Genomic DNA, 56,774 nt, shown 5'->3' on the forward strand with positions numbered 1-56,774 from the left:
CGAGTAGCCGGTGCCCTGGCCACGCTTGCAGACGAACACCTGCTTGGCTTCCCAGACCTTCAGTACCGGCATGCCGGCGATCGGGCTGTTGGGGTCCTCCTGGGCGGCCGGGTTGACGATATCGTTGGAGCCGATGACGATCACCACGTCGGTAGTGGCGAAGTCGTCGTTGATCTCGTCCATCTCCAGCACGATGTCGTAGGGCACCCTGGCTTCCGCCAGCAGCACGTTCATGTGCCCGGGCAGACGACCGGCCACCGGGTGGATACCGAAGCGCACATTCTTGCCGGCGCTGCGCAGCTTGCGGGTCAGCTCGCTGACCGCGTTCTGCGCCTGGGCCACCGCCATGCCGTAGCCCGGCACGATGATCACGCTGTCGGCGTCGTTCAGCGCACTGGCCACGCCACCGGCGTCGATGGCCACCTGCTCGCCCTCGATCTCCGCGGCCGGGCCCTGGCTGCCGCCGAAGCCCCCCAGGATCACGTTGACGAAGTTGCGGTTCATCGCCTTGCACATGATGTAGGAGAGGATGGCACCGGAGGAGCCCACCAGGGCGCCGGTGACGATCAGCAGGTCATTGGACAGGGTGAAGCCGATGGCCGCCGCCGCCCAGCCGGAGTAGCTGTTGAGCATCGACACCACCACCGGCATGTCGGCGCCGCCGATGCCCATGATCAGGTGGTAGCCGATGAAGAAGGCCAGCAGCGACATCAACAGCAACGTCCAGAAGCCCGCACCGCTGAGATAGAGAATCGCCAGCAACAGCGACAACGCCGCCGCCCCGGCATTGAGCAGATGGCCGCCGGGCAGCTGCTTCGGCTTGCCGTCGACCTTACCGGCGAGCTTGCCGAAGGCGATCACCGAGCCGGTAAAGGTCACCGCGCCGATGAACACGCCCAGCACCACCTCGATCTGCAGGAACATCAGTTCCGCCGGGTTCTTGGTGGCCACCAGGGCGGCGAAGGCCGAGAAGCCCTCGGTCGAAGACTCCGCGAGCTGGGTAGCCAGCACACGACGCCGCTCCAGATCGGCGTTCCAGCCCACGAACACCGCCGCCAGACCCACGAAGCTGTGCAGTGCCGCCACCAGTTGCGGCATCTCGGTCATGTCGACCTTCTTGGCCACATAGACACCGATGGCCGCCCCCACGATCATCATCGGGAGCATCCACCAGTAGCCGCCGATACCCGGCCCCAGGGCGGTGAACAGCACCGCCACGGCCATGCCGACGATGCCGTACCATACGGCCCGCTTGGCCTTCTCCTGGTTGCTCAGTCCCCCCAGGGAAAGAATGAATAGCACACTTGCCGCGATCGATGCGGCAGATACGAATCCTTGACTCAACATCTCGTGTCTCCGCCGCTCAGGATTTCTGGAACATGGCGAGCATCCGGCGCGTGACCTGGAAGCCCCCCACGATGTTGATGGACGCGATCAATACCGAGATCGCTGACAGCAGCCCCACCAGCACGCTGCCCGAGCCGATCTGCAGGATCGCCCCGAGGATGATGATGCTGGAGATGGCGTTGGTCACCGCCATCAACGGGGTGTGCAAGGAGTGGCTCACTCCCCAGATCACCTGGAAGCCCACGAAGCAGGCCAGCACGAAGACGATGAAGTGCTGCATGAAGGAAACCGGGGCCACCTGGCCAAGCAGCAGCATCAGCGCACCGCCGATGCCCAGCATGGTGACCTGGCGCTTGGTCTGAGCGACGAAGGCGGCATGCTCGGCGGCCTTCTTCTCCTCCGGCGTGGGCTCCTTCTCCTTCGGCTTGGGCTTGGCCGCGGCGATGGCCTTCACCTTGGGCGGGGGCGGCGGGAAGGTGACCTCCCCCTGATGCGTCACCGTGGCGCCACGGATGACGTCGTCCTCCATGTCATGCACGACCTGGCCGTCCTTCTCCGGCGTGAGATCGGTGAGCATGTGGCGGACGTTGGTGGCGTAGAGCAGCGAGGACTGGGTCGCCATGCGCGACGGGAAGTCCGTGTAGCCGACCACGACCACGCCGTTGTCGGTGACCACCCGCTCGTCGGGCACGGTCAGGTCGCAGTTGCCGCCCTTCTCGGCCGCCAGGTCGACGATCACCGAGCCGGGCTTCATGGCCTTGACCATGTCCTCGAGCCACAGCTTGGGCGCCGGTCGACCCGGAATCAGGGCGGTGGTGATGACGATATCCACCTCGGGGGCCTGCTCACGGAAGCACTCGAGCTGCTTCTCGCGGAACTCGGGGCTCGACGGCGCCGCGTAACCGCCGCTCTCCGAACCGTCCTGAGTGTCCTCGAACTCGAGGAACAAAAACTCGGCGCCCATGGACTCGATCTGCTCGGCCACCTCGGGACGCACATCGAAGGCGCGCACCACAGCCCCCAGGCTGGTCGCGGTACCAATGGCGGAGAGCCCCGCCACGCCGGCGCCGACCACCAGCACCTTGGCCGGGGGGACCTTGCCCGCGGCTGTCACCTGACCGGTGAAGAAGCGGCCGAAATTGTTGCCGGCCTCGATCACCGCCCGGTAACCGGCAATGTTAGCCATGGAAGAGAGCGCGTCCATCTTCTGGGCGCGGGAGATGCGCGGCACCATGTCCATGGCGATGACCGTGGCGCCTTGCTCTTTGCAACGCTCGAGCAGTGCCTCGTTCTGGGCGGGCCAGAAGAAGCTGATCAGCGTCTGTCCTTTATGCAGGTAGCCGGTCTCTTCCTCGCTCGGCTCGCGAACCTTGATGACGATGTCGGCCGTGTTCCACAAGGCCTCGGCGTCCTCGACGACGGTGACGCCCGCCTGTTCATAGGCCTGGTCGGAAAATCCCGCCGCCTCGCCGGCGCCGCGCTCGACCAGGCATTCATGGCCGAGTTTCTGGATGTGTCCGGCGCTCTCCGGGGTCAGCGCGACACGCGCTTCCCCTGGGTGCCGTTCCCTTGGTGCTCCTATCTTCACAATGGATCCCCCATGTGGCCAACGTTTTGTTACGATTGCTTGTCAGGGTGTGGTTTTTGTTATTCCTACCAGTGTTACCTTTTGCGGGTCCTTGGCACAAGGCCTGACCCGAAGTTTTTTGTTGCAGCGCAGCAATCGGCAAGATCCTGAATCCCCTAGAGGAATGCGGGCAAACCGCCGCATGACGCCGTCCTGAATCGTGCCGTCGCTGGCTGACAAGGGTATGATGACCGACACGACGACGCCACCCGAAGGTGGCATCGATCGTAAGACACATGCTCGGGTAGCACCACGCAGGACAGTCAGGCGATGGGTCACCTTGAACTCCTGAACATCTCACCCAAGGCCGCTTGACGCCTTGACCAGGCCTCCCTTGGCCTTGGCGGTCTCCTCCCGGGCCCTCTTTTACTCCCTCGAACTCGCCACGGTCGCGCTCGCCCCTGGCCACGTCGACGAAGGTCTTGCCGTCGAACTCGACGAGGTGGCTCATCAGCCATTCATCAATCCGGTCGGAGAACAGCAGTACCCGATGCCCTTCGACGTAGCAGTGGGCAGCGGAGACTGAGCCAAGCAGGAGTGACGCCGCAGGGTCGCCCATCAAGCGATCATCACTAGGGTTCGAAACTACAATTTTTCTGGGTCAGCACCAGATCAACCCAGCTGCGATCGCTTTTTCCCGCACGGATCTGCCCTAACTCCTCTAGTTCGGCACGCTGCTTGGCATGCGCTGCCCTTAGGACCTCCTCCGCCTGGGCCCGGGGAACACAGAGCACACCATCCTCATCGCCGATGACCAGGTCACCGGGCATCACCACCATCCCATCAATGGAAACCGGTACGTTGATCTCCCCTGGGCCATCCTTGTAGGGCCCCCGATGGGTGACACCGGCGGCATAGACCGGGAGGCCGAGTTGACGAATCTCGTCCAGGTCACGAATGGCACCATTAATGACGATGCCTGCCAGGCCGAGCGCTGCCGCATGGTGGGCCATCAACTCTCCCATCATCGCGTTGGTCAGATCCCCGCCCGCATCCACGACGACGACATCACCAGGAACGGCCATGTCCAGCGCCTTGTGGAACATAAGGTTGTCGCCCGGACGGGTCTTGACCGTCAGCGCCGCTCCCGACAGTCGCCTCCCCCCGCCATGATAGGGGCGAAGCCTGGTCCCGGCCGACGTCATCCGAAACATCGAGTCGCTGACATTGGCGACCGGGACGTCATCAAAGGCTTTTGCCAGTTCGGGGGCAATAGCCACCGCACGTTTCAGTACACGAAATCCTATGCTCATCGCTTCATCACCTTTGCTGGTTGGCGCCTGGGCGCATGCTTCGTCGGCGGCAAGGCCCATGTCACTCGACATCGAGTACCGCCATAACCTTGCTGGCGACTTCGAGCCCTGTTCTTCGAAGCCCCTCACGAGTCGAACCACCGATATGCGGGGTGGCGATGAACCCTGACTGTTGGAGGAGGGGAAGATCGGGGGAAGGCGGCTCCTGCTCGAAGACATCGGAAGCCGCACCGCCGAGGTGTCCGCTCGCCAACGCCTCAGCAAGGGCCGATTCACTGACCACGCCTCCCCTTGCGCAGTTGATGAGGAAGGCGCCCTCGGGAAGCGCTGCCAGCTCTTCGCTGCCGATCATGCCGCGAGTGGCATCGTTGAGACCGACATGCAGGAACAAGAGTCGGCTCGACGCGAGAAGCTCATCAAGGGAACTGGCACGGCCTATTCCCTCGGGCCAGGCATCCTCGGGAATGCCGGGATCATAGGCGGTTACCGAAACCCCGAAGCCTCCTTCAAGCCGCTTGGCGACAGCCCTTCCGATCGCGCCGAGCCCGATGATACCGGCCGGTAACTCACTGACTTCCCACCCCACCCGCTGTGGCCCTGTCAGGGGCGTGCCACGCTGCAGGGCCAGGGTGTGCCCCATCAGGTTGCGCGACAGCGACAGTGCCATGGCAAGTGCCAGATCGGCGACAGACGCCGCATTGACCCCCGGAGTGGACACCACCTCAACCCCCTTCCGCCTTGCTGCCTCTACGTCGATGGTGTCGGTTCCCGCACCGTGCTTGCCGATCACCTTCAGCTTCGACGCCTTGGCGATGTCGGCAGCACTCACTGGATGGCTGCGGACGATGATGGCATCGGCCCTGTCATGCCAGTGCTCGACATCCTTCTCTTCCCAAGTGACCACCTGCACCTTGGCGCGAAGGCATTCGATGGCCTCTTCGTGGATGGGCTCCAGCACATGGACGGTGAACCGCCCTGCACCATCGGGTTTGGTCATTTCACTTACCTCCTGTCTTCGTACGAGAGGAAGGCCTGGACTAAGACATGTCACTGCCGGCCACCCCTCGAGCATCACGAGTTGCTCACCATCACTCCGACCCGAACCGCTGCACTGGAAACCAGCGTGTAATGCGCGTGGACCCAGACCGCCAAGCGGTCACAATGTGATCAATTTAAGTACAAGAAAAGTACATTGTAGGCGTAGAGCAGGCAAGAAGTTTTTTTCCATCAATTCGAAATAATGGGTTATACCAAAGAATAACAATATGTAATTTGTTGATTTTTAATGATAAAAAATCAACAATTCAAAAAGGACATGGATGCCTTGGGATTTACCCTTGACGCAAACATGCTCCAGACTCAGTGTTCTCTGTATCCAGAAACTGGATACTCCATCACCACGAAGGAAGAGTTCCAATGAAAGCAAAAATGCCGATCACCCTACTTGCCGCGGGTCTGCTGGGAGCCACTGGCATGAGCAGCGCCTGGGCCGACTATCCTGAGCGCCCGGTCACCATGATCGTCGCCTATAGCGCCGGTGGCGGAACGGATGTGGCCGCTCGCACCCTGGCTCCCTACATCGAGGAACATCTCGGGCAATCCATTACCGTGCTCAACAAGCCGGGAGCCGGCGGGGAGATAGGCTTCACCGCGCTGGCCCAAGCGGAGCCGGATGGCTATACCTTCGGCTTCATCAATATCCCCAACCTGCTGGCGATCCCGATTCAGCGTGATGCCCGCTACGCCATGGACGACATCGATCCGGTCGCTCAGATCGTCTACGATGCCGGTGCGTTGAGTGTTCGCTCGGACAGCGAGATCGACTCCCTCGAGGAGCTGGTCGCGGAGGCGAAGGAAAATCCCGGGGCCGTCACCTACGGCACCACCGGCATCGGCTCCGACGATCATCTGGCTGTTCTCTCCTTCGAGCGCAAGGCCGGCATCAAGCTGCGCCATATCCCCTTCCCTGGCGCGGCCGACCTGCGTGCCGCCACCCTGGGGGGGCACATCACCATGGCGAGCATGAACATGAGCGAGTCCGTCGATGACATGGAAGCCGGAAACCTGCGCATCCTGGGTCAGATGGCGAAGGAGCGCTGGGAAAACGCCTCTGAGGTCCCGACCTTCCAGGAGCAGGGCTATGACGTCGTCATGGGATCGCATCGCGGTATCGGCGTCCCGGCCGGCCTGTCGGAAGAGGTGTTCGCCACACTGAGCAGTGCAGTAGAGAAGGCCGTGGCTGACCCCGAGTTCCAGGAAAAGTCCCTGCAGCAGGGCCTGCCTATCGCCTATCAGGGACCGGCCGAGTTCGAAGCACAGCTGGAAGTACTGAACGAGGAACTCATGCAACTCTGGAACGATGAGCCCTGGGCGCAAACCAACTGAGTCTAAAAACAGGAGCATGCCGGCATAGCCGGCATGCTCCCATCCCTGCCTCGACACCTGGAAGCTATTATGCCAAGGCCCTTGATTGAACTGGTCTGTGCGCTGCTCGTGGGCGGACTGTGTATTGCGGGATTCGTGGAAGCGACGAACTATACGGGCCCTTCGGGATATCTACCCAAGGCCGTCACGGTCTTTGCGTTACTACTGTCGTTGATCTGGGCGCTCCAGAGTGCCTTGTCGCTGCAAAAGAGGAAGAAAGAGGCCAGCCAAGAGCCGATGAGCCTGGCAAGAACAGCCCTGTTCATGGGTTCCTCCCTTGCCTATGTTGTAGCGATTCCCTTCATCGGCTATTTCACTGCCACGCTAGTGTTCATACCGGCAGTTGCGAGTACCTTGGGATACCGTAAGCTTCGTATCCTACTGGGAGCGCCCCTCGTCTTCGTGATCGCCCTCTACATCCTGTTCAGCCTCGTTCTTCAGGTCCAGTTACCTGAGGAACTGCTGCTCCAACTCGTGGGTATCCGCTAATGGACATACTCAATCACATCATGGCGGCACTCCCGCTGATATTTTCCCTGGAAGTGATCATCGCCATGATCCTCGGCACTGCCGTGGGCATCACGGTAGGGGCACTGCCGGGCCTGTCGGCGACGATGGGGATTGCCGTGCTGATTCCCCTGACGTTTACCATGGAACCCCTGGTGGCCCTTGGCATGGTCGCGGGTATCTACAATGGAGCCATGTATGGCGGTTCCATCCCGGCCATTCTCCTGCGCATTCCCGGCACACCGGCAGGTATCGCCACCGTTTTTGATGGTTATCCCATGGCGCAGAAGGGCCAGGCCCCGCTGGCACTGAAGGTATCGCTGGCCTCTTCCGCCATCGGTAGTGCCGTCAGCGCCGTTGCCCTTCTGCTGCTAGCGCCTCCCTTGGCGGCCATCGCCCTGAAGTTTGGTCCGGCCGACTATTTCTGGCTGGCGCTGTTCGGCATGACGACGATTGCTGTTCTGCTGAGCAACAACCCCGCGAAAGGACTGCTCAGCACCTGCCTGGGACTGGTGGTCGGCATGGTCGGTATCGATGCCATGACCGGTGCGGAGCGATTCACTTTCGGCAGCATGGACCTGCTGAGCGGCATCAATATCATCGTTCTGCTCACCGGCCTTTTTGCCATCCCGCCGGCCATCGATCTGGCGGTGAAGCGCCTTTCCGAGCAGAAGGAAGCCCCGATTGACAAGAAAGAGGATCGTATTCGCTGGAAACCTTTCATCCCGGTCTGGATCAAGTCTTCCATCATGGGTGTTGTCATCGGCATCATTCCGGCTCTGGGTGGGAACGTCGCAGCCGTGCTGGCCTGGAACGAACAGCGCCGATCCGATCCCGACAATGACCAGTACGGCAAAGGCGAGCCCAAGGGCGTCGCTGCCCCGGAATGCGCAAATAATGCCGATACCGCGGCAACACTGATCCCCGCTCTGACGCTCGGTATACCGGGCAGTGCCGTGGCCGCCGTCATCCTCGGCGCCCTGCTCGTGCACGGCCTGCGTCCCGGTCCTCAGCTGTTCCGGGATGATCCGGAAATCGTCTTCGGCTTCATGCTGACCATGTTCGTCACCGCGATCCTGATGTTCGTGATCGGCCGTTTCGGCGCACGTGCCTTCGTCCACGTGCTCAAGGCACCGACCACGCTTCTGGCTCCGATGATCATCTGCCTGGCGGTCGTGGGTATCTACTCGATCCACAACAGCATGTTCGAGGTCTGGCTGATGCTCTTCTTCGGCCTGCTCGGCTATGGCATGGAGCGTCTCGACATACCGACCGCGCCCGCCGTGCTGGCTGTCATCCTTGGCCCCATGGCGGAAGAATCGCTGCGTCGGGCCCTGCTGATCTCCGGAGGCTCCTTCGACTACTTGGTGAAGAGCTGGATCTCGTGGATCATCATCGCCATGATTGCCATGACCCTGATCGTCCCCTTGTGGAAACGTCTGCGCAGGTTACAGCCTTCTCGCGGGGATCAGGAATAAGGCCATGAGGTCTGCCGGCATCAGCACGCTTCCCGTCACTGACGCCGGCAGTACGCAGACCACCCCCGGTCGAGAGGATCGCCCCCTGGCTCTGCGCAGAGGCGGACTCTCTCGGACCGGGGTGCTCGTTGCAGCCATGTCGGTTATCATTGTATTGAGGTGAGTTTCCACTCGCCCCTTCCTCGGCTCTTTCTCACCCTCTCCACAACGGCTCTCGTACGGCCCATGCTTCGAGTCCTGCAATGAAAATCGGCGAACGTGTCTATCAAACGCTGCGGCGTCGGCTCATGGTGAACCACTACGAGCCAGGAGCTCACCTACGCGAAGAGGTAGTAGCAGAGGAACTCGGCGTCAGTCGAACTCCCGTCAGGAATGCCTTCCATCGACTGATTTCGGAGGGGCTCCTGAGCCAGGAAAAGAGCCGCGGGGCAACTGTCACGGGATGGAGCAAATCGGACACCGAGGACATCTTCAAGCTCCGCATCCTGCTCGAAGGGCACGCTGCCACCCTTGCAGCACAACATATTACCCCTGAGCAGCTCGACAACCTCATCATGGAAAATGACAGCATGCGGGAAGCCATCGCCGGCAAAAGCAGCGACCGAATAGAACGCATTGCTCAGGCAAACAAACGCTTCCATGAAGGGCTGTTCGATGCCTCGGGACAGGGATACCTGCGCATGTTTGCTCGGACACTTCTGCATCTTCCCATGGTCAGTGGCTTTTTCATCTATAGTCGTGATGAGATGGAAGAGAGCGTCCGGCAGCATCAGGAAATCATTACAGCATTGCAGGCTGGCAACGAAGATTGGGCGAAAGCTGCCATGACGTGCCACCTCAATGGCGCATTGGAGCGGTTTCGCCGGTCCCGTTGAACAGGATCGGTACACACCATCCGTCGAGTCCAGACCACCGGATGCCATCCGTACCGTGACTGAAGTGCATCGGCACGGCACCGGACACGACGACGCCACCCGAAGGTGGCGTCGATAAGCGGAGCCGCGGGCGAGGTCAGGCGCTCAACAGGGCGTTGAGCCGCTTGACGTAGGCGGCCGGGTCGTCGAGGTGGCCGCCCTCGGCGATGATCGCCTGGTCGAGGAGGATCCGCGCCAGGTCGGCGAAGCCGTCGTCCTCGGCCGCTTCCAGGCGCGCCACCAACGCATGCTCGGGGTTGAGCTCGAGGATCGGCTTGACCTCCGGCAGCTTCTGGCCGGCGGCCTCCATGATGCGGCGCATCTGGAAGCCCATCTCATGCTCGGGCAGTACCACGCAGGCCGGCGAGTCGGTCAGGCGATGGGTGACCTTGACCTCCTGTACCTCGGCGCCAAGGGCCGCCTTGACGCGCTTGACCAGGTCTTGCTTGGCCTTGGCGGTCTCCTCCTGGGCCTTCTTCTCCTCCTCGCCCTCGATCTCGCCGAGGTCGAGTTCGCCCTTGGCCACGTCGACGAAGGCCTTGCCGTCGAACTCGGTGAGGTGGCTCATCAGCCATTCGTCGATGCGGTCGGAAAGCAGCAGCACCTCGATGCCTTTCTTGCGGAAGATTTCCAGGTGCGGGCTTGACTTCGCCGCATTGAAGCCATCGGCGACGATGTAGTAGATCTTCTCCTGTCCTTCCTTCATGCGCCCGACATAGTCGGCCAGGGACTGGTCCTGGGTGGCGGTGTCGGTGTGGGTGGTGGCGAAGCGCAGCAGCCCGGCGATCTTGTCGCGGTTGGCGAAATCCTCCGCCGGGCCTTCCTTGAGCACGCTGCCGAAGGTGTTCCAGAAGGTCTGGTAGGCCTCGGGGTCCTTGGTCAGCTTCTGGAGCATGTCCAGGGCCCGCTTGGTCAGCGCCGACTTGATCTTCTCGACCTTGGGATCCTGCTGCAGCAACTCGCGGGAGACGTTGAGCGACAGGTCGCGGGTGTCCAGCACGCCCTTGATGAAGCGCAGGTAGAGCGGCAGGAACTGCTCAGCATCGTCCATGATGAACACGCGCTGCACGTAGAGCTTCACGCCGCGGGCGCCGTCGCGCTCATAGAGATCGAACGGCGCCCGGCTCGGCACGTAGAGCAGGCTGGTGTATTCCAGTTTGCCCTCCACCTTGTTGTGGCTCCAGGTCAGCGGATCGGAAAAGTCGTGGGCCACGTGCTTGTAGAAGGCCTTGTACTCCTCGTCGGTGAGCTCGCTCTTGGGCCGTACCCACAGCGCCGTGGCTTCGTTGACGGTCTCCCAGGTCGTGGTCTCGCTGCCCTCGATCTCGTTACCGTCCTCGTCGCGGGCCTTCTCGACCCTGGGCATGCGCACCGGCACCTCGATGTGGTCGGAGTACTTGCGCACCAGGCTCTTCAGGCGGAAGTCATCGGCAAACTCCCGAGCATCCTCCTTGAGGTGCAGGACGATCTCGGTGCCGTGGACCTCGCGCTCGATATCGGCCACGCTGAACTCGCCCTCGCCCTTCGAGCGCCACTCGACGCCTCGACCGGCCTCGTCACCGGCCCGGCGGGTGCGCACGGTGATCTCATCGGCGACGATGAAGCCAGAGTAGAAGCCGACCCCGAACTGACCGATCAGCTTGGCATCCTTCTGCTGCTCGCCGGAGAGCTGCTTGAGGAACTCGGCGGTGCCGCTCTTGGCGATGGTCCCGAGATTGGCGATAACATCGTCGCGATTCATGCCGATGCCGTTGTCCCGGATGGTGACCGTCCCGGCATCATGGTCATGCTCGATCTCGATGCGCAGCTCGCTGTCACCCTCGTAGAGGGCGTCGTTGTCCAGTGCCGCATAACGCAGCTTGTCGCAGGCATCGGCGCCGTTCGAGATCATCTCGCGCAGGAAGATCTCCCTGTTGGAATACAGGGAGTGGATCATCAGGTGCAGCAGCTGCTTGACCTCGGTCTGGAAGCCGAGGGTTTCCTCATGGGTGGCAGTGGTCATCTGTCTCGGACCCCTTGTCGACGGTTCGGCGGTGGCATGGCCACCAGGTTCATGGCTTTCGTCGATATGGGGACCACGACACGCTTTTCAAGCGTCACGGCCACCGGGATCGTCGAACCCGCCCTGGCACCGCACGGCGAGCACCGGCCGACGCCCCTCTGCCGCGCTGCGCTCAGCGGGGAGCAACCCCGTCCTGGCGCGCCCGCCAGGCCCGGTAGTCCGCCAGACTGCTGTCGACCCGGGTCAACAGCCAGCCGACCACGACCACGTCATCGGCAAGCCCCAGCAACAGCAGCATGTCGGGAATCAGGTCCAGCGGCGACACCAGGTAGGCCAGCGCCGCCAGCATCCACAGGAAAGCCGGCCAAGGCACCGGCCGATACCGACCGCGCAGTACATCGAGGGTCATGGGGCCGAACAGGCGCAGGGAGCGCCCTATCCGGGCCAGCACCCGGGAATGGTTTCGCAACCGCTGGATCAGGGTCCAGCCACCGAGTCTAATCATCTCGCGCTCCTTGCCGGCAAGCGGGAATACCGCTAAACGATAAGGTATCCTTGTCGGTTCGCCTACCCGTGCGGCGCATCGCCCCGGGATGACACGACGCAAGCGCCTCGCCATGGGCGACCATGGTGGCGACCGCCCTGCTGCCACAATTCCCACGAGAGGCTTTACGATGCCGGCTCACTCCTTCTTCGCCCGCCTCCGCCCCCTGATGGGCGCCGCCCTGCTCAGCCTGCCCCTGCTCGGTGTGCCGCTGGTCGGCCAGGCCGACGACCGCGCCATGCAGGCGGCCCTCCAGGCAGCGCGTCAGCAACAGTGGCATGCCATCGACCCGGCGGCCATCGAGGAGCATGTCCTGGCAGGCTACGTGGCGTACCACCGGCTGCGGGCCCGCCTGCCCCAGGCTGGCCCCGAGGAGGTCCTCGGCTTCATCGAGCGCCATGCCGACTCGCCGCTGGCTGAATGGATGCGCGCTCAGGCCATCGAGGCCTACGGCGAGGCGGGACGCTACCGGAGCCTGCTGGCGGTGGCCGACGGCGAGCCCTCGGGCACCGAGCGCCAGTGTCATTACTATACTGCCTTGCTGGACACGGCGTCCGCCACGGCGGCCAGCGGAGGGCGCGCGCTGTGGGCCGTCGGCCACTCCCAGCCGAAGGCCTGCGACCCGCTCTTCGATACCCTGCGGGCCCGCGGCGAGATCGGTCCCGCTGAGGTGTGGGAGCGCCTGACGCTGGCCTGGCGGGAGGGGCGGCCCGGCATGACGGCCTACCTCGGCCGCCAGCTGAGCGACGACTGGGCGTTCGCCCGTGCCGCCCTGGATCGGCTGCAGGACGACTTCGCGGCGATCACCACCCTGCCGGCCTGTCTGGGCCCCGACTGCCAGGCCAGCGACGCGCTGTTCGCCGCCGCCATGCACGGTTTCACCCGCGCCGACAGCGAGACGGCGCTCGAGGCCTGGCGACAGGTCGCACCACGACTCTCGCTGGAGGCCGACCGGTTACGGGCCATCGAACATGACCTGGTCTTCTACTCGCTGGTCCGAAACGTCGATCGCAACCTCGCCTGGGTCGATGCCACCCTGCCCCGCCTCGCCGGCCCCGATTTGCTGGAGCTGCGCACCCGGGTCGCCCTGGCCGATCGCGACTGGGCCGGGGTTCTGGCCTGGATCGAGCGCATGCCCGCGTCGATGCGCGATGAAGCCCGCTGGCAGTACTGGTGGGCCCGGGCCAGCGAGCAGCGCGGCGATCAGGCCGCTGCCGATACCGCCTATGCCCGGGCCGCCGGCGAGCGCAGCTTCTTCGGCTTCGCCGCCGCCGACCGGCTGGGACGTCCCTACGCCCTCAACCTGGAGCGCCCAGTCATCGATGCCGCCCTGCAGCGCGAGGTCACCCAATGGCCGGTGGTACAACGTACCAAGGCGCTGCTGCGCCTCGGCGAGCCGGGCCTGGCCAACAGCGAGTGGCTGGCCGCGGCGGCGCGGGTCGGCCCCGACGAGGCCCGGGCCATGGCCGACTATGCGGCGCGACAGGGCTGGCAGGCTCGGCTGGTACAGACCACCATCGCCGCCAAGCTGTGGGATGCACTGGCCTGGCGGTTCCCCGAGGCCCATCGCGAGGCCTTCCGGCGCTGGGGTGGGGCCACGGAGGTCGACCCCTACCTGCTGATGGGCATCGCCCGTCGCGAGAGCGCCTACAACCCGGTGGCCCTCTCCCCGGCCGGCGCCCGAGGCCTGATGCAGCTAATGCCCGCCACGGCCGCTCAGGTCGCCCGCCGGCTCGGCCTCGCCGACCCGGGACCCTATGGCGTGCTCGACCCCGATCTCAACATCCGCCTGGGCAGCACCTATATCGGCGAGATGCTGGACCGCTACCGGGGCAATCGCCTGGCCGCCGCCGCCGCCTACAACGCCGGTCCCGGCCGGGTCGACCGCTGGCTGGCCGACGGTCCCGAGGCCTTCGATCTCTTCGTCGAGGCGATCCCCTTCCGCGAGACACGCCAGTATGTCCAGGCGGTGCTGAGCTACCGGGTGATCTTCGAGAGCCTGGCCAGGGACGACGAGCGCCACGGCGTCTCGCTGCTGACCCCGGCGGAGCAGAACATGCGCTACGATGACTCGCTACTGGCCCGCAACTGACATCGTTACGGGTACGGGCTACGGGCTACGGGCTACGGGCTACGGGCTACGGGCTACGGGCTACGGGCTACGGGCTACGGGCTACGGGCTACGGGCTACGGGCTACGAGGTAGCAGCATATCGCTCGCAACTCGTGGCTCGCAGCCCGTGGCTTATGGCTCAGGCTGGCGGTCGGGTCAGGGCCAGCTTGAGCCCGAAACCGACCAGCACGCCCCCGGTGATGCCGTTGAGCCAACGGGCGAAAAGCGGGCTACCCAGCCAGCGCCCGGCACTCCCCACCAGCGCCGCGATGGCGATCTGCCAGGCATTGGCGATCACGAAATGCACGCCGGCGAGGAACAGCGACTTGACCAGAGCCGGGTCCTCCGGGGCGATGAACTGGGGCAGGAACGCCATATAAAACACCACCGTCTTGGGGTTAAGCACGTTGGAGAGCAGCCCCTCGCGAAACGGCCGCCACCACGGCACCGCCTGATGTTCCCCGACAACGGCCGCTACCGGCAGGCCCCGGCCACGCCGAGCGGCCAGCAGGCTGGCCACGCCCAGCCAGATCAGGTAGGCCGCACCGGCCAGCTTCAGCATGCCGAAGGCCCAGGCCGACTGCAGCAGGATCAGCGAGATGCCCAGGGCCGATATCGCGGCATGCACGAAGAGGCCACAGCAGATCGCCAGGCTGGTCACCACCCCATCGTACAACCCGCCACGGGCGGTATTGCGAATCACCAGCAGGGTGTCCACCCCAGGGCTCATGCTGAGCAGCGTGATGGCCACCAGGAAGGGCAGGAACTGGGCGTCGATGAGCATCGGGAGCCTTCAGCGGTAGGTGAACAGAAATAGCCTTCAGCGGTGGGTGGACATGAATGGACCTCAGCCATTGGAGAGATCACGCTGCGAGTGTTTCATGGAGATCTGGTCGTTGAGGGTCCAGAAGTCGTAGAGCACACCCAGCAGGAAGAGACCGCCGGTCAGCAGGTAGAGCAGGCCGGTCAGCCATTTACCCAGATAGAAACGGTGGATGCCGAACACTCCCAAGAAGGTCAGCAGCAGCCAGGCCAGCGAATAGTTGACCGGGCCAGGCGTGAAGCGCAGGTCGGCCTGGCGATCCATGGCCGGGATCAGGAAAAGATCAATCAGCCAACCGATCCCCAAAAGGCCCAGGGTGAAGAACCAGATAGTGCCGGTAACCGGCTTGCCGTAGTAGAAGCGGTGGGCGCCGAGGAAGCCGAACAGCCACAGCAGGTAGCCGATCGCCTTGCTGTGGGTGTCATTCGAAGCGAGTTGCGTATGGGTCATGGGGGCTCTCGTCATGGGACCTAGATCGGGAAATGTCGGGCCGCGAGGCGCTGGACGCCTGTCGGCTTTCCAACTACAGTGAGCAGGCGGGCGGAAGCACCAGTCTCCCTGCGGCACACGGTTGACGCAACCCTGGCGCTGATGCACTATCCGCTGCGTTGGTCAGCAAGTAGAAAGTCGTCAGTTGTACTTCGATTCCCTCGATACACCCGGTGCGCACTTCTTCCTTGTCTTGCCCACGCACTAAGGGCCAGTGGCGCGACCGATCGCTCCGGGCCCGGCATCATCATCTCGCTAGTTAAGGAAATCGATAATGGCAACTGGCACTGTCAAGTGGTTCAACGACACCAAGGGCTACGGCTTCATCTCCCCCGATGACGGCGGTGACGATCTGTTCGCCCACTTCTCCGAGATTCAGGCTGAAGGCTTCAAGTCCCTGCAGGACGGTCAAAAAGTCAGCTTCGACGTCACCCAGGGCAAGAAAGGCCTTCAGGCCTCCAATATCCGGGTCAACGACTGAGGCAGCCTGCCCGGTCGACCCGGCGCCGCAGTGCCGCTGCCAGGCTCCACTGCGGCACCGAACAGGAAGGCCCACCTTGCGGTGGGCCTTTTTCATGCCTGCCCGCAGGGCTCAGGGCGCGGATTCGCCGGATGCCGAGCTGCTACCGGAGGGCGTCGTCCCTTCATCAGGCGTCACCCTTTCAGGCTCACGGCGTTCCCCCGGCGCCTGCTGCTCGGCCTGCTGGAACTGCTCGTCGATCTTCTCGCTCGCCTCCTGGAAGCGCCGCTCGGTCTCCTCGATGATGGCATCGACCTCGGACTCGGTAATCTCATCGGTCATCGGGGAATCCGAGGCGTCGGGTGCCGGCTCGAGGGCCTGCTCGAGCTCGCTCGCCCCCTCCGGGGTAGGCATCGGCTCGAGCTCGCTCGCCCCCTCCGGGGTAGGCATCGGCTCGAGCTCGGGGGCCTGCTTCTCGGCCTGTTCGAACTGCTCGTCGATCTTCTCGCTCGCCTCCTGGAAGCGCCGCTCGGTCTCCTCGATGATGGCATCGACATCGGAGCGGGTCGTCTCGCCGGGCAGGGCCTCGCCTTCCTCCAGGGTATCGCCCGGTGACTCCTCCAGAGTCTCGCTGCCCGGCTCGAGCGCGGCGCCTTGCTGAGTGGCACCCTCCTGAGCGGCGTCCTCCTGCAGGGCATCCTCCTCGGCCATCGCCGGCGCGCTGTCCGAGGTGGCCGCCTCGCCCGCCGAGGTCGCCGGCGCCTCGTCGGGCGTCGCCGTGGCGTCGATCTCTTCCTCGGCAGAGGGACTTGTGGGTTCGGTCGGCGCCGACGGAGCGCTCTCTGCGGTCGGTGTCTCACCGGGCGACGTATCGCCGGGCGACGCCTCGCCGGCCTCGTCATCGTTGCCGCAGGCTACCAGGCCGAAGGCCAGTAGCAGGACCAGCGGCTTCCAAGGTGTCATCGCCATCGTCTCCCACTCTTTAAGAAAGACTCCATTGCAGCAAAGCCCGATCGCCATCGCAAGGCGGCGTTCGCGCGTCCGGGGCGCCTTCAGCAAAAATCCGCGTGAACCCCCGGGGGAGGTAAGCGGGAACCGCGAAGCGGTTCTTGAGGGTGATGTTGCCCTGGCGGGGACTGAGGCTATACTGGACGTATATCCACTTGTGGTGCCAGGACCATGCTCAAGGCCACGAAGGTCCGCCTCTACCCGACGACCGAGCAGGCGGCATGGCTTAACCGCCAGTTCGGCGCGACGCGGTTTGTGTACAACACCGGCCTTCGTATCATGTCCCACCGCTATCGTGTCCACGGCCAGTCGCTTAGCGCCAGGTACGATATCAAGAAGCTGTTGCCGGTGGCCAAGCGCTCTCGCCGATACGGGTGGCTTCGCGAGGCTGACTCGATGGCCCTCCAGCAGGCGTGCCTCAACCTCGATCATGCCTTTCAGCGCTTCTTCGACCCCAGCCAGAAGGCCGGCTACCCACGCTTCAAGCGCAAGCGCGGCAAGCAGTCCAGCTATCACTGCGTTGGGGTCAAGGTCGGTGATGACTGGATCAAGGTGCCCAAGCTCAGGCCGATCAATGCCAAGGTGCATCGTCAGGTCGAAGGCAGGCTGAAAAGCATCACCCTGACCCGAACGGTCACCGGCAAGCACTACGCCTCCCTGCTCCTTGATACCGAGCAGGTCGCCCCCGAGCCGATCCAGCGTGTCGAGGGCGACAAGGTGATCGGCCTCGACATGGGGCTGTCGCACCTGGCGATTGATTCCACCGGGCGCAAGATCCCCAATCCTCGCTTTCTCAAGCAAGCGCAGAAGAACCTCAAGCGCAAGCAGCAGGCGCTGTCCCGCAAGACGAAGGGCAGCGCCCGCCGAGCCAAGGCACGGTTACTCGTCGCCAAGGCTCACGAGCGGGTCGCCAATGCCCGCAACGACTTCCAGCACAAGCTCGCTCGACAGATCGTTGACGACAACCAAGTGGTGATCGTCGAGACGCTGAAGGTCCGCAACATGATGCAGAATGCCAGGCTCGCCAAGCACATCGGCGATGCGTCCTGGCACGCCTTGACCGCCAAGCTGGACTACAAGGCCAAGGAGCAGGGCAAGCATCTGATCAGGATCGACCCGTGGTTTGCCAGTTCCAGGACCTGCCATGTCTGCCAGCACAAGATGGACACCATGCCACTGAGTGCCCGGTCGTGGGACTGCCCCGCCTGCCACACACACCACGACCGGGACATCAACGCGGCGCTGAACATCAAGCATCAAGGCATAGTGAAGTTGAAGGCGGAAGGGCTGTCCGTATCTGCCCATGGAGGCTTGCGTAAATCCGGCATGTCGCCGGTGGCTGCCTGTGAAGTGGGAAGCCCCGCCCGTTAGGGCGGAGAGCAGTCACGTGGCGAACAGCTGCCCTTCGATGTCCCGGAAGGCCTTGAACTCGATGGCGTTGCCGGTGGGGTCGCGGAAGAACATGGTGGCCTGCTCGCCGGGCTCGCCACGAAAGCGCAGATAGGGCTCGATCTCGAACCGGATGCCCGCCTCGGTCAGGCGATCGACCAGCGCCTCCCAGTCATCCATTTGCAGGACCACGCCGAAGTGCGGCACGGGCACCCCATGGCCATCGACCGGATTGCGATGATCCTCGATACCCTCGCCCCCCAGCGCCGGGTTCAGGTGACAGACGAACTGATGGCCGAACAGATTGAAGTCCACCCAGGTATCGCTGGAACGCCCCTCGGGACAGCCTAGCAGCTCGCCGTAGAAACGCCGGGCCTCGGCCAGGTCACGCACCTGGACGGCGAGATGGAAGGGAGTCAACATGGCAACCTCCGCGATTCGACAGAGAAAGATCCATGATGCCGTGACGACCGACCGCTGGCCAGTCTCCGACGCGGCTTCAGTCCCCACCGCCACCACCTTCTCGCCACAGGGAGGCGAGCAGGGCACAGTCCGGCGGCACCGCCAGGCTCAAGGCACCGGGATCGATATCGACACGGAACCCGTAACGCCGGGCGGGTTCGCCGTCCAGGGTGATCGGCAGTTCCCTTTCTCCTTCGAAGGCGAGCCACGGGGTGCGGAAGGTATCGACATAGGTCCCCCGGGCGGGTCGCGACTGCAGTTCGTTGCGCATGATGCGCAGTTGGGCCAGCGAGGCGAAGTCCCGCACCAGCAGCACATCCAGCAATCCGTCGTCCATCGTGGCATGCGGCGCCAGCTGTTGACCGCCGCCCGACTGGCGGCCATTGCCCATGGCCAGCAGGAACAGGTCGGCATGCCGTTCCCCGCCCTCCCAGCGCAGCCTGCCCGGATAGAGGTTATAGCCCCAGGCCTTGAAGGCGCCGATCAGCGAGTAGGCCCCGCCCCCGAGCAGCCGTTTGAGGGTCTTGGGCGTGGAGGACGTGATCTCGGCCCCGAAACCGCCGGTGGCCATGTTAAGGAAGTGCCAGTCGTCCAGCCGCGGCACGTCCACGCGCCGCGGCGGCAGGTGCACGGCCGCTCGCAGCGACGCCTCCAGGTCCAGGGGCAGCCCCAGCGAGGTCGCCAGGTCATTGGCACTGCCCAGCGGCAGGATGCCCAGCTCAGGGCGACGCTCGGGGGGCAGGCGCATAAGGCCGTTGACCACCTCGTTGACCGTACCGTCACCGCCGCCGGCGATGATCCGTGTGACACCCTCGTGCCCGGCCTGCTCGGCCAGGCGCGCAGCATCCCCCTGCTCCCAGGTGGCCCTCACCGCAAGGGTGTCTCCCGCCTCGCGGCGGGCGAATACCGCGTCCCTGACGTCCGGCAGTTGCGCCGCCTTGCCGTTGAGGATCAGCCTGGCCATTCCCTCTCCTCATTTCCCGGTCCGGATCATGATGTCATCATCGGGTCATGACATCGCGTAAATCATGAATGCCATTCACCTTACGACTTCCTTACACTGAGTGTCCTGCCTAAGGAATGCATAACAGGGAGCTTGCATGATCGAACCGGCCTTTCTCCTTGCCGCCTTTCTCGGTGGCATGGTTGCCTTGGGACTGCGCCTCCCCCCCATGGTTGGCTTCCTGGCCGGTGGCTTCGTGCTCAATGCCTTGGGCTATGATGCGACGCCACTGCTCGAGACCCTGGCCAATATCGGGGTCACCTTGCTGCTGTTTACCATCGGCCTGAAGCTCAACGTGAGCACCTTGCTGCGTCGGGATGTCTGGGGCGGCGCCTCGCTGCACATGCTGGGTTCGACGCTGGCGATAATGGTCATGCTGGCCCTGTGCAAGTGGCTGGGCCTGGGACTGCTGGCCGGTTCGGACTGGCATACCCTGGCCCTGCTGGGCTTCGCGCTGTCCTTCTCCAGCACGGTGTTCGTGGTCAAGGTAGTCGAGAAACGCAGCGAGACCCAGACCGCCTACGGCCGCCTGGCCATCGGCGTGTTGATCATGCAGGACATCTTCGCCGTGCTCTTCCTCACCGTCTCCACCGGTAAGCTGCCCAGCCCCTGGGCCCTGGGCCTGCTGCTGCTGATTCCCCTTGCCCCGACCCTGCGCGCCCTGCTCGACCGACTCGGCCATGGCGAGATGCAGATGCTGTTCGGCATGCTGTTGGCCCTGGTGTTAGGTTACGCCCTGTTCCAGGCCCTCGGCGTCAAGGGGGACCTCGGGGCGCTGATCATCGGACTGCTGCTGGCCCCCCATCCTGCGGCCCAGACCCTTGCCCGCTCCATGTTCAGCCTCAAGGAACTGCTGCTGGTGGGCTTTTTCCTGAACATCGGGCTGATCGCCATGCCCGATGCCGAGATGTTTGCCATGGCCCTGTTGCTGGTCCTGATGCTGCCCCTCAAGAGCGTGATCTACCAGCTGGTCTTCATGCGTTTCCGCATGCGCCATCGTACCTCCGTGCTGGCGACCCTGAGTCTGACTAACTACTCGGAATTCGGCCTGATCGTGGGCGCGATCGCGGTAACCAGTGGCTGGCTGCCACCGGAGTGGCTGGTCGTCATCTCCCTGGCAGTGGCGCTAAGTTTCGCCGCCTCGGCCGTGCTCAACGGTGTCAGCGAGCGCCTTTATCGCCTGATCGAGCCGCGCCTGCCGTCCATCGATGTCAACGAGCTCTCGCCGAGTGACCGACCCATCGAGGTGGGAGATGCCGAGGCCGTGGTGCTGGGCATGGGCCGCATCGGCCGCAGCGTCTATCGACGCCTTCAGAAGGAGTACGGCCTGCGCGTACTGGGCATCGACAGCAACCCACAGAGCGTCAAGCGACTGGGCGAGAAGGGCTTCAACATCCTGGAAGGGGACGCCGTGGACTCGGATTTCTGGGACAAGCTGCTGATGTCCCACGGCGTGCGGCTGGTGGTGCTGGCCATGCCGCACCATGCCGGGAACCTCTTCGCCCTGAAGCAGCTGCGTTCACGCCAGTTCCCGGGACGCATCTCGGCCGTGGTCGAGTATCCCGAGGAGATCGGGCCGATTCGTGAGCTGGGAGCCAATGCGGTCTTCCATGTCTATGACGAGGCCGGACGGGCCCTGGCCGACAGCGCCGCAGAAGAAGCGGGCGTCATCTCACGGGCCAGCCAGCTAGGATGATACTTGCCCCGCTGTGGTCCTTCTCGCGATACTGAACCGGCCTCGCGCCGGACCTCTGGCGCCTGTGGCACTAGCCAACCTCCCTGATCCCGGACCCCGACCCATGGAAGACGCCTTCACCTATATCGGCAATACGCTGGGCGAATTCATCCGCTTCCTCGTCGATAGCCTAACCGGCTTCTTCGCCAATCTCGACGATGCCGCCCGGGGTTTTGTGACGGGGCTCGCCGATTCCCTGGGCGTCCCGCCCACGCTGCTCAACCTGCTGGTGCTGCTGATTGGTCTGGGGCTATTGTGGAAGGGCTTTGCCGCCCTGCTGCGCCGGGCCCTCATCGCCATGCTGATCTGGTGGCTGCTGGGGGTGACGGTGCTCAGCTGGCTCATCCAGTGACCCCCGCCCCTCGACACCACGGCGCCGCCCCTAGGGGCGGCGCCGTGGTGCTGGAGCGACGCCAGCGAGTTCACGCGAGCGCCTTCTCGACCACCTCATAGACGTTGGGCGAGAGCGTCTCGGCGCGGATACGTTCGAGTTCGGCCTTCATAAGCGCCTGGCGCGTCTCGTCGAAACGGGCCCAGCGGGTCAGCGGGGTAACCAGCCGGGCGGCGATCTCCGGATTGAGTCGGTTGAGCTCGATCACCGTATCGGCCAGCAGGCGATAGCCTTCCCCATCGAGACGATGGAAGTTGACTGGGTTCTGACCGGTAAAGGCGCCGATCAGCGCCCGCACCTTGTTAGGGTTGGTCAATGAGAAGGCCGGGTGGTCCATCAGGAACTTGACCCGGTCCAGGGCATCCGAGTGTGGCCGAGTGACCTGAATGCTGAACCACTGATCCATGACCAAGGGGTCATGGGCCCACTTCTCGCCGAAGACGCGTAGGGCCGGGTCGGCCAGGTCCTCGCGGCTCGAGTGCACCAGCAGGGTCAGGGCCTGGCGCACGTCGGTCATGTTATGGTCGGCCTCGAACTGCTCGCGGGCCAGGGCGATGCCTGCCTCGTCCTCGATGCTGACCAGGTAGGAGAGCGCCACATTCTTCAGGCTTCGCGTGGCGATCTGCTCGGGCTCCGGCGAGTAGGGTGCCTCGCTCTGGTTCGCCTCAAAGACCCGCAGGAAGTCGTCGCGCAGGGCCATCGCCAGGGACTGCTTGACGAAGGTCCGGGCGGCATGGATGGCGTCCACGTCCACCAGCGGCTGCTGTTCGGCGATATAGGCCTCGGAGGGCAGCGTGAGCATCTCGGCGAGTACCGCCTTGTCGTCGGCCTCGAGGGTGAGCAGGCCGCGGAAGGCCTCCACCACCCGCGGATCCATGACCTTCTCCACGCCGTTGCGATGCGCGGCGATCAGGTCGTCCAAGGCCAGCAGGGCCAGACGCTGGCCGGCATCCCAGCGGTTGAAGCCGTCCGAGTCATGGGCCTGCAGGAAGGCCAGGTCCTCGCGGGCATAGGGGAAGTGCAACTTGACCGGCGCCGAGAAGCCGCGCAGCAGCGAGGGCACCGGCGCCTCGCTGACATCGGTGAACAAGAACTCCTGTTCCTCGTCGCACAGGTGAATCACGGCGTCGCTGCCCAGTGCCTCGCCGTCCAGGGTCAGCGCCAGGTCGCGCCTGCTCTTGGTGCCGACCAGCCCCAGGCGGATCGGGATATGCAGCGGCTGCTTGTCGGGCTGGCCGGGCGTGGCCGGGGTACGCTGGCGCAGCACCAGACGATACGCGGCATTGGCATAATCGTACTCGCCGTGGGCATCGATCTCCGGGGTGCCGGCCTGGGAATACCAGCGCATGAACTGGGTGAGGTCGAGCCCCGAAGCCTCCGCCATGCAGCCCACGAAGTCTTCGATGGTCACCGCCTGACCGTCGAAGCGCTCGAAATATCGGTCACTGCCGCGCCGGAAGGCCTCCCAGCCCACCAGATTACAGAGCATGCGCACGATCTCGGCGCCCTTCTCGTAGATGGTCAGGGTGTAGAAGTTGCCGATCTCGATGTAGTGATCCGGGCGCACCGGATGGGCGGTGGGACCGGCATCCTCGGCGAACTGAGCGGTACGGAAGAAGGCGACCTCCTCAATGCGCTTGACCGGGGCGGAGTTGGTGTCGGCGGAAAAGCACTGGTCGCGGAAGACCGTGAACCCCTCCTTGAGGGAGAGCTGGAACCAGTCGCGGCAGGTGACGCGGTTACCCGACCAGTTGTGGAAGTACTCGTGGGCGACGATGCCCTCGACCCGCTGGAAGGCCGCGTCGGTAGCGGTATGCGGATGGGTCAGCACCGCCGCCGAGTTGAAGATGTTGAGCCCCTTGTTCTCCATAGCCCCCATGTTGAAGTCGTTAACCGCCACGATCATGAAGAGGTCCAGGTCGTACTCGCGACCATAGGTCTTCTCGTCCCAGCGCATGGCCCGCTTGAGCGAGGCCATAGCGTGGTCGGTCTTGTCGAGATTCTCCTCCTCGACCCAGATCTGCAGGGTCACATCACGCCCGCTGCGGGTCGTGACACTGTCCTCGACCTTCTTCAGGTCGCCGGCCACCAGCGCGAACAGGTAGCAGGGCTTGGGATACGGATCCTCCCAGGTGACGAAGTGGCGCCCGCCGGGCAACTCGCCGCGCTCCACCGGATTGCCGTTGGAGAGCAGCACCGGTTCGCGCTCCGCATCGCCGATCACGGTGGTGGAGAAGGTGGCCATGACGTCGGGCCGATCCGGATAGAAGGTGATGCGCCGGAAGCCCTCGGCCTCGCACTGGGTGCAGTACATGCCGTTCGACTGGTAGAGCCCTTCCAGGGCGGTGTTGGCCTCCGGGGCGATCTCCACCTCGGTGTCGAGCCGGAAGGCCTCCGGCACCCGGTGCACGGTAAGCCCGCCCTCGGTGAGCGCGTACTCGTCTTCCCCCAGCGGCTGGCCATCGATGGCGATGGCCTTGAGTGCGAGCTGTTCGCCGTCCAGCATCAGCGGCTCGCCTGCCTGTCGCTCGGGGTGACGCTCGACATGCAGGCGCGCCTTGACCCGGGTAGCGGAGGGGGCGAGATCGAAGGTCAGCTCGGTGTGGGTCACGCGGTAGGCGGGTGGTCGATAGTCACTCAAGTGGATCGGTTGTGGTTCGGACATCGAGGATGGCTCCTGTCGAGAATTGCCGATCATTGTACGGCGCGTCACACCCGGAGGTGAATGCCAGGAACCGGGCGCCATACCGCTCGCTTACGAATTGATGACCGGCTCGGGGCGGGTCAGGATCCACCCCCCCACCAGACAGAGGCCGGCGATTAGCGAAAGCTTGAGCCACCAAAGGCTCACGGTCAGCGCCAGCACCAGCATGGAGACCACCAGCATGGCCGAGGCGAGCCACTTGGCATGGCGAGGGATCGCCCGCTCATCCTCCCAAGCCAGGACGGCGGGACCGAAGCGGGGATGGCGGCGAATCCAGCCGGCGAAGCGCGGCGATCCCCGAGAGGCGGCCCAGACCGCCAGCAGCATGAAGCAGGTGGTGGGCAGCAGCGGCAGGAAGGCGCCGATCATCCCCAGCACGAAGCTGATCCCGGCAAGGGTCAGGTAGGCGGCTCGGCGTGCATGAGACATCAGGCGCTCACTCCCGTGGCGGCGAAGGGCGTTACCTTCATTGAAGCCCAAGGGACACCCCGCTGCCAATGATAGGCGTCAATGGTCGTGCCAGCGGCAGGCTATAAAAGGAGAGCGCCAACGGCCGCAAAGGCCGTTGGCGCCGGAATCAGCCCTTGATGGGAATTTCGCGGCGGTTCGATTTGGCCTCGCCGCTGCGGGGCACCGTGATAGTGAGCACGCCCTTGTCGAAGGTCGCCTCGATGCCCTCGGGCTTGGCGTCGGAGGGTAGGTCGAGCAGCCGACGGAAGCTTCCATAGGACCGCTCCACCCGCTGGTAGCGATCATCCTTGGAGGCGCTCTCCTGGCGCTTCTCGCCCTCGATCACCAGGCGCTCCCCGTCGAGGTTCAGCCGGATGTCCTTCTCCTCGACGCCGGGCACCTCGACGGTAATGAGATAGCTGTCATCTCGCTCGGCGATGTCGAGGCGCGGCCGCAGCAACTCGGGCATGTCACCGAAGCGAGTTTCCAGGGACGGCAGGCCGAACTGGCGCATCATACCGTCCATCCAGCGGTCCAGCTCCTGGTGCATGCCCGTCACCGGCGACAGCTCACCACGGCGCGGCTCGCTGCCGACCGGTGCGTCCTGCCCCTCGCTGCGGAACCAGCTCCAGGGAGACCACTTCTGCAGATCCATACGTCACCTCCTGATACGCTATCGTCATCTCAAGAACCACGTACTGACTGCGTCTTGCCTATATAAGTGTGGTGGCACCGGGACGCTTTTCAAGTGGAGACGACAGCCGGACTGACCGGGGTCAAGCCGGCCAAGCGTGACCAGCTGGGGGTCAGTCGCGGAAGTTGTCGAACTGCAGGGGCAGGTCCGGCCCCTCCTCGCTCTTGAGCATGGCGATCACCGCCTGCAGGTCGTCACGCTTCTTGCCGGTCACGCGGACCTTGTCGCCCTGGATCTGGGCCTGGACCTTGAGCTTGGCTGCCTTGATCCGCTTGACGATGTCCTTGGCCTCCGGCTGGTCGAGCCCCTGCTTGAGCATGACCGTCTGGCGGGCCCGCACGCCGGAGAGCTCGGGCTCCTCGACCTCCATGCAGCGGGGATCGATGCCGCGGGCGATCAGCCGGTTGCGCAGCACGTCGAGCATCTGCTTGAGCTGGAAGTCGACCTCGGCCTCCAGCTGGACCGTCTCACCGGTGAGTTCGAAGGAGGCGGTGACGCCCTTGAAGTCGAAGCGCCCCTGGATCTCGCGGTTGGCCTGATCCACGGCGTTGCTGGCTTCGTGCTTGTCGAACTCGGAAACGATATCGAAGGAGGGCATGGCGGTATCCTGATGGCCGTTAGGAATAGTGGTGAGTAGAGAAAAGGAAAGTCTATCAGCTGGCAGCGCCGATAGCGGCCCTCTCGTCGTCGACCAGCGGCAAGGCCATGCGCCAGGCGGCGCAGCCGTCCGCGTAATAATCTTCCAGCCACCCGACCAGGCGAAAGCCCATGCGCCGATAAAGCCCCAAGGCCACCCGGTTGTCGGCCCGCACCTCGAGCTGCAGCCGCTCGCAGCCCCGCTGCCGTGCGGCCGTCATCAGCGCCTCGAGCAGGCCACGCCCCAGGCCGGCGCCACGGGCCCGGGGATGGACACAGAAGGAGTAGAGTCGCGCCCGTCGACTACCCCGGCGGAACAGCAGGGTGCCGTAGCCGAGCAGTCCCGGGTCGCCCTCGATGACCAGGGTGAGGGCATGGGCACGGTTGACCAAGTGCCAGAGCTGGCGACGCGTGAAGCGATCACCGCTGAAGGCGACCTGCTCCAGGCGGTCGAGTTCGTCGAGATCCCCCGCTCCGGCAGGGCGAACGGTGGCGTTCATGATGGGCGCTCCAAGGGCCTTGGCAGGGAGTCTGGTGGCCCTGGGCCTGGCTGTCAGGGCCTTTCCCCTGAAATCTTTTCACCTTTCAGACGGCTTGTCATGCGCCGCGTTCAGCCTCAAGCTGACGCCGTGACCACCAGAAGGAATCCGCCCCATGTGTCCCCTGCGCATCGTCGTCGACCGGCTCGAGGACTGGCACCCCTACTACCCCACCGAGGACCTGGTCGCGGCCGACACCTTCCTCGGCCAGCCCCACCGTTCCAGCCCGCGCCGGGAGGTCGACCAGGCACGCACCACCCACGTCATCAACCTGTGCGGGGAACTGGACTATCTGGGCACCGGCTATTACGTCTCGCTGCTCGCCGAGGCGCGTGGCCAACGGGTCCTGCCCAGCGTGGAGACCCTCAACGCCGTGTCACGCAAGGCCATGGTCGATCTGCAGCTGGACACCCTGGCACCGCTGCTCGGTGACCTCTCGCGCCAGGGTGCCCTGGCCGGTGATGCCCTGACCCTGCGGGTGCTGTTCGGGGAGTGCCTGGCACCGAACCTGGCCAGACTGGCCCGCCTGCTCTTCGAGCGGCTGCCCTGCCCCCTGCTGGAGGCACGGCTGGTGCGGCGTCACAACAGCTGGCGCCTGGCGCGCCTCAAGCCCATCCGCCTGCGCGATCTTACCACCGAGGAGCAGGACCTCTTTGCCCGAGCGCTGAACCGCCACTCGCGCAAGGTCTGGCGAACCCCCCGGGCGCGGCGGCGCTATCGCTTCGATCTGGCCATCCTGGTGGACCCCGACGAGGCCTTGCCGCCCAGCAACCGCGGCGCCCTCAAGGCCTTCATCCGCGCCGGACGCCGGCTGGGCATCGACGTCTCGCTGATCACCCGGCACGATGCCGGCCGACTGGCCGAGTTCGACGCCCTCTTCATCCGCGAGACCACCGCCCTGGATCACCATACCTGGCGCATGGCGAAGCAGGCCGAACACGAGGGGCTGGTGGTGATCGATGCCCCGGGCGACATCCTGCGCTGTACCAACAAGGTCTACTTGCATGCCCTGCTCGAGACTCGCGGCGTTCCCGCCCCCGAGGGCGTGCTGATCAAGCGCAGCGACCAGGGGCGGCTGACGCGGCTCGCCGAGGGCCTGGCGTTCCCCATGGTGCTCAAGATCCCGGATGGGGCCTTCTCTCGCGGCGTGGTCAAGATTGCCTCCCGCGAGACACTGGTCCGTGAGGCCGAGCGGCTGTTCGCCTCCTCCGCCCTGCTGCTGCTCCAGGAGTGGCTACCCACCGAGTTCGACTGGCGTATCGGCGTGCTGGATGGCCAGGTGCTGTTCGCCAGCCGCTACTACATGGCCCGCGGCCACTGGCAGATCTACGACCACTCGGGCGGCCGGGTGAAGAGCGGCGCCTTTACCACCCATGCCCCGGAGGACGTTCCCGCGACGGTGATCCGCACCGCGCTCAAGGCTACCCGACTGATCGGTGATGGCTTCTATGGCGTCGACCTCAAGCAGATCGGCGACCGGGTCGTGGTCATCGAGGTCAACGACAATCCCAACGTGGACGCCGGTATCGAGGACGCCGTGCTTGGCCCCGCCCTCTATGAGCGCATCATGAGGGTGTTCCTGATGCGCATGGAGGCTCAGCGGGGCGCCCCCGGCTAGGCGCCCCCGGCTAGGCGCCCCCGGCTGACGCCGTCCCGGATCTGGCGTAGGCTGGGACGACTCACGAACAGTCGATGGAGACGAGATGGGCGATCGCGACAGCCGCCACCAGCGGGCGATGCAGACACTCAAGGAACGGGTCGACGACAAGGTCGCCGGTGCCACCGAACAACGCGGCCTGCTGCTGGTGTTCACCGGCAATGGCAAGGGCAAGACCACCGCCGCCTGGGGCACGGTGACCCGTGCGCTGGGCTACGGTTACCGGGTCGGCGTGGTGCAGTTCATCAAGGGGCTCTGGGAGTGCGGCGAGCGCGCACGACTCGAAACAGACCCGAACCTGGACGTGGCGATCATGGCCACCGGCTTCACCTGGGAGACCCAGAACCGCGAGGCGGATACCCGCGCCTGCCGAGAGGTGTGGGCCGAGGCGGAGCGGATGCTCGCCGACCCCGAGGTCTACCTGGTAGTGCTCGACGAGATCACCTACATGCTCAAGTTCGGCTACCTGGATATCGAAACCGTAACGCGCGCCATCCAGAACCGCCCACCGGAGCAGACGGTGATCATGACCGGACGCAACGCCCACCGGGACCTCATCGCCATGGCCGATACCGTCACCGAGATGCAAGAGACCCGACACGCCTTCAACGCCGGCCTGCAGGCCCGACGCGGTATCGACTACTGAGACGAAGAAGGCGCCCCGTGGGGCGCCTTCTCGTCATCGCGGTTCGATCTCGTCCTCAGCCCTCGAAAGGGTTGCGCAGCACGATGGTCTCGTTGCGATCCGGACCGGTGGAGATGATGTCGATGGAGGTGCCCACCTGCTCCTCGAGAAAGCTGATGTAGGAACGGGCGTTGGCCGGCAGGTCCTCGACACGCCTGGCCCCCAGGGTGGATTCGGTCCAGCCGGGCAAATCCTGGTAGACTGGCTCGATCGCCTCGTAGCCCTCGGAGTCCACCGGGTTATCCAGGACGTCGCCGTCCTTGCTGCGATAGCCGACGCAGACGCGGATGTTCTCCAGGCCATCGAGGACGTCGAGCTTGGTCAGGCAGAGGCCGGAGACCGAGTTGATCTGCACGGCGTGGCGCAACGCCACGGCATCGAACCAGCCGCAACGCCGCGCCCGGCCGGTGGTGGCGCCGAACTCGTGGCCCTTCTCGGCCAGGTGACGGCCATGCTCGTCGAACAGCTCGGTGGGGAAGGGACCGGAACCGACGCGGGTGGTGTAGGCCTTGGTGATGCCCAGCACATAGTCCAGGTACAGCGGACCGACGCCAGAGCCGGTGGCGGTGCCGCCGGCGGTGGTGTTGGAGCTGGTCACGAAGGGATAGGTGCCGTGATCGATGTCCAGCAGCGACCCTTGCGCGCCCTCGAAGAGGATATTCTCGCCCGCCTTGCGCAGGTCGTGGACCAGGCTCACGGTGTCACAGACCATCGGCCGCAGCTCCTCGGCCATGCGCATGGCGTCGTCGAGGACTTCCTGGAAGTCCACTGGCGCTTCGCCATGGTAGCGGGTCAGCACGAAGTTGTGGTAGTCCAGTACTTCGCCAAGCTTGGAGGCGAAACGCTCGCGATGGAGCATGTCGCCCAGGCGCAGGCCGCGACGCGCCACCTTGTCCTCGTAGGCCGGCCCGATACCGCGGCCGGTGGTGCCGATCTTGGCCACGCCGCGGGCCTTCTCGCGGGCCTGGTCGAGGCGCACGTGATAGGGCAGGATCAGCGGGCAGGCCGGTGATAGACGCAGGCGCTCACGCACCGGCACGCCCTTGCGCTCCAGCTCATGGATCTCGTCGATCAGCGCCTCCGGCGACAGCACCACGCCGTTGCCGATCACGCAGGTCTTGTCGGGGCGCAGGATCCCCGAGGGAATCAGGTGCAGGACGGTTTTCTCCCCGTCGATCACCAGGGTATGGCCGGCGTTGTGGCCGCCTTGGAAGCGCACCACGGCGGACGCGGATTCGGTGAGCAGGTCGACCACCTTGCCCTTGCCTTCGTCACCCCACTGGGTGCCCAGTACGACTACGTTCTTGCCCATTGTGTCTCGTCTCTTTGATCAAAGAAGCCGCCGATGCAGGGTTTTGCCGCCGGCCTCACGCCAGGGGGGAAACCTGCCAGTCGTCACCCAGCTTCACCAGTCGTCGATGGCAGCGATGCCCCTCGGGCCCCGTCCGCTGACCGGGAAGCGCCTGCACCACTCGCTCGCCACGCTCGCGCAGCACGGCGATGGCCTCGGCCAGGCCCTCTCCCTCGGCCGGGGCCCAGATGCCTCCGTGAGGGGGCTCACCGGGCGCCAGCGTGGCCAGCAGCTTGAGGTCCATCGAAAAGCCGGTGGCCGGTCGAGCGCGCCCGAAGGCCCGGCCGGTGTCGTCGTAGCGTCCGCCCTTGGCCAGGGCCTGGCCGTATCCGGGCACATAGGCGGCGAACATCATGCCGGTGTGGTACTGGTAGCCGCGCAACTCGGCCAGGTCGAAATACGGCTCGACCTCGGGGTGCTCGGACAGCACACCCTGCTGCAGCGCGCGCAACTGATCGAGCGCCGCCCCGACCGCCGCCGGGGCCTCGGCGAAGGCTTCACGCGCCTCGTCGAGTACTTCCGAGCCGCCATGCAGCCGCCCGAGCGCCATGAACATCTCCGCCAGGGCGGGGTCGTCGACGCTCTCCGCGACCCGCGCCGCCAGTTCGCCGGGGGACTTCAGCTCCAGGGCCGCGAACATCGCCCGCTCTTGGTCACGCTCGAGGCCGGCGGCCTGGACCAGACTGCGATAGATGCCGATATGGCCGAGCGCCAGGTGAATCTCCCCGGCACCGGCGGCGACCAGACTGGCCAGTGCCAAGCGCAGGATCTCCAGATCGGCCTCGAGGCCGGCGTGGCCGAACAGCTCGACCCCCACCTGTACCGGGCTGCGCCCTCCCTGGAACTGGTCTGCCTTGGCGCGCAGCACGTTGGTGCAGTAGCACAGCCGTACCGGTCCCTGGCGCCTGAGCGAGTGGGCATCCATCCGCGCCACCTGGGGGGTGACATCGGCACTGACGCCCATCATGCGGCCAGTGGGCTGATCGGTGAGCTTGAAGGTCTGAAGTTCCAGGTCAGAGCCTGTCCCGGTGAGCAGCGAGTCGAGAAACTCCACGGGGGGCGGCATCACCTGATCGTAGCCCCAGCAGTGATAGAGGTCGAGCAGCGCCCGGCGCAGCGCCTCCATGCGGCTCGCCTGGGGTGGCAGCACCTCGTCCATGCCGTCGGGCAGCAGCCAGCGGTCAGCGATGGTCATGTCATGTCGTCCTGCAGCACGATGAATGGCCCGGGAAGCGGCCACCGGCGAATGGCATCTCGCCATGCCCGGCCGCTCACCCTTCACGGGAAGAGGCCACAAAAAAACCGGGCCACGCCCGGTTTCAGGAGTCTATCACGTTTGCGCGCCTGATGAACCCTGCGGCGGGCGGCGCGCCGCCCGCCGCAGGGTCACTCGCCGGCTGACGTCGGGCTCTTGAGATACTGGAAAAAGTCGCTGGAGGGGTCCAGCACCAGCATGTTGCCGTCGCCGTTGAAGCTCTGGCGATAGGCATCGAGGCTGCGCCAGAAGGAGAAGAACTCCTCGTCCTTGCCATAGGCCGCGGAGAAGATCGCCGCGGCCTCCGCGTCCCCCTCACCGCGCAGGGTCTCGGAACGGGCAGTGGCCTGGGCCAGCAGCACCTGGCGACGCCGGTCGGCGTTGGCGCGGATGCGCTCGGCCTCTTCCTGGCCCTGGGCGCGCCACTCGCGCGCCTGGCGCTCGCGCTCGGAGCGCATGCGCTCGTAGACCGCCGAGGAGACCTGCTCCGGCAGGTCGATGCGCTTGACGCGGATGTCGACGATCGCCACGCCGAGCTCATCGCGCATCAGCCGGTCGAGCTCCTGGGTGGGCCCGATCATCAGGTCGTCGCGGCGCTCGGCGATGATCTGCTGCAGGTCGAGGCGACCGAACTCGTTACGCAGGCTCTCGTCGACCCGCGGCTGGATCAGGCGCCGGGCCATCATCTCGTCACCGGCCGTGGCCTCGTAGTAGCGCGTCGGATTGATCACCTGCCATTGCACGTAGGAGTCGACGATCACCGCCTTCTGCTCCCGCGTCAGGTAGCGGCTGGGATCGGTGTCCAGGGTCAGCAGCCGGGTGTCGAACTTGCGGATCGTCTGGGTGATCGGCACCTTGAAATGCAGACCCGGCTGGATGTCCTCCTCGACCACCTCGCCGAAACGCAGCTTCACCGCCCGCTCGGTCTCGTCGACCACGTAGAGGCTGTTGCTGGCCAGCCAGGCCGCGGCGGCCAGGCCGCCCACGATCAGCAGGGAACGGTTGTTGATCATGATTAGCGGCCCTCCCGGCGGATGCTGTTGCTGCTGTTGCTGCTGCTCGATGACGACTGGGTGGCGCGCAGGCGCTCGAGCAGTTGCGGGTCGAGCGTTTCGCCGCTGCCGTCACCGCTGCCCCGGGAGCCGGCGCTACCGGCGGTGGTGAGCCCCAGACGGTCCAGCGGCAGCACCATGAGCGGGCTGTTCTCGGACACGTCGACCATCACCTTGGCGGTCTCGCCGTAGACCTGGGAGAGGGTGTCGAGGTAGAGGCGTTCGCGCATGATCGCGGGGGCATCCTGGTACTGGGTCAGCAGCGCATTGAAGCGGTTGGCCTGACCCTCGGCCTCGGCCACCACGGCCTCGCGATACCCCTGCCCCTGTTCGACCAGACGCTGGGCCTGACCCTGGGCCTCGGGAATAATGGCGTTGGCATAGGCGGTGGCCTGGTTGATGGTGCGCTGGCGGTCCTCACGGGCCCGGATGACGTCGTCGAAGGCATCCTGGACCGCATCCGGCGGCGAGGTGGATTCGACGTTGAGGGTCTGCAGGAGAATCCCGGTGCCGTAGCTGTCCAGGTAGGACTGCAGACGGCTGGCCACCGAGCTGCCGAGGATCTCGCGGCCCGAGGTGAGGATCTCGATCATGTCGGTCCCGCCCACCACGTGGCGCAGCGCGCTGTCCAGGGCATTCTCGATCGACAGCTGGGGGTTGCGCACGTTGAGCACGAAGTCGCGCGGATCGGCCACCTGGTACTGAGCCGAGATCTCGACCTCGACGATGTTCTCGTCCTGGGTCAGCATCGACTGGGTCTGGGTGAGCGAGCGCACTCGGGTCACGTTGACCATGCGTACGTCATCGATCAGGGGTGGGTTCCAGTGCAGCCCCGGGGTGACCACGTCCTGGAACTTGCCGAAACGCAACACCACGCCGCGCTCGGACTGGTCCACCAGGTAGAACCCGCTGGCCGCCCAGATGGCGAGTGCCACGATAATCAGCAGGCCCGGCAGAGTGAAGGCGTTGCGCGGCTTGCCGCCGCCACCCTTGCCGCCGCGACCGCCCTTGCCACCGCGTCCCCCGAGCATGCTGTTGAGCTTGTCCTGAAACTTCTTCAGGGCCTCGTCGAGGTCGGGCGGTCCCTGATTGCCGCCCCCCTTGCCGCCGCCGCCATTGCCGCCGCGACGACCACCACCACTCCAGGGATCGTGCTGGTTGCCGCCACCAGGCTCATTCCAGGCCATACGTCGTCTCCACTCTGCGTTTCATCCCGGCACGGTGCGTGTGCCATGCCGGGTCTCGGTTGCGATCCTGTCGGCACGGCCGGTCATGGCCGGCGCGCCGGTTGTCGTCATGTCCCGACGCCCCTCGGCATCGGCGCGTGCCCCGTGATCACGCCTCCCAGACAGGCCGTGACCTCAACGCCTGCGGCAGGTAGTCGTCGGCCCGTTCGCCGAGTCGCGCCATCAGCTGCAGGAAGTCGCGCCGCGGCAGACGCACCTCGAGGCGGATACGGCCCTGGTCATCGAAGCGCTCGGCCCGCACGGCGCCCAGCTCATGCAACCCGGCCCGCAGCCGCCCCTGCTCGGGGGCCAGGCAGAGTTCGAAATCGATGATGTCCTCGGCCAGGCACTCGGAGAGGGCCTGCTCCAGCAGATCCAGCCCCCGTCCGTCCTGGGCAGAGAGCCAGACCGCCTCGGGGCGGCCCTCGCCGTCCCGTTCGATGCGCGGCGCACTGTCTAACAGGTCGATCTTGTTCATCACCTTGAGGGTCGGCACCTCCAGCGCGCCGATTTCCTCGAGCACCCCCTCCACCTGGGCCACGTTGAGCTCCCGATCCGGGTCGGCGGCATCGATCACGTGGACCAGCAGGCTGGCCTCGGCGGCCTCCTGGAGGGTCGCCTGGAAGGCTTCCACCAGCTTGTGGGGCAGGTGGCGGATGAAGCCCACGGTATCGGCCAGCACCACCGGGCCCACGTCCTCGATCTCCAGGCGCCGCAGCGTCGGGTCGAGGGTAGCGAAGAGCTGGTCGGCCGCATAGACCTTCGATTCGGTGAGCGCGTTGAACAGCGTCGATTTGCCGGCGTTGGTATAGCCGACCAGCGAGACGCTAGGAATCTCGGCCCGGGAGCGCGCCCGACGGTTCTGGCTGCGCTGGCTGCGCACCTTGTCGAGGCGCTTGTGGATCGCCTTGATGCGGCCGCGCAGCAGACGCCGGTCGGTCTCGAGTTGGGTCTCGCCGGGACCCCGCAGGCCGATACCGCCCTTCTGGCGCTCCAGGTGGGTCCAGCCACGCACCAGGCGGGTCGACATGTACTCCAACTGGGCCAGCTCTACCTGCAGCTTGCCCTCGTGGGTGCGCGCGCGCTGGGCGAAGATGTCGAGGATCAGCCCGGTGCGGTCGAGCACGCGGCACTTGAGCTCGCGCTCCAGGTTGCGCTCCTGGGAGGGGCTCAGGCCATGATTGAAGATCACCAGCTCGGCGTGATGCACGGCCTTCGCCTCGCGCAGCTCCTCGAGCTTGCCCGAGCCCACGAAGGTCCGGGAATCGGGTCGCTTGCGACTGCCGGTGATCAGGGTGGCCGGCTCGGCACCGGCTGAACGCACCAGTTCGAGGAATTCGCCGGCATCCTCACGTTCACGCTCGTCCTGGAAATCCACATGGACGAGTATCGCCGTCTCTCCGGCGTCGGGACGTTCGAAAAACAATCAGTACCTCACGCGTTGCTGTCCGACGGCGCGGTGGCGTCAGGGGCCGGCAGGCGCACGTTACGCGACGGCACCACGGTGGAGATGGCATGCTTGTAGACCATCTGGCTGACGGTATTGCGCAGCAGGATGACGAACTGGTCGAAGGACTCGATCTGGCCCTGCAGCTTGATGCCGTTGACGAGGAAAATCGATACCGGAATGCGTTCCTTGCGCAGGATGTTCAGGTACGGGTCTTGAAGGGACTGCCCTTTGGACATGTTGCTCTCCCTGTAATGGTCTCTAGGGGTTGAGGTTATGCTGGTTCGCGCCGCCACCGGATGGGCGGCAATGGTTACCCGAAGGGGCTTGGTCAACCGGCCGCTCGAAACGCTCATCTTACGCTAACTGCTGAATTCGCGCACGAGTTTCAGGACGCGCCCGAGGGCGTCCCCGGCCAGGGGATCGACCCAGTGGAGTGCCGGCCAGCGGCGCATCCAGGTCAGCTGACGCTTGGCCAGCTGCCGGGTGGCCGCGATGCCGCGCTGCCTCAGGGTCGCCAGGTCCTCTTCACCCGCCAGGTACGCCCAGGCCTGGCGATAGCCCACGCTCTTCATGGCCGGCAGGCCAGGATGCAGATCATCCCGCGCCCTGAGCCTTGCCACCTCGTCGAGAAAGCCGGCCTCGAGCATCGCCTCAAAGCGCCGCGCGATCCGCGCGTGCAGGACGGCCCTATCGGCAGGGGCGAGCCCTATCGACAACGTCCGCCACGGGAAGGTTTCCGGCCGCTGCGCCGCCCACAGCTCGGTGAGTGATCGGCCGCTGACGCGGAACACCTCCAGGGCCCGCAGGAGACGCTGAGGGTCGTGGGGATGGATCCGGGCGGCGGCGACCGGATCGATCCGCGCCAGCTCAGCGTGCAGGGCAAAGAGCCCGCGCTGCTCGGCCTCACGGGCGAGGGCCTCGCGCACGACCGGATCGGCCGCGGGCAGGTTCGCCACGCCCGCCAGCAGGCGCTGGAAGTACATCATGGTCCCCCCCACCAGCAGCGGCACCCGTCCGGCTGCGGTAATCTGTCGCATCTCGTGATGGGCGTCCTGGCGAAACTCGGCCGCGGAATAGGGCTCGGCCGGGTCACGGATATCGATCAGCCGATGGGGCGCCCGAGCCAGCTCGTCGGCGCTGGGCTTAGCGCTGCCGATGTCCATACCGCGATAGACCATGGCGGAATCGACGCTAATCAGCTCGCAGCCCAGCCGCTCGTGAAGCGCGATGGCCAGGTCGGTCTTGCCGGCGGCGGTGGGCCCCATCAGCAGGATGGCGGGAGGGCGAGCGTCTGGCATTGGGTTCTCAGGTATTCTCATGGCTTGGAGTAGAGAAGCTTACCCGGCGGCAGCGACGTAGGTCGGGTAAGCGAGCTCGCGAGCGCACCCGACGCCCCACGGCAGCGGCGCCACTTCGTTGGATGCGCCTTCGGCTTATCCAACCTACGGCACTCCCCCGGCGCTTCTCGCCACACGGGCGGCACGTTGTCCTTCATTGCCCTATTGCCCTCTAAGGAAAAGGCGGTCCAACTCCTTCAGGCTCATCTCGGTCCAGGTGGGGCGGCCGTGGTTGCACTGGCCGCTGCGCTCGGTGCGCTCCATGTCGCGCAGCAGGGCGTTCATCTCGGCCACGGAGAGCTGACGGTTGGCGCGCACGCTGCCGTGGCAGGCCATGGTCGACAGCAGCTCGTTGATGCGTGCCTCCAACCGGTCGGAGCGGCCGTAGCGCTCCAGGTCGGCCAGCATGTCACGGATCAGTGGCTCCACGTCGGCATCGACCAGCAGCGCCGGGACCTGACGCACCAGCAGGGTCTCGGGACCCGCCACGTCGAGCTCGACCCCGAGGCGCGCGAAGGCCGCATGCTCGGTCTCGGCGGTGGCCACCTCGGCGGCGCTCGCCGCCAGCGAGACCGGCACCAGCAGCGGCTGCGCCTGCAGGCGCGGCTCGCCTCCGGCGTCGCCGTGGACCTGGGCCTTCATGCGCTCGTAGACGATGCGTTCGTGGGCCGCATGCATGTCGACCACCACCAGGCCGCGTTCGGTCTGGGCGAGGATGTAGATCCCGTGCAGCTGGGCCACGGCATAGCCCAAGGGCGGGGCCCGGGTGGCATCTGCCTCGGGCATGGCCGGTCGCGGCCGGGTATCCTGAGTGGCCTGCCGCTCGGCGAGTGCCACCCCGGCGGCGGTGCCGCCGGCGCCCGGCGCCGCTGACTGGGGCGTCAGCAGGTGCTCCTCGTGCTCCGGATGCAGGGCCCGGTAGCCCTCCATGAAGGCTCGTACCCGGTCCGGCGTCACCTTCTGCCCCCCGCCCTCCTCCCGGCCATGCAACGCCATGGGCTGCTGCTGCCAGACCGACTGGGCGGGCGCCTCACGCACCTCGCCGGTCTCGGGCTCGACCGCCTCGTCCGGAGCCTGTGACGCCACCTCGGCGCCCTCGCCCCCCGGCGCGGCCCCGGCCCTGGCCTCGCCCAGGGCCCGGTGCAGGCTAGAGAACAGGAAGTCGTGGACCAGGCGGCCGTCGCGGAAGCGTACCTCGTGCTTGGTGGGATGGACATTGACGTCCACCGCGCCGGGGTCGACCTCGAGATAGAGCACGAACACCGGATGGCGGCCATGGAACAGCACATCGCGGTAAGCCTGTCGGATGGCATGAGCCACCAGGCGGTCACGCACGACCCGCCCGTTGACGAAGAAATACTGCTGGTCGGCCTGGGCCCGGGAGTGGGTGGGCAGCCCCACCCAGCCCCACAGGCGCAGCCCGCCACTCGCCAGGTCCAGGTGCAGGGCATGCTCCAGGAAGGCCCTGCCCAGCAGCGCCTGCAGCCGGCGCTCCCGGGCGATCAGGTCGTCGCCGGGGCGCAGCTGATGGAGGGTCTTCTGGTTATGGCGCAGCACCCAGCCGATATCGAACCGCGACAGGGCCTGGCGCCGGAAGGCTTCCTCGACATGACCGAACTCGGTCTTTTCGGTGCGCAGGAACTTGCGCCGGGCCGGCGTGTTGAAGAACAGGTCCCGCACGCTGACGGAGGTGCCGCGGGGATGCGGCGCCGGGGTCACCCGGGGCTCCATGCGAGGCCCTTCCACCACCACCCGCCAGCCGGCGGTGGGATCCTCCTCGATGTTGGACATCAGCTCCAGGCGCGACACCGAGCTAACCGAGGCCAGGGCCTCGCCGCGGAAGCCCAGGCTCGCCACACCCTCGAGATCATCCAGCGAGCCGATCTTGCTGGTGGCATGTCGAGATAGCGCCAGCGGCAGGTCCGCCTCACCGATGCCGCTGCCGTCGTCACGCACGCGGATCAGCCGTGCCCCACCCGCCTCCAGTTCCACCTCGATACGCGTGCTGCCGGCGTCGATGGCATTCTCGACCAGCTCCTTGACCACCGAGGCGGGCCGCTCGACGACCTCCCCCGCGGCGATCTGGTTGGTCAGGCGGGGGTCGAGGACGCGGATAGGGCGCGGTTCGGTCATAAGACTCCAGGAAACGTCATGAGCGCGGGATTCGCAACACCTGGCCGACCCGGATCACGTCACCATCGAGCTCGTTGGCCTGGCGCAGTTGGGCCACCGGGACGTCGTGCCGGGCCGCGATCTCGGAGAGGGTATCGCCGGGCTGGATGCGGTACTCGTTGCCGGCGACGCGTCGGCCCTGATCTCGCTGCCAGGCCAACAGGCTGGCCGGCGGCGGGTTGCGCTGGAAATGGCCGCGGATGCCGGTGAAGATGGCATCGACCATCTTCTGCTGATAGCGGCCATCGCGCAGGCGGCGCTCCTCGTCGGGATTGGAGATGAACCCGGTCTCGACCAGCAGCGACGGGATGTCCGGCGACTTCAGCACCACGAAGCCGGCCTGTTCGACTCGGGACTTGTGCAGGCGGTTGACCCGCCCGAGCCGGTCCAGTACCTGCCCGCCGATGGCCAGCGAGTCGTTGAGGGTCGCGGTCATGGTCAGATCCAGCAACACGCCACGCAACACCTCGTCCTTGTCGTCCAGGGAAAGGTTGCCATCCACCCCGCCGATCAGGTCGGCACTGTTCTCGCTGGTGGCCAGCCACTTGGCAGTCTCCGAGGTCGCGCCTCGCTGCGAGAGGGCATAAACCGAGCTGCCATGGGGGCGCGGACTCTTGAAGGCATCGGCGTGGATCGAGACGAAGAAGTCGGCCTTCTGCTCCCGGGCGATCTCGGTGCGCTGGCGAAGCCCCACGTAGTAGTCGCCGTCGCGGATCATCACCGCGCGAAAGCCTTCGGTCTCGTTGACCCGTCGCGCCAGGCGTTGGGCCATGTCCAGCACCACGTCCTTCTCGCGGGTGCCGTTGGGTCCGATGGCCCCCGGGTCCTCGCCGCCATGCCCGGCATCGATGGCGATGATGATGTCGCGCTTGGGGTGCGGCCCCGCCTGCTCGAGGATCGCCGCGGCAGCCGCCTCGGCCGCCCCTTCGCTGCCCTCGGCCATGGCCTCGGTGCGGGCGCGATTGGCGGCGATCTCCTGCTCCCGGATCATCGCCTCGATGGGGTCGATGGGGTCCTCGACGGCGCTCTCGCCGGGATACTCCAGGTCTACCACCAGGCGGTGGCCATACTGCTCGTTGGGAGCCAGGGTGAAATGGCGCGGTTCGATCCGCCGGGAAAGCTCAAGCACAACCCGCAGGTCATCCTCCTGGCGGATGCCGGTGCGCACGGCGCTGATGGCGCTACCACTCAGATCCAGGCGCTCGACGTCGGCCTTAAGCGCGCTGTCGCGCAGGTCGATGACCAGTCGCCGAGGATTGTCCAGGGTGAAGACCTTAGCCGGTGTCGGCGAGGAGAGGTCGAACACCAGTCGGGCATGGTCAGGGGCTGCCCAGAGGCGCAAATTGTCGACGCTGGCCGCCTGTGCCGCTGCCCCGCCGGCCAGCAGCGTCAGCGGCAGCAACAATCCCACGAACCAGTGGCGCATTGTGTGTGTCATGATGCCCGGCCCGCCTCCCTGTCGTGCCCCGCACCTGGCCGGAGCGATGCGGCCGCGAGTCGGTCGACCACGGCCCGGCCGTGGTCGGTGAAAGCCTCCAGAGTCGCCAGGCGTCCAGGCTCGGCCAGCGCCAGGGTCACCACCAGATCGGGCACGGGCAGCCAGCCCTCACCACGCTCCGGCCACTCGATCACGCAGAGCGCCTCGTCGGCCAGCAGGTCGCGCCCACCGATGAACTCCAACTCCTCGGGATCGCCCAGTCGATAGAGGTCGAAGTGGTGGACCAGCCCCCCCTCGAGCGTGTAGGGCTCGACCAGGGTATAGGTAGGGCTCTTCACCGCCCCGCGGTAGCCGTAGGCCCGCAGGATACCGCGCGTCAGGGTGGTCTTGCCGGTGCCCAGCTCGCCGGTGAGGTGCACGCGACCATGGCCTGCCAGGGCCCGCCCCAGGCGCTCACCGAAGGCTACCTGGTGGTCTTCGTCATCGAGTCGCAGCTGCATCGTCCTTGCCCATCGTCGGGTTGGCCAGAAATGTGGCACAGGATGCCAGATCACCGGCCAGCAGGCCACGCTCTCCCCATGCCTTGGCCGCCAGGTCGGCCGCCCGGGCGTGGAGCGTGACGCCCACTCGGGCGGCGGCTTCCAGCGGCAGTCGCTGGGCCAGCAGCGCCCCGAGCATGCCGGAGAGGACATCACCCATGCCGCCGCTGGCCATCCCCGGGTTGCCGTAGGGGCAGACCGCCAGTCCTGTGGGGCCGGCTACCAGGGAGCCGGCGCCCTTGAGTACCACCACGCCGCCGAAACGGCGCTGCAGCGCGAGGGCCGCCGCGGGCCGGTCGGCCTCCACCTCGGCAGCCGAGATGTCGAGCAGCCTGGCCGCCTCGCCAGGATGCGGGGTGAGGAGCCAGTCGTCGCGGCGCCGGCCGGTGAAGTGCGAGGCCAGCAGGTTGAGGCCATCGGCATCCACCACCAGCGGTACCCGTGTGGCGAGGGCGGCCTGCAGCATGCCCTGTCCCCAGCTGCCCTGCCCCAGGCCCGGCCCCACCACCAGCACGTCGGCGCGCTCCGGCAGGTCCCCCAGGTCGCCGGCACCGCGCGCTCCGTGGACCATCACCTCGGGACGACGCACCAGGCTTGCGGTGACATGCTCGGGGGCGGTGGCCAGGCTCACCTTGCCGGCCCCCAGCCGGCCACAGGCCTCTGCGGCCAGCAGCGCCGCTCCGCCGAAGCCGGGCGCGCCCCCCAGCACCAGCGCATGGCCACAATCGCCCTTGTGGGTGATGCGCGTCCGGGGCGGCAACCAGGTGTCGATGAGCCCGGCATCCAGGAGACGGGCAGCGGGGACGAGCTCGCCTGTCGCCTCGGCGTTCACCCCCAGCGGACGGAAGTCCAGCTCGCCCACGCGCGCCGGGGCCGCGCCGGTATGCAGCCCCAGCTTGTCGCCGATGAAAGTCACCGTCCGGTCGGCCTGTACGGCGATGCCCAGCTCGGCGCCGGTATCGGCATGCAATCCCGACGGGATGTCGATGGCCAGCACCGGCAGGCCGCTGGCATTGATGGCCTCGATCGCCTCGCGGGCCTCGCCGCGCACCTCACCGCCGAGGCCGGTGCCCAACAGGGCGTCGACCACCAGTTCGCCCTCGAGGGCGAGGTCCGATCGCCAGGGCACGCCCTCTACCCCGGCCGCCGAGGCCATGTCGGCGGCGCGTCTGGCATCGCCGGACAGCTCATCGATGCCCTTGAGCAGGATGCGCTGCACGGCGAGCCCTTCGGTGGCGGCCAGCGCCGCTAGCACATGGCCGTCGCCGCCGTTGTTGCCGCCGCCACACAGCACGCTGATCGAACGTACGGTCGGCCAGCGTCCCCGCAGACTCTGCCAGGCCGCCGCCGCCGCCCGCTGCATCAGGGCGAAGCCCTCGATGCCCCCTTCGATGGTGCGTCGATCGAGTTCACGCACCTGCTCGGCCCGGTAGAGGGGCCGCAGCAAGGGCGCGTCATGTTCACGAGCTGGCCGGGTCATGTGCTGTCTCCCTGGTCGCGATGCGTAACCTTGACGCGATGCTTTATCATGACAAGTGTAAAGTCTCCTCGCCCCACGCCAAGTCGCGGAGGCGACCCTGCAAGGTATTTTCCTTATCATGTGCCCAGTGTCTGCCGCGAGTGACGCCCCCGACATGTCCCGCCTCGCCGAGCGGATCAAGACCTGGGGCCGCGAACTCGGCTTCCAGCAGATCGGCATCACCGACACCGACCTGGCCGAGGATGAGGCGCGCCTCGAACACTGGCTCGCGGCCGGCCACCATGGCGAGATGGGCTTCATGGCCAAGCACGGCACCAAACGCACCCGACCGGCGGCGCTGGTGCCCGGCACGCGGCGGGTGATCAGCGTGCGCCTGGACTACCTGCCCGCCGAGGTGGAAACCACCAAGGTACTGGGGCAGCCCGCACGCGCCTATGTCTCACGCTATGCCACCGGGCGCGACTATCACAAGCTGATGCGCAAGCGCCTGACGACCCTGGCGAAATGGATCGAGGCGGAGGTGGGGCCGTTCGGCTACCGCGCCTTCGTCGACTCGGCACCGGTCATGGAGCGTGCCCTGGCGCGCAAGTCGGGACTCGGCTGGTTCGGCAAGAACGCCATGCTGCTGAACCCCCGGGCCGGCTCGCTGTTCTTCCTCGGCGAGCTCTACACCGACCTGCCGCTGCCGGTGGATGCGCCCTTCGAGACCGACCACTGCGGCAGTTGCAGCGCCTGCCGCACGGCCTGCCCCACCGGCGCCATCGTCGAGGATCGGGTGGTGGATGCCCGGGCCTGCATCTCGTACCTCACCATCGAGCTCTTCGGCCCCATCCCCGAGCGCTACCGCGAGGCGATGGGCAATCGGGTGTTCGGCTGCGACGACTGTCAACTGGTCTGTCCCTTTACCCGCTTCACCCGAGTCTCTCAGGAGGCGGACTTCGCCCCGCGCCACGCCCTGGACCGGGCCAGCCTGGTGTCGCTGTTCGCCTGGGGCGAGGAGGAGTTCCTGGAGAAGACCGCCGGCAGCCCGATCCGGCGCATCGGCTACGAACGTTGGCTGCGCAACCTGGCCGTGGGACTCGGCAACGCCCCCTGGAGCGAGGCCGTGGAGGCCGCCCTCTGGGCGCGCCTGCCCTACCCCTCCGACCTGGTCCGCGAGCATGTGCGCTGGGCGCTGGCCCGCCAGCGGCAGAAGCGCCGGCGGCTGATCGCCAGCGGCTAGCGTTCGGCGCTGGCCCGAAGGGCCTATTCTTCCTCGTCGCTCGTGTCGTTCGCCGGTCGCAGGAAGGTCTCGCGATAGTGCGCCAGCTCGGCGATCGACTCCTTGATGTCCTCCATGGCGAGGTGCACGTTGCGCTTCTGGAAGCCGGCGAGTGCCCCCGGATTCCAGCGCTTGGCCAGCTCCTTGAGAGTCGAGACGTCCAGGTTGCGGTAGTGGAAGAAGCCCAGCAGTTCGGGCATCTCCCGCTCAAGAAAGCGGCGATCCTGGTGGATGCTATTGCCGCACATGGGCGAGCTGCCTGCCGCCACGTGCCGGTTCAGGAACGCGAGGGTCTGGCGCTCGGCCTCGGCGGTGTCGATGCCGCTCTCCTTCACCCGTTTCACCAACCCCGACTCGTCATGCGTCTTCTGGTTCCAGGCGTCCATGCCCTGAAGCAGGCTGTCGGGCTGGTGCACCGCGATCACCGGGCCCTCGGCCACGACATTGAGGTCGGCATCGGTGACCAGGGTGGCGACCTCGATGATCCGCTCCCGGTTAGGGTCGAGGCCGGTCATCTCCAGGTCGATCCACACCAGCCGGTTCTTGCGCGGATCCTGCGTGTCTTCATTATGGCCCATCGGGGAAACCTTCCTTGCGGAGAGCGCCGCGCGGTTCGCGACAGGCGGCGCCATGGATGAGTACAATGCCGCCATTGTACCGAGCTTCAGGGCCCCATGAGCAAACGCAAGTTGAGCCGCCAGCAGCGCTGGCGCATCGAGAAGATCCAGGCCGAACGGGCTCGCCGTGCCGAGAAGCGTGGCGAGCAGGACGCCGACCGGCTCGCCGCCGGCGAGTATGGCCCCGAGCGCCCGGGCCGCGTGACCGCCCACTTCGGCCGCACCCTCGACGTCGCTCCCGACAAGGGCGACGAGCCGGTGCGCTGCCACCTGCGCGCCAACCTGGAGGGCCTGGTCACCGGCGACCGGGTCGTCTGGCGCGCCGGCCAGGACGGCAGCGGCGTGGTCGTCGCCCGGGGCGAGCGCGACAACGTGCTGGAACGCCCGGATGCCCGGGGCCAGCTCAAGCCCGTGGCCGCCAACATCGACCAGCTCCTGATCGTCTTCGCCGTGGAGCCCGCGCCCCATGCCAACCTGATCGACCGTTACCTGGTGGCGGCGGAGGCCACCGGCATCGCCCCGGTGCTGGTGCTCAACAAGGTCGACCTGCTGCCGTCCCGGGGCGGCGAGCTGCGCGAACTGCTGGGGCGCTACGAGGCACTGGGCTACCCGGTGGTGACCACCACCACGGCGCGTGAAGGCGGCCTGGACGCCCTGTATCGCCGGCTGGCCGGGCGCACCTCGGTGTTCGTCGGCCAGAGCGGAGTGGGCAAGTCTTCGCTAATCGACCGCCTGCTGCCGGACGAGAACCTGCGCATCGGCGCGCTGTCCGAGGACTCACGCAAGGGGCGGCACACCACGACCACGGCGCGGCTTTACGCCATGGCCTGCGGCGGAGAACTGATCGATTCCCCCGGCATCCGCGAGTTCGGCCTGACTCATCTGGAGGAGCGCCAGGTGGCCGAAGGCTTCATCGAGTTCCGCGCGCATCTCGGCCACTGCCGTTTCCGTGACTGTCGCCACCGCCACGAGCCGGGCTGCGCGCTGCTGGCCGCCGTGGAGCATGGCGATATCCACCCCGACCGGTTTGCCAGCTATCGCCGCATCGTCGACAGTCTCGAGGAGAGCTGAGACCGCGACGCGACCCCGAACCAGGCCGAATCCAGGAGAGCCAGGCCGAACCAAGGAGAGAGTGCCATGAGTTCCGAAGCCAACCTGCTGCCGCTGATCGTCGAGCCCGAGCAGCTCGCCGCACACCTGGACGATCCGTCCCTGCTGGTCATCGACGTGCCCTTGAAGGCCGAAAGCCATGACCAGGGGCATGTGCCCGGCGCCATCTTCCTCGATCATCGACGGCTGCTGCGCGGCGAGGGAGCGGTCCCCAATGAGGTGCCGGACGCCGAAGCGCTGTCGGCGCTCTTCTCGTCGCTGGGCCTGACCCGGGACACCCATGTGGTGGCCTACGACGACGAAGGCGGCGGCTGGGCCGGCCGCCTGCTGTGGACCCTGGAGCTGATCGGCCACACCCGCTACTCCTACCTCAACGGCGGTATCCACGCCTGGCGCGAGGCGGGCCAGCCCCTCGAGACCACTTCCAGGACCCCGACCCCGAGCGACTACGAGGCCGAGATCCTGCATCCCGAGGTGGCCATCGACCGCGTCGAGCTCGAGGAGCGCCTCGGCGAGAAGGGCTTCGCGGTGTGGGACGCCCGCTCCCGCGCCGAATACGACGGCGAGAAAGGCAACAACAAGCACCGCGGTCATATTCCCGGCGCGGTGAACCTGGAGTGGACCGATGCCATGGACAAGGAGAACGCCCTGCGCCTGCGTGACTATGCGGAACTGATCACCGAGCTCGAGGCGCTGGGCCTGACGCCGGACATGGAGGTGGTCACCCACTGTCAGAGCCACCACCGCAGCGGCTTCACCTGGCTGGTGGGCAAGGCGCTGGGCTTTGAGAAGATCCGCGGCTATGCCGGCTCCTGGCAGGAGTGGGGCAACCGTGACGATACGCCGATCGAACGCTAGGCGCTACGCGCCGGCTGCGGGCCTCGGGCTACGAGCCGCAAACAGTTGGTAGCGAGCCCGTAGCCCGTAGCCCGTAGCCCGTAGCCCGTAGCCCGTAGCAAGAGTATATTCCGTTGTCACTTTCTCGACTGTTTTCCCTGATCCAGTACCCCATTCCCCACCACCTGCTGTCGCGACTGGTGGGGCGACTCGCCGACTGCCGATGGCCCTGGCTGAAAGATCTGTGCATCCGCGCCTTCATCCACCAGTTCAAGGTCGACATGGGCCAGGCCCATGAGCCGGACCCGCGCGCCTATGCCACCTTCAACGACTTCTTCACCCGGGCGCTCAGGGACGGGGCCCGCCCACTGGGCGAGGGGCTGCTCGCACCAGCCGACGGCACCCTGTCGCAGTTCGGCGGGGCGAACGGTACCCGCCTGATCCAGGCCAAGGGCCATGACTTCTCGATCAGCGAGCTGCTGGGCGGCGACCCGGAGCGGGCGGCCCGCTTCCGCAACGGCAGCTTCGCCACCGTCTACCTCTCCCCACGCGACTACCATCGCGTGCATATGCCGCTTTCCGGCACGCTCAGGGAGATGGTCTACGTGCCCGGCCGGCTATTCTCGGTCAACGCCGCCACCACCGCGCATGTGCCCAATCTCTTCGCCCGCAACGAGCGGCTGGTCTGCCACTTCGATACCGAGCACGGTCCCATGGCGATGGTTCTGGTGGGGGCGATGATCGTCGCCGCCATCGAGACGGTGTGGGCGGGCCAGATCACACCCCTGCCCCGAGGGGACGTGCAGCGTATCCGCTTCAACACCCCGGTACGTCTGGAGAAAGGTGAGGAGATGGGTCGCTTCAAGCTCGGCTCCACGGTAGTGATGGTCTTCGCCGAGCCGGTCACGTTCGATGAGGCCCTCACCCCCGGTCAAATGGTCGGGATGGGCCAGTCGCTGGGCCGGCCCTCATCCAGTTGACAAGGCCACCGCCCCGCCCGCCTGAGGCAAGATGTGGCGGATTACGCCACCGGCGTGGCGAAGGCCATCACCTCGGCCACGTTTTGCTTACCTAGCGCCAGCTGGAGCAGCCGGTCGAGGCCCAGGGCCACGCCGCTGCCCTCGGGCATCCCCTGTTCAAGCGCCGCCAGCAGGCGCTGGTCGACAGCCACCTCGGGCAGGCCGAGCCGCCGGCGCGCGGCGTTGTCCGCGACGAAGCGTGCCTGCTGCTCCGCGGCGTCGGTGAGCTCGTCGTAGCCGTTGGCGAGCTCGAGCCCCGCCCGATATACCTCGAAGCGCGAGGCCACCCACTCGCCGTCCTCGGGGTCGCGATGGCGCCGGGCCAGAGCCGCCTGGCTGGCCGGATAGTCGACCACCACGTCGAGGCCCTCGCGGCCGAGCGTCGGCTCGATGGCCAGGCTCATCAGCAGGTCCAGGCAGTCGTCGCGGGGGGCATCCGCCATGTCGAGCCCGCCCCGCTCGGCGGCCAGCCGACGCAGTGCCGGCAGCGGCTCGCGGAAGGGATCGAGGGCCAGGTGCTCGCGGAACAGGTCGCGATAGCGACGCCGGCGCAGCGGCCCGGGATCACGCGCGAGCACCCGGCCGATCAGCGCCGAGGTCTCCTCGATCAGATCGTCCAGGGACAGGCCCGGCCGGTACCACTCGAGCATGGTGAACTCGAGGTTGTGACGCCGCCCCACCTCGCCGTCGCGAAAGCTGCGGGCGAGTTGGAAGATCGGCCCGCTGCCGGCGGCCAGCAGGCGCTTCATATGAAACTCCGGCGAGGTCTGCAGCCACAGCCGCTCGCGCCCCGCCGGCGTGGTCGCCTCAGTGGCCAACGAGGCCAGGTGCACGTCGGTGCTGCCGCCGTGGCCGAGCACCGGGGTCTCCACCTCCCACACACCCCGCTCGGCGAAGAAGGCCCGCACCTCGCCGAGCAGGCGCGCGCGCTCGCGCAGTGTGGCGATATCGGCAGTGGGCCGCCAGTCGATGGTCATCGAGGATTCCTCCAGAAAAGACGAAGGCCACGCCTGAATCAGCGTGGCCATCCGAGCCTCGAGCCGTAGGGTGGATAAGCGTTAGCGCATCCACCAGGATCCATCCTCGGTCTGGGGATGCCAGCATCGCGGCTTTCCCGGCGACAGGCCTGCACGGAGGCGCTGTGAACCCATCCCTGGGCGCTACCAATGCCGTCCCTGGCATAGGATCTCCGCTTCGGCCTGTCCCCGGCGCCGCTCGTAGCTCGTAGCTCAGGGGAATCAAGCGCGGGAGACGTACTCGCCGGTACGCGTATCGACCTTGAGCACCTCGCCCTCGTTGATGAACAGCGGCACGCGCACCACGGCGCCCGAGGAGAGGGTGGCCGGCTTGGAGCCGCCCTGGGCGGTGTCGCCCTTGACGCCTGGGTCGGTCTCGGTGACCTCGAGCTCGATGAAGTTGGGCGGCGTGACGTTGATCACGTTGTCGTTCCACAGGGTCACCGTGTAGCGCACCTGTTCCTTGAGCCACTTCTCGGTGTCGCCCAGGGCGCGCTTCTCCGCCGGGTACTGCTCGAAGGAGCCGTCGGTGAGCATGAAGTACCACATCTCGCCGTCGTTATAGAGGTACTCCATCTCCAGTTCGAGGACGTCGGCCGCTTCCAGCGACTCGCCGGACTTGAAGGTCCGTTCCCAGACCCGACCGGTCATCAGGTTGCGCAGCTTCACGCGGCTGAAGGCCTGGCCCTTGCCGGGCTTGACGAGTTCGTTCTCGAGGATGGCGCAAGGGTCCCCGTCCAGCATGACCTTCAGACCGCCCTTGAATTCGTTGGTAGAATAGCTCGCCATGTTGTTTCACCCATATTCGAGCGTGCCACCGGCCTTGGCCGGCGACGCGCGCAAGCAAATGATCCGGGTCGAGGGCCGCTCCCTCGACCGACTTGACTGGTGTCACGCATGATAACCCGAAGCCTCATCCCTTTGCAGCGCCAGGCGATGCCGGGTCGCGGCGACTGGCAGGCCCAGCTTGCCGGCGCCGTGCGCGATCCCCGCGAGCTGCTCCGGCGCCTGGGCCTCGGCGAGGCCTGGCTACCCGGGGCCGAGGCCGGCCACGCCCTGTTCGAGGTGCGGGTGCCGGCGCCCTACCTCGCGCGCATCCGCCCCGGCGACCCGGCCGACCCGCTGCTGCGCCAGGTACTGCCGCTCGGCGAGGAGGCCCTGGCCGCCCCCGGTTATGTGGCCGATCCCCTGGCCGAAGCCGACCACACGCCGGCCCGGGGGCTGATCCACAAGTACGCCGGCCGGGTACTGCTGATCGCGAGCCCCACCTGCGCCGTCAACTGCCGCTACTGCTTCCGTCGCCACTTCCCCTACGCGGAGAACGCACCGTCACGGACCCAGTGGCAGGAGACGCTTGCCTACCTGCGCGAGGATGCCTCGATCCACGAGGCCATCCTCTCCGGCGGCGATCCCCTGGCCGCCAGCGACCGCCAGCTGGCCTGGCTGGTCGAACGCCTGGCGGCCATTCCTCACCTCAAGCGGCTGCGGATCCATACCCGACTGCCGGTGGTGATCCCCGACCGCATCGACGCCGCCCTACTCGACTGGCTGTCGACGACGCGCTTGCAGAAGGTGGTGGTCCTACACGTCAACCATGCCCAGGAGATCGACGACGCGGTGATCGACGCCTGCCAGCGACTGCATGACGCCGGCGTGACGCTGCTCAACCAGAGCGTGCTGCTGCGCGGCGTCAACGATGACGTCGACACCCTCGCCGAACTGTCCGAGCGGCTCTTCGAGGCAGGCGTGCTGCCCTACTACCTGCATGTGCTCGACCCAGTGGAGGGTGCTTCGCATTTCGATGTGGCAGACGACGAGGCGCGCGAACTGGTCGCGGAGTTGCGCAAGCTGCTGCCGGGCTTCTTGATGCCGACCCTGGTCCGCGAGGTGCCTGGCGAGGCGAGCAAGACGCCTTTGTAAGCGCCGAGCGCCGAGCGCCGAGCGCCGAGCGCCGAGCGCCGAGCGCCGAGCGCCGAGCGCCGAGCGCCGAGCGCCGAGCGCCGAGCGCCGAGCGCCGCAGGAGGATACCTTCGCCATTCCTAGCAGCAACAAGAAGCCCGCCGAATATCCACTCCAGCGGGCTTTCTTGATTTTATCCTCAACACCGGCCGCCCGTCACCGAACAGCTCGGCGCTTGGCGCTTGCAACTGGGCGCTGTCAGGCCAGCGTTTCGGCCGTGACGTTGGGCGCCGGGGCCTGGGTGGAGAGGTAGCGGTTGAGGGCGCTCATCACCGCCTTCATGGAGGCGCTGGTGATGCTTTCGTCGGTGCCCACGCCGAACACGGCCTGGCCGTCGATGCGCACCTCCACGTAGGCGATGGCCTCGGCGTCGGCGCCCTGGCCCCGGGAGTGCTCGTGATAGTCGATGATTTCCACATCGTGTCCGTCGGCTGCCAGCGCCTTGATGAAGGCGGCCAGCGGGCCGTTGCCCTGGCCCCGGATGGTACGACGCTCGCCCCGCTCCTCGATGGTCGCCTCCAGGTTCACCGCCGGGCTGTCCGACTCAGAGGTGAGGCGATGATTGACCAGGTTGAAAGGCGTGGTCTTCGCCAGGTACTCGTCGACGAAGGCCTGGTAGATCATCTGCGAGGTGATCTCCTTGCCCAGTCGGTCGGCCACCTCCTGCACCACCTGACTGAACTCGATGGACAGCCGCCGCGGCAGCTCGATGCCATGCTCCTGCTCGAGCAGGTAGGAGACCCCGCCCTTGCCCGACTGGCTGTTGACGCGGATCACCGCCTCGTAGCTGCGCCCCACGTCCAGGGGGTCGATGGGCAGGTAGGGGACCTCCCAGACCCCCTCCCCGGCCTCGCGGCGAGCGGCCATGCCCTTCTTGATGGCATCCTGGTGGGAGCCCGAGAAGGCGGTGAATACCAGATCCCCCACGTAGGGATGGCGCGGATGAACCGGCAGCTGGTTGCAGTACTCCACCTCGCGCATGATCGGCGTGATGTTGGAAAAGTCGAGCCGCGGATGCACCCCCTGGGTGTACAGGTTCATGGCCAGGGTGACGATGTCGACATTGCCGGTGCGCTCGCCATTGCCGAACAGGGTGCCCTCCACCCGGTCGGCACCGGCCATCAGGGTGAGTTCGGCGGCGGCCACGCCGGTGCCCCGGTCATTGTGCGGGTGCACGCTGACGATCAGGCAGTCGCGATCCTTGACGTTACGGCAGAACCACTCCACCTGGTCGGCATAGTTGTTGGGCGGGGCGACCTCCACGGTGGCCGGCAGGTTGACGATCATGGGGTGCTCGGGGGTGGGCTCGTAGGCGTCCATCACTGCCTCGACGATCTCCACCGCGAAGTCAAGCTCGGTGGTGGTGAACAGCTCCGGCGAGTACTGGAAGGTCCAGTGGGTCTCGGGCGCGGCGTCCATGCGGCTTCGGATCTGCGTCGTGGCATCGACGGCGATGCGGGTGCATTCAGCCTTGTCGACGTTGAACACCACGCGGCGGAACACCGGATCGGTAGCATTGTAGACATGCACGATGGCGTTCTTCGCCCCCTCGAGCGCCTCGAAGGTGCGGTCGATCAGGTGCGGCCGGGCCTGGGTCAGCACCTGGATGGTGACGTCGTCCGGTACGCGGTCGTTCTCGATCAAGGCGCGCACGAAGTCGAAGTCAGTCTGGGACGCCGAGGGAAAGCCTACCTCGATCTGCTTGAAGCCGACCTTGACCAGCAGGTCGAAGAAGCGCTGCTTGCGCTCCTGATCCATGGGATCGATCAGCGCCTGGTTGCCGTCGCGCAGATCGACGCTGCACCACAGCGGCGGGGTCTCGATACGCTGGCTAGGCCACTGGCGGTCGGGCAGGTCGACGGCCACGAAGGGGCGGTACTTGGTGGCGGGGTTGTCGAGCATCATGGTGGTGTTCTCCCGGGTCTTGGCGGCATTCAGAAACGCCGACGCCCCGCTTGCCGATTGGCAGGCGGGGCGTCGGTCGGGTCGACGCTGGCACGCATGACAACCCGACACGCCTGATGGCATGTGCAGGGCATGGCAGCGACGACAGTGTTCATGAAGGTAACGATGGTGATGGATAACATTGGACGACCTCGTTTCGACCGGTACGAAGAGGCGATGCAGACGGCATCGCCCGGCGCGCTCAGCGGCGGGCTAGTAGTCGTAGGTCGAGGACGAGGTGGCGCAATGTCATGTTCATGACCATAGAGAATCAAGACTGGGCCGGCTTGTCAACCACGGGGGGCGTTTTCCCGGGCAGCCAGGGTCGCTTCCATGCGCTCTAGCTGGTCGCTCAAGCGGCGCACGTCATCGCGCAGGCCATGCAACTCGGCGGCCTCGCCCTCGCCGTTCTCGATCTCGATCTGCACGCTCTCCTTCTGCATCACGTCGAGCACGATACCGATCATCATGTTCAGGAAGATAAAGGCCGTCAGGAAGATGAAGGTCAGGTAGTAGAGCCAGCTCCAGGCATAGGCCTCCTGGGTGGCGTACATCACGTCGGTCCAGTCCTCGAAGGTGGCCACCCGGAACAGCGTCAGCAAGGCGGCCGTGATGTTGCCCCACAGGAAGTCGTCGATGTCGGCGAACAGGAAGCTGCCGACCGCCGCGTAGATGTAGAAGATGATGAACATCAGCAGGGCCACGTACCCCATACGCGGGATCGACTTGACCAGTGCCGCCATCAACACCCGCAGCTCGGGGATCAGCGAGACCAGACGCAAGACGCGGAAGATGCGCAGCAGCCGCGCCAGCAGCACCATATCCGAGTTGTCCAGAGGCACCAGGCTGGCCATGACGATCAGGAAGTCGAAGACGTTCCAGCCTTGGCGGAAGAAGTCCCGCAGGCGCTTCTCGGCGGCCATGCGGATCAGGATCTCGACCAGGAAGAACACCGTGATTGCCGTATCCAGGACCAGCAGCCACTGTTCGAACCGTGTCGTCTCCTCGTAGGTCTTGGCCCCGATCAGCAGCGCCGAGAGGAGGATGATGGCGATGACAGCGGTCTCGAACAGCTTGTTGGCGCGCAGCCGCTCGAAGTGATCGCGCCAGGTGGCGAAGGTAGCGTTCATGATGGGATAACTCTCACAACGTATTGAATAATAGTTGCTTTTATGATGGGGAACGGTGTGGTTCACCAGTAAACCAAGGCCGTTGGCGGCTCACGACGTACAACTCGACGTATAACTCCTAGCCGAGAACCGACGCGATAATACCATGCCGCCAGCCTCTGCCATCCTATGGAAGACGCCCTCCACTGCCGGGCTCCTTCCCTGACACAAGCCCCCTGCTCCTGCTCCCGAGAACAGGTAGGAGGCGTACGTTCGAATGAGGCCTTGGAACAAGAGAGGTGGCGGGAGGATCGGCTGACCAGAGGATGCGTTCAGGTGAACACGCTAGAAGACCGCCGGCCTACCGGGGGTCGGAATCGCCAGTGTGGCGCCTGGAACGGAAGCAGGCTATGACGTCGCTCATCGCCGAGCGATGATCCACACCGCATGCACGATACCGGGGATGTAGCCCAACAGCGTCAGCAGGATATTGACCCAGAAATGCAGTCCGATGCCGACCTGGAGGAATACGCCCACGGGGGGCAGCAGAATCGCGAACAGAAGGCGGATCACGTCCATGAGATAGCTCCTTGGTTAGAGGCAATGCCCCCACATGGACTCTATTCGCTGCGCAGCGTTCACGCCCAAGCGTAAGGAGGCCTCCTTGAGGGCAACCAAAGGGCAGCCGTCCTTGGCCATGAGTCTCTTCATGCGACAACTCGCCAGCATCTGGGATGCGTCCGAGCCTCGCCTTATCCAGCGTAGCCGAACGCTCACAGTATCGCTACATTTATTTACACTCTCACCGTCACCGCCGCGAGTTATTGCCAAACCTGGTGGATGCTGGTCTGCACGGTGTGCCCGAGTACTGAACACCCGAGACGCCGCCAGCATCGGCAAAGGCAGTAACCTAGGCCTCCAGATCCCGCTGGCGATAGCCGATCAGATAGAGCACCGCATCGAGCCCCAGGGTGGAGATCGACTGGCGGGCCCGGGCCCGCACCAGTGGCTTGGCACGAAAGGCGATGCCGAGCCCCGCGGCGGCCAGCATCTTGAGGTCGTTGGCGCCGTCGCCCACGGCGATGGTCTGCTCCATGGCCAGGCCCTCCCGCTCGGCGATCTCGTGCAGCAGCGCGACCTTGCGGTCGGCATCGATGATGGGCTCGCGGACCTCGCCGGTCACCTTGCCATCCTCGATCACCAGCTCGTTGGCATGGACCTCGTCGAAGCCGAGCCTCTCCTGCAGGTGGCGGGCGAAGTAGGTGAAACCGCCGGAGAGAATGGCGGTGCGATAGCCCAGCCGCTTGAGGTGGTGCATCAACCGCTCCAGGCCGTCCATCAGCGGCAGCGTTTCGGCGATCTCGGCGAGTACCGACTCGTCGAGTCCCTTGAGCTTGGCCATGCGCTCGCGGAAGCTCTGCGGGAAGTCCAGCTCGCCGCGCATGGCCCGCTCGGTGACCGCGGCGACCTCGTCATAGACGCCGTGGCGGCGTGCCAGCTCGTCGATCACCTCGGCCTGGATCAGGGTGGAATCCATGTCGAAGCACACCAGGCGACGGTGGCGGCGCCAGATGGAATCCTCCTGGAGCGCGATGTCCACGCCGTGCATGGCGCCCAGCGCCAGGGCCTTCTCGCGCAGCGACTCCAGGTCGACCTCTTCGCCTCGCAGCCAGCACTCCACGCAGGCCCCATGCTCCGGGATGCCGCCGTCCAGGGGCTCGCGGCCCGAAAGACGGTGGATCAGCTCCACGGTCAGGCCATGCTCGGCGGTCAGGGCCCCGACCTCGGCCAGTATCCCCGCTGGCAGGTGGGGCGCCAGCAGGGTCAGGATCAAGCGCGGCTGGCCGGCCGCCACGCTCCAGCGCTGGTAGTCCTCGGCACTGACCTGGATCGCCTGGACATCGAGCCCCAGGGTGTCGCCGGCCGTGGCCAACGCGCCTTCCAGATCGCTGTCCCGGTCGAGTCCTACCAGGGCCTCCAGGGACAGGATGCCGAAGGTCACGCTCTGGTTGATGTCCAGCAGGCGGGCGCCACTCGTCGCCAGGGCCTTGCCCAACCCGGCGAGCTGGCCGGGGCGTGCCGTACCGGTGGCGCGGATCAGTAGTCGTCGTGTCATGATTCCCTCATTTCATGAGTCGCCACGAGCTTCGGGCCGCGGGCCACCAGCAGCCCGAAGCCCGAAGCCCGAAGCCCGAAGCCCGAAGCCCGAAGCCCGAAGCCCGAAGCCCGAAGCCCGAAGCTCAAGAGTCTACCTCGAGCCGATCGACCTTCTGCAGGCCGCGGGGCAGCTTGCTGCCGCGCCGGCCGCGCTCGCCGCGATAATACTCCAGATCGGCGGCCTTGAGCGTCAGCTTGCGCTTGCCGGCATGCACCACCAGGGTAGCGCTCGGCGCCAGGACCACCAGGTCGCGGACGAACTCTTCACGCCGCGCCGCCCGGGCGCCGGGAATGTCGAGCATCTTGTTGCCCTTGCCCTTGGCCATCTCGGGCAACGCCTCGAGCGGGAAGACCAGCAGCCGGCCCTCGTTGGAAACCACCGCCACGCTCAGATCCTCGACCTCCGGCAGTGCGACGGGCGGCAGCACGTTGCAGCCCTTGGGCAGGGTGAGCACCGCCTTACCGGCCTTGTTCTTGCCGGTCAGGGTGTCGAGGCGCGCCACGAAGCCGTAGCCACCGTCGGAGGCGAGCAGGTAGCGGGTATCGGGGGGCGCCAGCATCACCCCGATCATGTGGGCCCCGGCCGCGACGTTGGCGCGCCCGGTAACCGGCTCGCCCTGGCCCCGGGCGCTGGGCAGGTTGTGGGCCTGCAGCGTATAGGCGCGCCCGGTATCGTCCAGCAGCACCAGCGGCTGGTTGGTCTTGCCCCAGGCGGCCAGGGCGAAACGGTCGCCGGCCTTGTAGGAGAGGCCGGCAGGGTCGATGTCGTGCCCCTTGGCACTGCGGATCCAGCCCTTCTCGGAGAGCACCACGGTGATGGGGTCGGCCCCCAGCAGCTCGACCTCGGAGAGCGCTCGGGCCTCCTCGCGCTCGACCAGCGGCGCGCGGCGCGCATCACCGTAGTCCCTGGCGGCGGCACGCAGTTCCTCCTCGATCAGGTCGGTGAGCCTTGCCTCATCGCCCAGCAATGTCTCAAGATGCGCCCGTTCCGCCTCCAGGTCGTCCTGCTCGCCACGGATCTTCATCTCCTCGAGCTTGGCCAGGTGGCGCAGGCGCAGCTCGAGAATCGCCTCGGCCTGGTGCTCGCTGAGACCGAAGGCCTCGATCAGCGC

The 56,774-nt window shown here is 66.1% G+C and carries 52 protein-coding genes (2 of these 52 running past the window's edge); 17 read left to right on the plus strand and 35 right to left on the minus strand.

Features of this window, described 5'->3' with window-relative positions; translation table 11 throughout:
- Together FHR94_RS10325 and FHR94_RS10330 are read right to left on the minus strand one after the other, a co-directional pair.
- Positions 1–1,347, minus strand: the 5' portion of a protein-coding gene (locus FHR94_RS10325; RefSeq protein WP_183325635.1) for an NAD(P)(+) transhydrogenase (Re/Si-specific) subunit beta. It extends 96 nt beyond the left edge of the window; the window shows 1,347 of its 1,443 coding nt (coding positions 1–1,347); it begins with the start codon at positions 1,345–1,347; its stop codon lies off the left edge, out of view.
- Positions 1,348–1,363: 16 nt separating this feature from the next.
- Positions 1,364–2,935: a Re/Si-specific NAD(P)(+) transhydrogenase subunit alpha gene (locus tag FHR94_RS10330; protein ID WP_183325636.1), complete on the minus strand. Its 1,572-nt coding sequence runs from the start codon at positions 2,933–2,935 to the stop codon at positions 1,364–1,366.
- A gap of 358 nt (positions 2,936–3,293) precedes the next feature.
- On the opposite strand from FHR94_RS10330, the gene FHR94_RS20065 reads away from it, so the two are divergent.
- Positions 3,294–3,500, plus strand: a complete 207-nt coding sequence (locus FHR94_RS20065; RefSeq protein WP_183325637.1) for a hypothetical protein — start codon at positions 3,294–3,296, stop codon at positions 3,498–3,500.
- A 46-nt stretch (positions 3,501–3,546) separates the two neighbouring features.
- Here the strand turns inward: FHR94_RS20065 and FHR94_RS10340 are convergent, their stop codons facing one another.
- Both FHR94_RS10340 and FHR94_RS10345 read right to left on the minus strand, forming a co-directional pair.
- On the minus strand, positions 3,547–4,299 hold the full coding sequence (locus FHR94_RS10340; RefSeq protein ID WP_246389899.1) for an RraA family protein: 753 nt from the start codon (positions 4,297–4,299) through the stop codon (positions 3,547–3,549).
- Positions 4,289–5,224, minus strand: coding sequence for a hydroxyacid dehydrogenase (locus FHR94_RS10345; RefSeq protein WP_183325638.1), 936 nt, complete (start codon positions 5,222–5,224; stop codon positions 4,289–4,291). Before FHR94_RS10345 ends, FHR94_RS10340 begins: the two co-directional genes overlap by 11 nt.
- 518 nt (positions 5,225–5,742) lie before the next feature.
- Between FHR94_RS10345 and FHR94_RS10350 the strand changes: the two genes are divergently transcribed.
- From FHR94_RS10350 to FHR94_RS10365, 4 genes are all read left to right on the plus strand, one after another.
- Positions 5,743–6,612, plus strand: a complete 870-nt coding sequence (locus FHR94_RS10350) for a tripartite tricarboxylate transporter substrate binding protein (protein ID WP_221188445.1) — start codon at positions 5,743–5,745, stop codon at positions 6,610–6,612.
- A 69-nt stretch (positions 6,613–6,681) separates the two neighbouring features.
- Positions 6,682–7,140 (plus strand): tripartite tricarboxylate transporter TctB family protein, encoded by a 459-nt coding sequence (locus FHR94_RS10355; RefSeq protein WP_183325639.1) that lies wholly within the window; start codon positions 6,682–6,684, stop codon positions 7,138–7,140.
- Positions 7,140–8,636, plus strand: a complete 1,497-nt coding sequence (locus tag FHR94_RS10360) for a tripartite tricarboxylate transporter permease (protein ID WP_183325640.1) — start codon at positions 7,140–7,142, stop codon at positions 8,634–8,636. Before FHR94_RS10355 ends, FHR94_RS10360 begins: the two co-directional genes overlap by 1 nt.
- Positions 8,637–8,878: 242 nt before the next feature.
- Positions 8,879–9,511 (plus strand): GntR family transcriptional regulator, encoded by a 633-nt coding sequence (locus FHR94_RS10365; RefSeq protein WP_183325641.1) that lies wholly within the window; start codon positions 8,879–8,881, stop codon positions 9,509–9,511.
- Positions 9,512–9,647: 136 nt separating this feature from the next.
- Here FHR94_RS10365 and htpG read toward each other — a convergent pair whose 3' ends face one another.
- Both htpG and FHR94_RS10375 read right to left on the minus strand, forming a co-directional pair.
- Positions 9,648–11,552 carry a molecular chaperone HtpG gene (gene htpG, locus FHR94_RS10370; protein WP_183325642.1) on the minus strand — a complete coding sequence of 635 codons (1,905 nt, stop codon included), beginning with the start codon at positions 11,550–11,552 and terminating at the stop codon, positions 9,648–9,650.
- A gap of 172 nt (positions 11,553–11,724) precedes the next feature.
- Positions 11,725–12,057: a YkvA family protein gene (locus tag FHR94_RS10375; RefSeq protein ID WP_183325643.1), complete on the minus strand. Its 333-nt coding sequence runs from the start codon at positions 12,055–12,057 to the stop codon at positions 11,725–11,727.
- Positions 12,058–12,226: 169 nt separating this feature from the next.
- Here FHR94_RS10375 and FHR94_RS10380 point away from each other — a divergent pair, with 169 nt between their 5' ends.
- Entirely contained in the window at positions 12,227–14,188 is a 1,962-nt protein-coding gene (locus FHR94_RS10380) for a transglycosylase SLT domain-containing protein (protein WP_183325644.1), read from the plus strand.
- Between the two features lie 159 nt (positions 14,189–14,347).
- Here FHR94_RS10380 and FHR94_RS10385 read toward each other — a convergent pair whose 3' ends face one another.
- Complete coding sequence (locus tag FHR94_RS10385) at positions 14,348–14,992, minus strand: LysE family translocator (RefSeq protein ID WP_183325645.1); 645 nt, start codon at positions 14,990–14,992, stop codon at positions 14,348–14,350.
- Between the two features lie 63 nt (positions 14,993–15,055).
- Positions 15,056–15,481: an NINE protein gene (locus FHR94_RS10390; protein ID WP_183325646.1), complete on the minus strand. Its 426-nt coding sequence runs from the start codon at positions 15,479–15,481 to the stop codon at positions 15,056–15,058.
- Positions 15,482–15,794: 313 nt separating this feature from the next.
- Between FHR94_RS10390 and FHR94_RS10395 the strand changes: the two genes are divergently transcribed.
- Positions 15,795–16,001, plus strand: a complete 207-nt coding sequence (locus FHR94_RS10395) for a cold-shock protein (RefSeq protein WP_183325647.1) — start codon at positions 15,795–15,797, stop codon at positions 15,999–16,001.
- Between the two features lie 111 nt (positions 16,002–16,112).
- On the opposite strand, the gene FHR94_RS10400 is transcribed toward FHR94_RS10395, so the two are convergent.
- On the minus strand, positions 16,113–16,949 hold the full coding sequence (locus FHR94_RS10400; protein ID WP_183325648.1) for a hypothetical protein: 837 nt from the start codon (positions 16,947–16,949) through the stop codon (positions 16,113–16,115).
- A gap of 210 nt (positions 16,950–17,159) precedes the next feature.
- Here FHR94_RS10400 and FHR94_RS10405 point away from each other — a divergent pair, with 210 nt between their 5' ends.
- On the plus strand, positions 17,160–18,359 hold the full coding sequence (locus tag FHR94_RS10405; RefSeq protein WP_183325649.1) for an RNA-guided endonuclease InsQ/TnpB family protein: 1,200 nt from the start codon (positions 17,160–17,162) through the stop codon (positions 18,357–18,359).
- A 12-nt stretch (positions 18,360–18,371) separates the two neighbouring features.
- On the opposite strand, the gene FHR94_RS10410 is transcribed toward FHR94_RS10405, so the two are convergent.
- Positions 18,372–18,800, minus strand: coding sequence for a VOC family protein (locus FHR94_RS10410; RefSeq protein ID WP_183325650.1), 429 nt, complete (start codon positions 18,798–18,800; stop codon positions 18,372–18,374).
- Positions 18,801–18,876: 76 nt separating this feature from the next.
- Entirely contained in the window at positions 18,877–19,803 is a 927-nt protein-coding gene (gene yegS, locus FHR94_RS10415) for a lipid kinase YegS (protein WP_183325651.1), read from the minus strand.
- A 136-nt stretch (positions 19,804–19,939) separates the two neighbouring features.
- Between yegS and FHR94_RS10420 the strand changes: the two genes are divergently transcribed.
- Together FHR94_RS10420 and FHR94_RS10425 are read left to right on the plus strand one after the other, a co-directional pair.
- Complete coding sequence (locus FHR94_RS10420) at positions 19,940–21,538, plus strand: cation:proton antiporter family protein (RefSeq protein ID WP_221188446.1); 1,599 nt, start codon at positions 19,940–19,942, stop codon at positions 21,536–21,538.
- Between the two features lie 103 nt (positions 21,539–21,641).
- Positions 21,642–21,929 (plus strand): hypothetical protein, encoded by a 288-nt coding sequence (locus tag FHR94_RS10425; RefSeq protein ID WP_183325652.1) that lies wholly within the window; start codon positions 21,642–21,644, stop codon positions 21,927–21,929.
- Between the two features lie 70 nt (positions 21,930–21,999).
- On the opposite strand, the gene pepN is transcribed toward FHR94_RS10425, so the two are convergent.
- From pepN to FHR94_RS10450, 5 genes are all read right to left on the minus strand, one after another.
- Positions 22,000–24,633: an aminopeptidase N gene (pepN, locus tag FHR94_RS10430; RefSeq protein WP_183325653.1), complete on the minus strand. Its 2,634-nt coding sequence runs from the start codon at positions 24,631–24,633 to the stop codon at positions 22,000–22,002.
- A 90-nt stretch (positions 24,634–24,723) separates the two neighbouring features.
- Entirely contained in the window at positions 24,724–25,101 is a 378-nt protein-coding gene (locus tag FHR94_RS10435; RefSeq protein ID WP_183325654.1) for a YbaN family protein, read from the minus strand.
- A 148-nt stretch (positions 25,102–25,249) separates the two neighbouring features.
- Positions 25,250–25,777, minus strand: a complete 528-nt coding sequence (locus FHR94_RS10440) for an Hsp20/alpha crystallin family protein (RefSeq protein WP_183325655.1) — start codon at positions 25,775–25,777, stop codon at positions 25,250–25,252.
- 151 nt (positions 25,778–25,928) lie between these two features.
- On the minus strand, positions 25,929–26,414 hold the full coding sequence (locus FHR94_RS10445; protein WP_183325657.1) for a YajQ family cyclic di-GMP-binding protein: 486 nt from the start codon (positions 26,412–26,414) through the stop codon (positions 25,929–25,931).
- Between the two features lie 55 nt (positions 26,415–26,469).
- Positions 26,470–26,952 (minus strand): GNAT family N-acetyltransferase, encoded by a 483-nt coding sequence (locus tag FHR94_RS10450; RefSeq protein WP_183325658.1) that lies wholly within the window; start codon positions 26,950–26,952, stop codon positions 26,470–26,472.
- 154 nt (positions 26,953–27,106) lie between these two features.
- Between FHR94_RS10450 and FHR94_RS10455 the strand changes: the two genes are divergently transcribed.
- The gene (locus FHR94_RS10455; RefSeq protein ID WP_183325659.1) at positions 27,107–28,609 is read left to right on the plus strand and encodes a RimK family protein; all 1,503 of its coding nucleotides are present in this window, start codon (positions 27,107–27,109) and stop codon (positions 28,607–28,609) included.
- A gap of 85 nt (positions 28,610–28,694) precedes the next feature.
- Complete coding sequence (gene cobO / locus FHR94_RS10460; RefSeq protein ID WP_183325660.1) at positions 28,695–29,294, plus strand: cob(I)yrinic acid a,c-diamide adenosyltransferase; 600 nt, start codon at positions 28,695–28,697, stop codon at positions 29,292–29,294.
- Positions 29,295–29,349: 55 nt separating this feature from the next.
- On the opposite strand, the gene FHR94_RS10465 is transcribed toward cobO, so the two are convergent.
- The 11 genes from FHR94_RS10465 to FHR94_RS10515 all read right to left on the minus strand — a co-directional run bounded on the left by FHR94_RS10465 (position 29,350) and on the right by FHR94_RS10515 (position 42,633).
- Positions 29,350–30,645, minus strand: coding sequence for an adenylosuccinate synthase (locus FHR94_RS10465; protein WP_183325661.1), 1,296 nt, complete (start codon positions 30,643–30,645; stop codon positions 29,350–29,352).
- Positions 30,646–30,700: 55 nt separating this feature from the next.
- Positions 30,701–31,879, minus strand: a complete 1,179-nt coding sequence (locus FHR94_RS10470) for an ATP phosphoribosyltransferase regulatory subunit (protein WP_183325662.1) — start codon at positions 31,877–31,879, stop codon at positions 30,701–30,703.
- A gap of 191 nt (positions 31,880–32,070) precedes the next feature.
- Positions 32,071–32,952 (minus strand): protease modulator HflC, encoded by an 882-nt coding sequence (gene hflC / locus FHR94_RS10475; RefSeq protein WP_183325663.1) that lies wholly within the window; start codon positions 32,950–32,952, stop codon positions 32,071–32,073.
- A gap of 2 nt (positions 32,953–32,954) precedes the next feature.
- Positions 32,955–34,178 carry an FtsH protease activity modulator HflK gene (gene hflK, locus FHR94_RS10480; RefSeq protein WP_183325664.1) on the minus strand — a complete coding sequence of 408 codons (1,224 nt, stop codon included), beginning with the start codon at positions 34,176–34,178 and terminating at the stop codon, positions 32,955–32,957.
- A gap of 148 nt (positions 34,179–34,326) precedes the next feature.
- Positions 34,327–35,643, minus strand: coding sequence for a ribosome rescue GTPase HflX (hflX, locus tag FHR94_RS10485; protein ID WP_183325665.1), 1,317 nt, complete (start codon positions 35,641–35,643; stop codon positions 34,327–34,329).
- A gap of 8 nt (positions 35,644–35,651) precedes the next feature.
- Positions 35,652–35,903: an RNA chaperone Hfq gene (gene hfq / locus FHR94_RS10490; RefSeq protein ID WP_183325666.1), complete on the minus strand. Its 252-nt coding sequence runs from the start codon at positions 35,901–35,903 to the stop codon at positions 35,652–35,654.
- Positions 35,904–36,026: 123 nt separating this feature from the next.
- Positions 36,027–36,965: a tRNA (adenosine(37)-N6)-dimethylallyltransferase MiaA gene (gene miaA, locus FHR94_RS10495; protein WP_183325667.1), complete on the minus strand. Its 939-nt coding sequence runs from the start codon at positions 36,963–36,965 to the stop codon at positions 36,027–36,029.
- Positions 36,966–37,166: 201 nt separating this feature from the next.
- Entirely contained in the window at positions 37,167–39,137 is a 1,971-nt protein-coding gene (gene mutL, locus FHR94_RS10500) for a DNA mismatch repair endonuclease MutL (RefSeq protein WP_183325668.1), read from the minus strand.
- Between the two features lie 16 nt (positions 39,138–39,153).
- A complete protein-coding gene (locus FHR94_RS10505) occupies positions 39,154–40,614 on the minus strand; it encodes an N-acetylmuramoyl-L-alanine amidase (protein WP_425485368.1) in 1,461 nt (486 codons plus the stop codon).
- Positions 40,611–41,114: a tRNA (adenosine(37)-N6)-threonylcarbamoyltransferase complex ATPase subunit type 1 TsaE gene (gene tsaE / locus FHR94_RS10510; RefSeq protein ID WP_183325669.1), complete on the minus strand. Its 504-nt coding sequence runs from the start codon at positions 41,112–41,114 to the stop codon at positions 40,611–40,613. Before tsaE ends, FHR94_RS10505 begins: the two co-directional genes overlap by 4 nt.
- Positions 41,095–42,633 carry an NAD(P)H-hydrate dehydratase gene (locus FHR94_RS10515; protein WP_183325670.1) on the minus strand — a complete coding sequence of 513 codons (1,539 nt, stop codon included), beginning with the start codon at positions 42,631–42,633 and terminating at the stop codon, positions 41,095–41,097. Before FHR94_RS10515 ends, tsaE begins: the two co-directional genes overlap by 20 nt.
- 154 nt (positions 42,634–42,787) lie before the next feature.
- Here FHR94_RS10515 and queG point away from each other — a divergent pair, with 154 nt between their 5' ends.
- Positions 42,788–43,855, plus strand: a complete 1,068-nt coding sequence (gene queG, locus FHR94_RS10520; RefSeq protein WP_246389900.1) for a tRNA epoxyqueuosine(34) reductase QueG — start codon at positions 42,788–42,790, stop codon at positions 43,853–43,855.
- A 23-nt stretch (positions 43,856–43,878) separates the two neighbouring features.
- On the opposite strand, the gene orn is transcribed toward queG, so the two are convergent.
- Positions 43,879–44,472: an oligoribonuclease gene (gene orn, locus FHR94_RS10525; protein ID WP_183325672.1), complete on the minus strand. Its 594-nt coding sequence runs from the start codon at positions 44,470–44,472 to the stop codon at positions 43,879–43,881.
- Between the two features lie 96 nt (positions 44,473–44,568).
- Here orn and rsgA point away from each other — a divergent pair, with 96 nt between their 5' ends.
- From rsgA to asd, 3 genes are all read left to right on the plus strand, one after another.
- Positions 44,569–45,582, plus strand: a complete 1,014-nt coding sequence (rsgA, locus tag FHR94_RS10530) for a small ribosomal subunit biogenesis GTPase RsgA (RefSeq protein WP_183325673.1) — start codon at positions 44,569–44,571, stop codon at positions 45,580–45,582.
- Positions 45,583–45,648: 66 nt separating this feature from the next.
- Positions 45,649–46,479: a sulfurtransferase gene (locus FHR94_RS10535; RefSeq protein WP_183325674.1), complete on the plus strand. Its 831-nt coding sequence runs from the start codon at positions 45,649–45,651 to the stop codon at positions 46,477–46,479.
- Between the two features lie 113 nt (positions 46,480–46,592).
- Positions 46,593–47,438 carry an archaetidylserine decarboxylase gene (gene asd, locus FHR94_RS10540; protein ID WP_183325675.1) on the plus strand — a complete coding sequence of 282 codons (846 nt, stop codon included), beginning with the start codon at positions 46,593–46,595 and terminating at the stop codon, positions 47,436–47,438.
- Positions 47,439–47,479: 41 nt separating this feature from the next.
- Here asd and epmA read toward each other — a convergent pair whose 3' ends face one another.
- Both epmA and efp read right to left on the minus strand, forming a co-directional pair.
- Complete coding sequence (gene epmA, locus FHR94_RS10545) at positions 47,480–48,454, minus strand: EF-P lysine aminoacylase EpmA (RefSeq protein ID WP_183325676.1); 975 nt, start codon at positions 48,452–48,454, stop codon at positions 47,480–47,482.
- 261 nt (positions 48,455–48,715) lie between these two features.
- On the minus strand, positions 48,716–49,282 hold the full coding sequence (gene efp, locus FHR94_RS10550; protein ID WP_183325677.1) for an elongation factor P: 567 nt from the start codon (positions 49,280–49,282) through the stop codon (positions 48,716–48,718).
- A 108-nt stretch (positions 49,283–49,390) separates the two neighbouring features.
- On the opposite strand from efp, the gene epmB reads away from it, so the two are divergent.
- The gene (gene epmB, locus FHR94_RS10555; RefSeq protein ID WP_183325679.1) at positions 49,391–50,413 is read left to right on the plus strand and encodes an EF-P beta-lysylation protein EpmB; all 1,023 of its coding nucleotides are present in this window, start codon (positions 49,391–49,393) and stop codon (positions 50,411–50,413) included.
- Positions 50,414–50,650: 237 nt separating this feature from the next.
- On the opposite strand, the gene leuA is transcribed toward epmB, so the two are convergent.
- The 5 genes from leuA to parC form a co-directional block, all read right to left on the minus strand.
- Entirely contained in the window at positions 50,651–52,357 is a 1,707-nt protein-coding gene (leuA, locus tag FHR94_RS10560; RefSeq protein ID WP_183325680.1) for a 2-isopropylmalate synthase, read from the minus strand.
- A 329-nt stretch (positions 52,358–52,686) separates the two neighbouring features.
- Positions 52,687–53,526, minus strand: coding sequence for an ion transporter (locus FHR94_RS10565; protein WP_183325682.1), 840 nt, complete (start codon positions 53,524–53,526; stop codon positions 52,687–52,689).
- A 399-nt stretch (positions 53,527–53,925) separates the two neighbouring features.
- Positions 53,926–54,084: a YqaE/Pmp3 family membrane protein gene (locus tag FHR94_RS10570; RefSeq protein ID WP_183325684.1), complete on the minus strand. Its 159-nt coding sequence runs from the start codon at positions 54,082–54,084 to the stop codon at positions 53,926–53,928.
- A gap of 331 nt (positions 54,085–54,415) precedes the next feature.
- A complete protein-coding gene (gene serB / locus FHR94_RS10575) occupies positions 54,416–55,621 on the minus strand; it encodes a phosphoserine phosphatase SerB (protein WP_183325686.1) in 1,206 nt (401 codons plus the stop codon).
- A 124-nt stretch (positions 55,622–55,745) separates the two neighbouring features.
- Positions 55,746–56,774, minus strand: partial view of a DNA topoisomerase IV subunit A gene (parC, locus tag FHR94_RS10580; RefSeq protein ID WP_183325687.1) — the end only. The gene runs 1,224 nt beyond the window's last position; the window shows 1,029 of its 2,253 coding nt (coding positions 1,225–2,253); its start codon lies beyond the right edge, outside the window; the stop codon is at positions 55,746–55,748.

The organism is Halomonas cerina, assembly GCF_014192215.1.
Classification (GTDB): Bacteria; Pseudomonadota; Gammaproteobacteria; order Pseudomonadales; family Halomonadaceae; genus Halomonas; species Halomonas cerina.

Coding starts and splice junctions, on each gene's coding strand:
- FHR94_RS10340 (WP_246389899.1), bottom strand. CDS start 4,299: ATGTCGAGTGACATGGGCCTTGCCGCCGACGAAGCATGCGCCCAGGCG.
- FHR94_RS10345 (WP_183325638.1), bottom strand. CDS start 5,224: ATGACCAAACCCGATGGTGCAGGGCGGTTCACCGTCCATGTGCTGGAG.
- FHR94_RS10350 (WP_221188445.1), top strand. CDS start 5,743: ATGATCGTCGCCTATAGCGCCGGTGGCGGAACGGATGTGGCCGCTCGC.
- FHR94_RS10355 (WP_183325639.1), top strand. CDS start 6,682: ATGCCAAGGCCCTTGATTGAACTGGTCTGTGCGCTGCTCGTGGGCGGA.
- FHR94_RS10360 (WP_183325640.1), top strand. CDS start 7,140: ATGGACATACTCAATCACATCATGGCGGCACTCCCGCTGATATTTTCC.
- FHR94_RS10365 (WP_183325641.1), top strand. CDS start 8,879: ATGAAAATCGGCGAACGTGTCTATCAAACGCTGCGGCGTCGGCTCATG.
- htpG (WP_183325642.1), bottom strand. CDS start 11,552: ATGACCACTGCCACCCATGAGGAAACCCTCGGCTTCCAGACCGAGGTC.
- FHR94_RS10375 (WP_183325643.1), bottom strand. CDS start 12,057: ATGATTAGACTCGGTGGCTGGACCCTGATCCAGCGGTTGCGAAACCAT.
- FHR94_RS10380 (WP_183325644.1), top strand. CDS start 12,227: ATGCCGGCTCACTCCTTCTTCGCCCGCCTCCGCCCCCTGATGGGCGCC.
- FHR94_RS10385 (WP_183325645.1), bottom strand. CDS start 14,992: ATGCTCATCGACGCCCAGTTCCTGCCCTTCCTGGTGGCCATCACGCTG.
- FHR94_RS10390 (WP_183325646.1), bottom strand. CDS start 15,481: ATGACCCATACGCAACTCGCTTCGAATGACACCCACAGCAAGGCGATC.
- FHR94_RS10395 (WP_183325647.1), top strand. CDS start 15,795: ATGGCAACTGGCACTGTCAAGTGGTTCAACGACACCAAGGGCTACGGC.
- FHR94_RS10400 (WP_183325648.1), bottom strand. CDS start 16,949: ATGGCGATGACACCTTGGAAGCCGCTGGTCCTGCTACTGGCCTTCGGC.
- FHR94_RS10405 (WP_183325649.1), top strand. CDS start 17,160: ATGCTCAAGGCCACGAAGGTCCGCCTCTACCCGACGACCGAGCAGGCG.
- FHR94_RS10410 (WP_183325650.1), bottom strand. CDS start 18,800: ATGTTGACTCCCTTCCATCTCGCCGTCCAGGTGCGTGACCTGGCCGAG.
- yegS (WP_183325651.1), bottom strand. CDS start 19,803: ATGGCCAGGCTGATCCTCAACGGCAAGGCGGCGCAACTGCCGGACGTC.
- FHR94_RS10420 (WP_221188446.1), top strand. CDS start 19,940: ATGATCGAACCGGCCTTTCTCCTTGCCGCCTTTCTCGGTGGCATGGTT.
- FHR94_RS10425 (WP_183325652.1), top strand. CDS start 21,642: ATGGAAGACGCCTTCACCTATATCGGCAATACGCTGGGCGAATTCATC.
- pepN (WP_183325653.1), bottom strand. CDS start 24,633: ATGTCCGAACCACAACCGATCCACTTGAGTGACTATCGACCACCCGCC.
- FHR94_RS10435 (WP_183325654.1), bottom strand. CDS start 25,101: ATGTCTCATGCACGCCGAGCCGCCTACCTGACCCTTGCCGGGATCAGC.
- FHR94_RS10440 (WP_183325655.1), bottom strand. CDS start 25,777: ATGGATCTGCAGAAGTGGTCTCCCTGGAGCTGGTTCCGCAGCGAGGGG.
- FHR94_RS10445 (WP_183325657.1), bottom strand. CDS start 26,414: ATGCCCTCCTTCGATATCGTTTCCGAGTTCGACAAGCACGAAGCCAGC.
- FHR94_RS10450 (WP_183325658.1), bottom strand. CDS start 26,952: ATGAACGCCACCGTTCGCCCTGCCGGAGCGGGGGATCTCGACGAACTC.
- FHR94_RS10455 (WP_183325659.1), top strand. CDS start 27,107: ATGTGTCCCCTGCGCATCGTCGTCGACCGGCTCGAGGACTGGCACCCC.
- cobO (WP_183325660.1), top strand. CDS start 28,695: ATGGGCGATCGCGACAGCCGCCACCAGCGGGCGATGCAGACACTCAAG.
- FHR94_RS10465 (WP_183325661.1), bottom strand. CDS start 30,645: ATGGGCAAGAACGTAGTCGTACTGGGCACCCAGTGGGGTGACGAAGGC.
- FHR94_RS10470 (WP_183325662.1), bottom strand. CDS start 31,879: ATGACCATCGCTGACCGCTGGCTGCTGCCCGACGGCATGGACGAGGTG.
- hflC (WP_183325663.1), bottom strand. CDS start 32,952: ATGATCAACAACCGTTCCCTGCTGATCGTGGGCGGCCTGGCCGCCGCG.
- hflK (WP_183325664.1), bottom strand. CDS start 34,178: ATGGCCTGGAATGAGCCTGGTGGCGGCAACCAGCACGATCCCTGGAGT.
- hfq (WP_183325666.1), bottom strand. CDS start 35,903: ATGTCCAAAGGGCAGTCCCTTCAAGACCCGTACCTGAACATCCTGCGC.
- miaA (WP_183325667.1), bottom strand. CDS start 36,965: ATGCCAGACGCTCGCCCTCCCGCCATCCTGCTGATGGGGCCCACCGCC.
- mutL (WP_183325668.1), bottom strand. CDS start 39,137: ATGACCGAACCGCGCCCTATCCGCGTCCTCGACCCCCGCCTGACCAAC.
- FHR94_RS10505 (WP_425485368.1), bottom strand. CDS start 40,614: ATGACACACACAATGCGCCACTGGTTCGTGGGATTGTTGCTGCCGCTG.
- tsaE (WP_183325669.1), bottom strand. CDS start 41,114: ATGCAGCTGCGACTCGATGACGAAGACCACCAGGTAGCCTTCGGTGAG.
- FHR94_RS10515 (WP_183325670.1), bottom strand. CDS start 42,633: ATGACCCGGCCAGCTCGTGAACATGACGCGCCCTTGCTGCGGCCCCTC.
- queG (WP_246389900.1), top strand. CDS start 42,788: ATGTCCCGCCTCGCCGAGCGGATCAAGACCTGGGGCCGCGAACTCGGC.
- orn (WP_183325672.1), bottom strand. CDS start 44,472: ATGGGCCATAATGAAGACACGCAGGATCCGCGCAAGAACCGGCTGGTG.
- rsgA (WP_183325673.1), top strand. CDS start 44,569: ATGAGCAAACGCAAGTTGAGCCGCCAGCAGCGCTGGCGCATCGAGAAG.
- FHR94_RS10535 (WP_183325674.1), top strand. CDS start 45,649: ATGAGTTCCGAAGCCAACCTGCTGCCGCTGATCGTCGAGCCCGAGCAG.
- epmA (WP_183325676.1), bottom strand. CDS start 48,454: ATGACCATCGACTGGCGGCCCACTGCCGATATCGCCACACTGCGCGAG.
- efp (WP_183325677.1), bottom strand. CDS start 49,282: ATGGCGAGCTATTCTACCAACGAATTCAAGGGCGGTCTGAAGGTCATG.
- epmB (WP_183325679.1), top strand. CDS start 49,391: ATGATAACCCGAAGCCTCATCCCTTTGCAGCGCCAGGCGATGCCGGGT.
- leuA (WP_183325680.1), bottom strand. CDS start 52,357: ATGATGCTCGACAACCCCGCCACCAAGTACCGCCCCTTCGTGGCCGTC.
- FHR94_RS10565 (WP_183325682.1), bottom strand. CDS start 53,526: ATGAACGCTACCTTCGCCACCTGGCGCGATCACTTCGAGCGGCTGCGC.
- FHR94_RS10570 (WP_183325684.1), bottom strand. CDS start 54,084: ATGGACGTGATCCGCCTTCTGTTCGCGATTCTGCTGCCCCCCGTGGGC.
- serB (WP_183325686.1), bottom strand. CDS start 55,621: ATGACACGACGACTACTGATCCGCGCCACCGGTACGGCACGCCCCGGC.